Annotated in this window: 32 protein-coding genes (1 of these 32 cut by a window edge); 18 read left to right on the forward strand and 14 right to left on the reverse strand. The window is 72.2% G+C overall.

Annotation, left to right across the window (positions count from 1 at the left end):
• On the forward strand, window positions 1–327 hold the end of the coding sequence (locus tag ACZ56V_RS33350; RefSeq protein WP_356359069.1) for an acyl-CoA dehydrogenase. The gene continues 831 nt to the left of window position 1, outside the view; only the last 327 of its 1,158 coding nucleotides appear in the window; its start codon lies off the left edge, out of view; it ends in the stop codon at window positions 325–327.
• Between the two features lie 33 nt (window positions 328–360).
• On the opposite strand, the gene ACZ56V_RS33355 is transcribed toward ACZ56V_RS33350, so the two are convergent.
• Entirely contained in the window at window positions 361–927 is a 567-nt protein-coding gene (locus ACZ56V_RS33355) for an acyl-CoA thioesterase (protein WP_356359067.1), read from the reverse strand.
• A gap of 120 nt (window positions 928–1,047) precedes the next feature.
• Here ACZ56V_RS33355 and ACZ56V_RS33360 point away from each other — a divergent pair, with 120 nt between their 5' ends.
• The gene (locus ACZ56V_RS33360; protein WP_468947371.1) at window positions 1,048–2,325 is read left to right on the forward strand and encodes an LCP family protein; all 1,278 of its coding nucleotides are present in this window, start codon (window positions 1,048–1,050) and stop codon (window positions 2,323–2,325) included.
• A 30-nt stretch (window positions 2,326–2,355) separates the two neighbouring features.
• Here ACZ56V_RS33360 and ACZ56V_RS33365 read toward each other — a convergent pair whose 3' ends face one another.
• The gene (locus ACZ56V_RS33365; protein ID WP_467384881.1) at window positions 2,356–3,867 is read right to left on the reverse strand and encodes an LCP family protein; all 1,512 of its coding nucleotides are present in this window, start codon (window positions 3,865–3,867) and stop codon (window positions 2,356–2,358) included.
• Window positions 3,868–4,019: 152 nt separating this feature from the next.
• Here ACZ56V_RS33365 and ACZ56V_RS33370 point away from each other — a divergent pair, with 152 nt between their 5' ends.
• Window positions 4,020–5,066: a glycosyltransferase family 2 protein gene (locus ACZ56V_RS33370; protein ID WP_398915759.1), complete on the forward strand. Its 1,047-nt coding sequence runs from the start codon at window positions 4,020–4,022 to the stop codon at window positions 5,064–5,066.
• Between the two features lie 9 nt (window positions 5,067–5,075).
• Here the strand turns inward: ACZ56V_RS33370 and ACZ56V_RS33375 are convergent, their stop codons facing one another.
• The 6 genes from ACZ56V_RS33375 to ACZ56V_RS33400 form a co-directional block, all read right to left on the reverse strand.
• Entirely contained in the window at window positions 5,076–6,731 is a 1,656-nt protein-coding gene (locus ACZ56V_RS33375; RefSeq protein ID WP_468947373.1) for an LCP family protein, read from the reverse strand.
• A gap of 77 nt (window positions 6,732–6,808) precedes the next feature.
• Window positions 6,809–8,500, reverse strand: coding sequence for an LCP family protein (locus ACZ56V_RS33380; RefSeq protein WP_468947375.1), 1,692 nt, complete (start codon window positions 8,498–8,500; stop codon window positions 6,809–6,811).
• A gap of 217 nt (window positions 8,501–8,717) precedes the next feature.
• A complete protein-coding gene (locus ACZ56V_RS33385) occupies window positions 8,718–10,430 on the reverse strand; it encodes an LCP family protein (protein WP_398915766.1) in 1,713 nt (570 codons plus the stop codon).
• A 167-nt stretch (window positions 10,431–10,597) separates the two neighbouring features.
• On the reverse strand, window positions 10,598–12,301 hold the full coding sequence (locus ACZ56V_RS33390) for an LCP family protein (protein WP_467384889.1): 1,704 nt from the start codon (window positions 12,299–12,301) through the stop codon (window positions 10,598–10,600).
• Window positions 12,302–12,567: 266 nt separating this feature from the next.
• On the reverse strand, window positions 12,568–13,758 hold the full coding sequence (locus tag ACZ56V_RS33395; RefSeq protein WP_398915770.1) for an LCP family protein: 1,191 nt from the start codon (window positions 13,756–13,758) through the stop codon (window positions 12,568–12,570).
• Window positions 13,759–14,079: 321 nt separating this feature from the next.
• Window positions 14,080–14,844 carry a TIGR03089 family protein gene (locus ACZ56V_RS33400; RefSeq protein ID WP_198601439.1) on the reverse strand — a complete coding sequence of 255 codons (765 nt, stop codon included), beginning with the start codon at window positions 14,842–14,844 and terminating at the stop codon, window positions 14,080–14,082.
• A 139-nt stretch (window positions 14,845–14,983) separates the two neighbouring features.
• On the opposite strand from ACZ56V_RS33400, the gene ACZ56V_RS33405 reads away from it, so the two are divergent.
• Both ACZ56V_RS33405 and manB read left to right on the forward strand, forming a co-directional pair.
• Complete coding sequence (locus tag ACZ56V_RS33405) at window positions 14,984–16,252, forward strand: peptidoglycan recognition protein (protein WP_398915772.1); 1,269 nt, start codon at window positions 14,984–14,986, stop codon at window positions 16,250–16,252.
• 75 nt (window positions 16,253–16,327) lie between these two features.
• The gene (gene manB, locus ACZ56V_RS33410) at window positions 16,328–17,413 is read left to right on the forward strand and encodes a mannose-1-phosphate guanylyltransferase (RefSeq protein ID WP_356359045.1); all 1,086 of its coding nucleotides are present in this window, start codon (window positions 16,328–16,330) and stop codon (window positions 17,411–17,413) included.
• A 186-nt stretch (window positions 17,414–17,599) separates the two neighbouring features.
• Here manB and ACZ56V_RS33415 read toward each other — a convergent pair whose 3' ends face one another.
• From ACZ56V_RS33415 to ACZ56V_RS33430, 4 genes are all read right to left on the reverse strand, one after another.
• The gene (locus ACZ56V_RS33415; RefSeq protein WP_398915776.1) at window positions 17,600–18,604 is read right to left on the reverse strand and encodes a DNA-3-methyladenine glycosylase family protein; all 1,005 of its coding nucleotides are present in this window, start codon (window positions 18,602–18,604) and stop codon (window positions 17,600–17,602) included.
• Between the two features lie 60 nt (window positions 18,605–18,664).
• Entirely contained in the window at window positions 18,665–19,996 is a 1,332-nt protein-coding gene (locus tag ACZ56V_RS33420) for a coenzyme F420-0:L-glutamate ligase (RefSeq protein WP_398915778.1), read from the reverse strand.
• Window positions 19,993–20,952, reverse strand: coding sequence for a 2-phospho-L-lactate transferase (cofD, locus tag ACZ56V_RS33425; RefSeq protein WP_356359039.1), 960 nt, complete (start codon window positions 20,950–20,952; stop codon window positions 19,993–19,995). Before cofD ends, ACZ56V_RS33420 begins: the two co-directional genes overlap by 4 nt.
• A 102-nt stretch (window positions 20,953–21,054) precedes the next feature.
• The gene (locus ACZ56V_RS33430; RefSeq protein ID WP_398915780.1) at window positions 21,055–21,576 is read right to left on the reverse strand and encodes a cysteine dioxygenase; all 522 of its coding nucleotides are present in this window, start codon (window positions 21,574–21,576) and stop codon (window positions 21,055–21,057) included.
• Between the two features lie 686 nt (window positions 21,577–22,262).
• Between ACZ56V_RS33430 and ACZ56V_RS33435 the strand changes: the two genes are divergently transcribed.
• The 3 genes from ACZ56V_RS33435 (at window position 22,263) to ACZ56V_RS33445 (ending at window position 27,999) form a co-directional block, all read left to right on the forward strand.
• On the forward strand, window positions 22,263–22,526 hold the full coding sequence (locus ACZ56V_RS33435) for a WhiB family transcriptional regulator (protein WP_003975777.1): 264 nt from the start codon (window positions 22,263–22,265) through the stop codon (window positions 22,524–22,526).
• A gap of 188 nt (window positions 22,527–22,714) precedes the next feature.
• Window positions 22,715–26,494 carry a glycosyltransferase family 2 protein gene (locus ACZ56V_RS33440; RefSeq protein WP_468947379.1) on the forward strand — a complete coding sequence of 1,260 codons (3,780 nt, stop codon included), beginning with the start codon at window positions 22,715–22,717 and terminating at the stop codon, window positions 26,492–26,494.
• Entirely contained in the window at window positions 26,491–27,999 is a 1,509-nt protein-coding gene (locus ACZ56V_RS33445) for a DUF5719 family protein (RefSeq protein ID WP_468947381.1), read from the forward strand. The genes ACZ56V_RS33440 and ACZ56V_RS33445 overlap by 4 nt, the downstream gene beginning before the upstream one ends.
• Before the next feature lie 27 nt (window positions 28,000–28,026).
• Here the strand turns inward: ACZ56V_RS33445 and ACZ56V_RS33450 are convergent, their stop codons facing one another.
• Complete coding sequence (locus tag ACZ56V_RS33450) at window positions 28,027–28,479, reverse strand: metallopeptidase family protein (RefSeq protein ID WP_356359609.1); 453 nt, start codon at window positions 28,477–28,479, stop codon at window positions 28,027–28,029.
• A 294-nt stretch (window positions 28,480–28,773) separates the two neighbouring features.
• Here ACZ56V_RS33450 and ACZ56V_RS33455 point away from each other — a divergent pair, with 294 nt between their 5' ends.
• The 9 genes from ACZ56V_RS33455 to ACZ56V_RS33495 all read left to right on the forward strand — a co-directional run bounded on the left by ACZ56V_RS33455 (window position 28,774) and on the right by ACZ56V_RS33495 (window position 38,849).
• On the forward strand, window positions 28,774–29,193 hold the full coding sequence (locus ACZ56V_RS33455; RefSeq protein WP_052843574.1) for a DUF3499 domain-containing protein: 420 nt from the start codon (window positions 28,774–28,776) through the stop codon (window positions 29,191–29,193).
• Between the two features lie 149 nt (window positions 29,194–29,342).
• Complete coding sequence (locus ACZ56V_RS33460) at window positions 29,343–30,959, forward strand: L-lactate permease (RefSeq protein ID WP_468947393.1); 1,617 nt, start codon at window positions 29,343–29,345, stop codon at window positions 30,957–30,959.
• Between the two features lie 81 nt (window positions 30,960–31,040).
• A complete protein-coding gene (locus ACZ56V_RS33465; protein WP_468947383.1) occupies window positions 31,041–32,405 on the forward strand; it encodes a phosphomannomutase/phosphoglucomutase in 1,365 nt (454 codons plus the stop codon).
• Between the two features lie 220 nt (window positions 32,406–32,625).
• Window positions 32,626–32,796 (forward strand): Trm112 family protein, encoded by a 171-nt coding sequence (locus ACZ56V_RS33470; protein ID WP_007450268.1) that lies wholly within the window; start codon window positions 32,626–32,628, stop codon window positions 32,794–32,796.
• Between the two features lie 79 nt (window positions 32,797–32,875).
• A complete protein-coding gene (locus ACZ56V_RS33475) occupies window positions 32,876–34,003 on the forward strand; it encodes an SIS domain-containing protein (protein WP_398915788.1) in 1,128 nt (375 codons plus the stop codon).
• A gap of 49 nt (window positions 34,004–34,052) precedes the next feature.
• Window positions 34,053–35,204 (forward strand): mannose-6-phosphate isomerase, class I, encoded by a 1,152-nt coding sequence (gene manA, locus ACZ56V_RS33480; protein WP_468947385.1) that lies wholly within the window; start codon window positions 34,053–34,055, stop codon window positions 35,202–35,204.
• 200 nt (window positions 35,205–35,404) lie between these two features.
• Window positions 35,405–36,385 carry a cation diffusion facilitator family transporter gene (locus tag ACZ56V_RS33485; protein ID WP_468947386.1) on the forward strand — a complete coding sequence of 327 codons (981 nt, stop codon included), beginning with the start codon at window positions 35,405–35,407 and terminating at the stop codon, window positions 36,383–36,385.
• 281 nt (window positions 36,386–36,666) lie between these two features.
• On the forward strand, window positions 36,667–38,124 hold the full coding sequence (gene ahcY, locus ACZ56V_RS33490; RefSeq protein WP_398915794.1) for an adenosylhomocysteinase: 1,458 nt from the start codon (window positions 36,667–36,669) through the stop codon (window positions 38,122–38,124).
• A gap of 110 nt (window positions 38,125–38,234) precedes the next feature.
• Window positions 38,235–38,849 (forward strand): hypothetical protein, encoded by a 615-nt coding sequence (locus tag ACZ56V_RS33495; RefSeq protein ID WP_398915796.1) that lies wholly within the window; start codon window positions 38,235–38,237, stop codon window positions 38,847–38,849.
• A gap of 28 nt (window positions 38,850–38,877) precedes the next feature.
• On the opposite strand, the gene ACZ56V_RS33500 is transcribed toward ACZ56V_RS33495, so the two are convergent.
• Window positions 38,878–39,819, reverse strand: coding sequence for an RDD family protein (locus ACZ56V_RS33500; protein ID WP_468947388.1), 942 nt, complete (start codon window positions 39,817–39,819; stop codon window positions 38,878–38,880).
• Window positions 39,820–39,945: 126 nt separating this feature from the next.
• On the opposite strand from ACZ56V_RS33500, the gene ACZ56V_RS33505 reads away from it, so the two are divergent.
• A complete protein-coding gene (locus ACZ56V_RS33505; RefSeq protein WP_398915800.1) occupies window positions 39,946–40,953 on the forward strand; it encodes a stage II sporulation protein M in 1,008 nt (335 codons plus the stop codon).
• Window positions 40,954–41,274: the final 321 nt, after the last annotated feature.

Here is a 41,274-nt window from a genome sequence, read left to right on the forward strand (position 1 = left end):
GGCAAGCCGATCGCCGACTTCCAGGGCATCCAGTTCATGCTCGCCGACATGGCCATGAAGATCGAGGCCGCCCGGCAGCTGACGTACGCCGCGGCCGCGAAGTCGGAGCGCGGTGACGGCGACCTCACCTTCCAGGGCGCCGCCGCCAAGTGCTTCGCCTCCGACGTGGCCATGGAGGTCACCACCGACGCGGTCCAGCTGCTCGGCGGCTACGGCTACACCCGTGACTACCCGGTGGAGCGCATGATGCGCGACGCCAAGATCACGCAGATCTACGAGGGCACCAACCAGGTCCAGCGGATCGTCATGGCGCGCAACCTGCCGTAACCGGCACCCGCGCGCCGCGGCGCCCGGGAGGAATCAGTCCGCGTACCCCTCCGCCACCCGTCGCTCGCGCAGTTCCATGATCGCGCGGCGTCGGGCCAGGCGGTGGGTGCGGCGGATCTGGGCCTCCTGGTAGCGGCGCTTGTCCTTCTCGGTCTCGGGCAGCACCGGCGGCACCGTGCGGGGCTTGCCGTCCGCGTCCACGGCGGCGAAGACCAGATAGGCCGAGCCGACCTGGGTGGCGGGCGTGGACTCGTTCCAGCGCTCCGCCATGACCCTGACGCCCACCTCCATGGAACTCCGGCCGGTCCAGTTGACCTGTGCCTTCACATGGACGAGGTCGCCGACGCGGACCGGTTCGAGGAACGCCATCTCGTCCATGGACGCGGTGACGGCGGGCCCGCCGGAGTGCCGTCCGGCCACGGCGCCCGCCGCGTCGTCGACGAGCTTCATGATCACACCGCCGTGCACTGTACCCAGGAGGTTGGTGTCGCCGTGCGTCATGATGTGGCTGAGGGTGGTGCGGGAGGCCGAGGTCGGCTTGCCCGGGATCTCCGGGAGCGCCTGCTGCGCGGCCGAGGCCTGTTCTGCCTGGTCTGTCATGCCCTCCACCTTATGCCGGGGCTACACCGGCGTGTTTTTGTGTCGGGTTCGCAACAGCACTGCCCTGATTTTCCGACATACCTTGTAACCCCCGCAGTGCGGGCCTGCACACTGGTGCGCATGAATGATTGGCCCGAGGGATGGTCCGGTGACAACCGCGGCAGCGGATACGGACGCGGCAGCGCGAGCGCGCGGCCCGAGAGCGCACGTGTGATGCGTCAGGTCCGCCGTGGCGCGACGCCGCCGCCCGGACCGGGCTCGTCGGCCCCGCCGTACGGCGCCGGGGTGCCCCAGCAGCCGTCGTACACCGACGGCCAGGGACACGGCGACGGGTACGACAGCGGCTACAACACCGGCCAGGTCTACGGCGGCGGTGGCGGCGGCCAGGGCCCCGGCCGCCAGGTCCGGGACCGGCCCGCGCCGGACTGGCGCCGCCGGATCAAGTGGACCGCGATCACGGTGGTGACCGTGCTGGTCGTCACCACCGTCGGCACCTACTTCTGGGCCGACTCCAAGCTCAACCGCGAGGTCGACCTGTCCAAGGTCATCGAGCGGCCCGGGGCGGGCGAGGGCACCAACTACCTGATCGTCGGTTCCGACAGCCGCGAGGGCATGACCGCCGACCAGAAGAAGGACCTCCACACCGGCTCCGCCGAGGGCAAGCGCACCGACTCGATGATGATCCTGCACACCGGGGACAACGGGTCGACGCTGATCTCCCTGCCCCGCGACTCGGACGTGGAGATCCCGAGCTTCGTCGGCTCCGAGTCCGGCAAGAAGTACCCGGGCACCGGCCGGCACACCAAGCTGAACGCCGCCTACGCCGAGGACGGCCCCGAGCTGCTGGTGCGCACCATCGAGCACAACACCGGGCTGCGCCTGGACCACTACGTGGAGATCGGCTTCGCCGGCTTCGCGAACATCGTGGACGCGGTCGGCGGCGTGGAGATGGACATCCCGCAGGACATCAAGGACAAGAAGTCCGGGGCCGACTTCACGAAGGGCAAGCAGACCCTGAACGGCGAGGAGGCCCTCGCCTTCGTCCGCACCCGGTACGCGCTGGCCGGTTCCGACCTGGACCGCACCAAGAACCAGCAGAAGTTCCTGTCCGCGCTGGCGAGCCAGGTGGCCACCCCGTCGACGGTCCTCAACCCGTTCAAGCTCTACCCGACCATGGGCGCCGGTCTGGACTCCCTCATCGTCGACAAGGACATGGGCCTGTTCGACCTGGCGAGCATGTTCTGGGCGATGAAGAGCGTCAGCGGCGGCGAGGGCACCTCGATGAACATGCCGATCTCGGGCAGCGTCGGCGGCAACCTGAAGTGGGACGACGCCAAGGTGAAGAAGCTCGTCGAGGAGCTGAAGAACGACGAGAAGGTCACCGTCTCCGGGAACTGAGCGGGCGCGCGCCGGTGGACCCGGCGCGCCTCACTCCTTGCCGCAGACCACCTCGTCGCCCCGCACCACCGTGCCCGACTCCTGCGGCGGGTCGGCCGGCCGCACCTTCGCCACCTTCTTGAAATCGGCGCCCGCGATCACCTTCAGCGTCGCGCCCTGACCCTTGACCGGCTTCAGCTCGCTGCCGGGCAGGGCCGCGGCCAGCGACTTCGCCGACTGGTCCCAGCGCGGGTCGTAGGCGACGACGGTCCGCTCGACCGCCCGGTCCCTGGCGTTCCTCGGTGCCTTGGTGGTGCGGAACCCGGTCGAGGCCAGCGCGTCGTCCACCCGCTTGCCGAGCCCGGGGGTGCGGGTGCCGTTCTCCACCTGGACGCGGATCTGCTTCGGGTCCACCGGGACCCGCACCGGCGGCGGCCCCTTCGGCTTCGGCTTGGGCGCGGCCAGCGGCTTGTCCTCGCGCAGGGCGTCGAAGAGCCGCTCCGACTTCGCCGGGTCCCACTTCAGGGTCGAACCGACGCCCTTGACGGCGTAGCCCATCTGCCCGATCGGCACGGTGGTGAACTCGGAGGACGACGGCGAGAAGTTCCGCATCGCCCGCCCGAGCGTCAGCAGCTCGTCGGTGCCGAAGCCCTGGTCGGCCCGGACCGAGCCGAGCACGGCCCGGGTGATGTCGCGGAACTTCAGCGGGTTCAGCAGGAGCCCCGAGGAGGTGGCCCGGTCGATCAGGGCGGCCAGGAAGCGCTGCTGGCGCTTCATCCGGCTCAGGTCCGAGGCGCCGTCGAGGTGGCGGGCCCGCACGTACTGCAGCGCCTGCCCGCCCATCAGGGTGTGGGTGCCGGCCGGCAGGTCGAGCCCGGTGTAGCTGTCCTTGAGCGGCTGGACCGTGCAGATCTTCACCCCGCCGAGGACGTCCACCGTCTTCATGAAGCTGGTGAAGTCGACCTCCAGATAGTGGTCGATCTTCACGCGGGTCATGTTCTCCACGGTGCGGATCGTCAGCTGCGGGCCGCCCTCGGCGTAGGCCGCGTTCAGCTTGAGCGGGTGCCCCTTGTGGTGCTCGCCGGTGGTGCGGTCGGTGTGGCCGGGCGTGACGGCGTACGAGTCGCGCGGCAGGCTGACCACGCTCGCGCGCTCCCGGTCCTCCGAGATGTGCACGATCATGATGGTGTCGGTGCAGTGGCAGGGGGCGCCGCCCAGCCGGTACTTGCGCCGCTCCTCCTCGGTGATCTCGTCCCGGCCGTCGGTGCCGACCATCAGGACGTTCATGCCGTCGCCCGCCCGCGGCCGGTTCTTCATGTCCTTGAACGCGTCGAACCGCGAGATGTCCGAGTCCAGACCGGAGAGCACCGCGTGCCCGATCCCGGCGGAGGCCAGCACCACCACCGACAGCGCGGTCACCGCCCGCATGGCCCAGCGCGGCTTCTTCCGCCGTACGGGGGGCCTGGGCGGACGCCCGGGCGGGCGGGGGCCACCGCGCTGCGGCGGAGGTCCGCCCCGGGTGGTCGAGGCCGGGACCCGGGACGAGCGGGGCGGCGTGGGCAAGGGGACACCTCCGCGGGGACGGGGCCCTGGGCGTGCACCGTGAGGCCGGACGTGGGATTCGTGAGCACCGTAGGCCCATACGATCTGCTGCCCGGGGCTGCGACCCCTGCGGCGCGCACCCGTGTCCCCCGTTCGCGGTAACGTGAGCACCGATGAACGCCAAGTCCGACGTGCGGCCGCCCGCCGTTTCCGTGATCATGCCCGTCCTGAACGAGGAGCGGCATCTGCGCGGCGCCGTCCGCGCCATCCTCGCCCAGGAGTACGCCGGTGAGATGGAGGTCGTGATCGCCGTCGGTCCCTCCACGGACCGCACGGAGGAGATCGCCGCCGAACTCGTCGCCGAGGACCCCCGTGTCCACACCGTGCCGAACCCCACCGGCCGTACGCCCGCCGCGCTGAACGCCGCGATCAAGGCCTCCCGCCATCCGGTCGTCGTCCGCGTCGACGGCCACGGCATGCTCTCGCCGGACTACATCGCCACGGCCGTACGGCTCCTCGAGGAGACCGGCGCGCAGAACGTCGGCGGCATCATGCACGCCGAGGGCGAGAACGCCTGGGAAGACGCCGTCGCCGCCGCGATGACGTCGAAGATCGGCGTGGGCAACGCCGCCTTCCACACGGGCGGACAGGCCGCGCCCGCCGAGACCGTCTACCTCGGCGTGTTCCGCCGCGAGGCGCTGGAGCGGCTGGGCGGGTACAACGAGGAGTTCATCCGCGCCCAGGACTGGGAGCTGAACTTCCGCATCCGCGAGGCCGGCGGCCTGATCTGGTTCTCACCCGAGCTGCGGGTGTCCTACCGCCCCCGGCCGAGCATGCGGGCGCTGGCCAAGCAGTACAAGGACTACGGCCGCTGGCGGCACGTCGTCGCGCGCTACCACTCCGGCTCCATCAACCTGCGCTACCTCGCCCCGCCGACCGCCGTGTGCGCCATCGCCGCCGGTGTCGTGGTGGGTGCCGCGCTGACCCCGTGGGGCTTCGTCGTGCCCGGCGGCTACCTCGCGGCGATCGTGGCCGGCTCGCTGCCCGCCGGCAAGGGGCTCGGGCTGAAGGCGCGGGCGTGGATCCCGGTGGCGCTGGCGACCATGCACATGTCCTGGGGCTGGGGCTTCCTGACCAGTCCCAAGTCGCTGGCCAGGAAGGTCATCGCCTCGCGGCGCCCGGCGGTCCGGCCGGACCCGGACGCCGCCGCCGCTCGGTGACGCCGTCCGTCAGGACCAGGTGAACGCCGGGTTCACGTGCATGCAGGCGCTGTCGTCCGCGCCGTTGAGGGCCTCGGCCGAATCGGGGATGCTGTCGTCGCTCTCGGGCGTCCTGTACGCCGAGCCCTCGCGCCAGTCGGCGCCCACGACGAGGGTCACGCCGGAGACGTCCGTCGACCGCTTCACCGAACTCGCCGGGATTCCCAGGGACTTGGCGACGCGCCGGGCGTCGCCCTCCAGGTCGGCGCTCGGGTAGCGGACCACCGTACGGTCCTCGCTGGGCAGCACCGACGGGTCCGCGACGGCCTTCGTGAAGCCGCGGTCCACCAGGAGCCCGGTGACCGTGTTCGCGCGTCCGGGGGCCGTGCCCAGTGCGTCCGTGCGGGTGCCGTTGCGGACCTGCACCGCGATCTCGTCGTCGGGCGCGGCCGGGTCGGCCGGGGGCTCCGGCTCCGTGTCGGGCTTCTTCTTCGCGTCCTTGCCGTCGAGGGCGATGTCCTCGCGCACCAGCCGGAACAGCCGCTCCGCGTCCTCGGTCGGCTCGACGCGGGCGCCCACGTACCGGTTGGGCATCGTGGTCATGGTGATGCGCTCGGGCTTCACCCCGCGCAGCTCGTTGCTGAGGTCGTACAGCTTCTTGACGGAGTCCAGGCCCGGGTCGACGGTGAGCGCCGCGGTGGCCTCCTCGGCGAGCCTGCGCAGCTTGTTCGGGCTGCTCAGGGTCGCGTTCTCGCGCAGCACCCGCACCATCGAGTTCAGGTACATGTGCTGGGCCTTGGCCCGCGCGAGGTCGCTGCCGTCCTCGAAGCCGTACCGGGTGCGCAGCCACTGCAGTGCCTGCTCGCCCTTGACCGGGTGGGTGCCCTTGGCCAGCTTCAGACCGGAACCGTGGCCCGAGCCGTCGCGCGAGTGGATGTTGGCGTCCACACAGACCGGGACGCCGCCGACGGCGTCCGCCATCGAGACCACGCCCGCGAAGTCGACCATCACGAAGTGGTCGATGTGGATGCCGGTCAGCTCCTGCCAGGTGGCCACGGTGCAGCCGGGACCGCCGTGACCGAGGCTCTGGTTGGTCATCACCCTGCCCTCGCTCGCCGGGTGGACCTCGCCGTCGTCCGGGTCGGTGCACTTGGGTATCTCCAGCAGCGTGTCGCGCGGCATGCTGACCACCGACATGTTGCTGCGGTCGGCGGACAGGTGCACCAGCATCTGCACGTCCGCCAGCGGCGTGGAGCCGAACGTCTCGCGGGCGCCGCCCAGTTGCTGGTTCTCCTCGCTGTCCCGGGCGTCCGAGCCGATGACGAGGATGTTCAGCGGGGTCTGCCCGGCCGCGTTCGGCGTCGGCGCGGCGACCTTGCTGTCGCCCAGGTTCAGGACGTCCTGCTTGATGTTGTCGTTGAGGTGCTCGTAGTAGAGGTAACCCGCCCCGGCCGTGCCGGCCAGGACCACGGCGAGCACCGCCGCGGTCCAGCGCAGGACCCGGCGGCGGCGCCGCGTCGGGCGGGGGCCCTCGGGCTCGCCGTCGTCGCTGCCGCCGTCGTCCCTCGTGTTGCTCCTGGCGTCCTCGACACCGTTGTCGCCGTCCCCCCGGACGGCCTCCTCACGATCGGGGGCGTCTGTCGCGCCCTCGTCCGTGTCCTCCCCCTGCACACTGCTCCGCGTCACTTCCGCGTCCCTCCCCGCCCCCGGGCCACCGCGTGGGCCCGTCGCCGTCCTGTGAGACGTACGACAGGCCCCTCAGGTCAACTGGCGCACTGCTTCTGGTCGGCCGTGGACTTGTCCAGGTCCGGCGTCTCGATGGACTTGGCGTCGAGCTTGACTCCGGCGCCCTTGAAGTCCTTGCCGAGGGTGAGGGTCATGGTGGGCAGGCCCTGGGAGTTGGTGACGCTCTCGCCGGGTTTCATGGCGGCGCCGGACAGGCCGAGGATCTCGGCGAGGGCGCGGGCCTGGTCGGCCTGGTCGGGGGCGTACTCCAGGGTGGTCCTGGCGAGTTCGGCGGGGGCGTTGCCCGCGTTCTCGGACTTGGCGACCCCGGCCTGGGTCTGGAGGTAGGCGAGTTCCTGCTGGGCGCTGCCGGTGGGGGCGCCGCCGTTCATGACCCGGACGCGGACCTCGCCGGGCTCGGACTTCTCGCCCTTGAGCCGGGCGGCGACGGCGGCCTTCTCCTTCTTCTGCTTCTGCTTGACCTCGGTGAAGGAGATGTCGTTCCTGATCATGTCGAAGACCTGGGGGCCCTTCGACTCGTTCACCACCACCGTCGCCTTGACCTTCTCGGCCGGGTTGTCGATCACCGGCACCGTGGTGAACGTGATGTTCTTCGGCGGCACCTTCTTCAGCTCCAGGGCCATGTCCTTGAGCGTGCCCACCTTGCCGATGGCGCTGTCCACGGTGAGGGCCTTCGTCGCGGCCTCGGCGAGCTTCACCAGCTTGGTGGGGCTGGTGAGGGTGTCGCTGGAGGACATCTTCCGCATGAGCGAGCCGAGGAACTGCTGCTGCACCTTGATGCGGTCCAGGTCGCCCTCGTTGCCGAAGGCGTGCCGGGTGCGGACGAAGGCCAGGGCCTGCTCGCCCTTGACCGTGGACTCGCCCGCGGGCAGCTTGAGGTGGGACTTCGGGTCGTCCACGGCGTGCTCCACGCACACGTCCACGCCGCCGACCGCCGAGGTCAGCGTCTTGACCGCGTTGAAGTCGGCCATCATGAAGTGGTCGGGCTTGATGCCGGTCGTCTCCGCCACCGTGCGCATCGTGCAGCCCGCGTCCCGGCCGAGGTCGCCGAGGCTCTGGTTGAAGCGGACGCCCGGGGAGCCGGGGATGACCTTCTTCGTCCCGTCCTCCTGCGTGGTCTCGCAGTCCGGGATGTCGACGATCAGGTCGCGCGGGATGCTGAGCGCGGTGGCGTTGGAGCGGTCCTCGGAGACGTGCAGCAGGATGTTGGTGTCCGCGTGCCCGACGCTGCCCTTGTCGCCGTAGCCCTCGTTGCCCTCACCGGTGCGCTTGTCGGTGCCGATGATGAGGATGTTGAAGGCCTCGTCCTTCTTGAAGCTGCTGCTTCCGGCGGTGCCGACGTCCGTCGTCGAGACGTTGCCCTCGAGGTGCTTGAGGTAGAGATAGCCGCCCGCACCGGCCACGAGGACGACGAAGGCCATGCTCCCGCCGGTCCACAGCAGGACCCGCTTGCCCCGGGACTTCTTCTTCTCCGGCCGGCGTCCGCGCCGCCCGGGCACCGGCGCCCCGGGCTCCGGACGGCGCCGCCGCTGGGGCGGCACCTCGCGCCCGGGAGCGGCCGTACGGCGCCCCGCCGTGCGAGGTCCGGGGACGGACGACTCCGGTGCGGAGGGGGACAGTCGCAGTTCGTATTCACCGGTCTGCGGATTCAGCACCCACTGGTCTGCGGGATCCACGTCGTCTGCCCGCCCACGTCCTTGCGCGTCCACGGTCTCCCAATCCTCCGTCGGGGGCCACGCGGCACCTTCCCCTGAAGGTGCACGGTAAAGAGTCAACAAGTGCACGACGCCAGGGCGGACCTCGCGGCAGGGGGCACTGGAGCGCTCACACTATCCGCCCGGTTCCGCGTCGAACGACACTGGTGTCACGATCGTCACCCCTACAACAGGGCATTCCCGCCCCATTCCCTCCTATTTTCGTGAACTCCTACCATCGATACGGCTTGTAGACGTCCATGCACTTGCTGGTGTCCGAGCCGTTGATGGCGTCGCTCGTCTCCGGCAGGTCTCCGGCCTCGGGCGTCTTCTGCTTCGGATAGGACGTGCCCTCGCGCCAGTCAGCTCCCACGACGAGAGTGATCCCGGACACGTCCGCGGACTTGCGCACCGAGTTCGCCGGAATCCCCATCGCCTCGGCCACGCGCCGTGCGTCGCCCGCCAGCTCGTCGCTCGGGTAACGCACCACGGTCCGCTCCTCGGAATGCGCCGCCGAGGTGTCCGTGGTCGCCTTGGCGAAGCCCTTCTCCACCAGCGACCCGGCGATCGCACCGGCCCGGCCGGTGACCGGGCCGAGAGTGGCCGAGCGGGTGGCGTTCTGCACGCGGACACCGATCTCGGCGTCGGCGGCGGGCTCGTCGGAGGGCTGCCCGGCGTCGTCCTGCCCGGCGGCGCCGTCCCCGGCGGCGTCCCCGCCGTCGCCCTTGCCCGTGCCCTTCTTCTCCTTCGTGCCCTTGTCGTCGAAGGACACGTCGTCGCGGAGCATCGCCCACATCTTGTCGGCGTCGGGGGCGGGAAGCAGGTGGTTCCGGTCCTCGGGGTCCTCGACCGTGGGGATCGTCGTCATGGTGATGCGGTCCGTGGGCACCGTCTTGAGCTGCGTGCCCAGGTCGTACAGCTTCTTGACGGTGCCGATCTCCTCGGAGACCGTCAGCGACTTCGTGGCGGCCTCGGCCAGGTCCATCAGCCGGCCCGCGTCCGTGAAGACGTTCTGGCTCTTCAGCGTGCGGATCATCGAGTTCATGTACATGTGCTGGGCCCGGGCCCGCAGCGGGTCGCTGCCCCAGGCGTGCCGGGTGCGCAGCCACTGCAGCGCCTGCTCGCCCTGGACCTTCTTCCGGCCGGCGGTCATCTTCAGGCCGGAGCCGCCGGGCACGCCGGGCAGCGGGCGGTCCCACACGTTCTGGTTCACGCACACCTCGACCCCGCCGATGGCGTCCGCCATCGAGACCACGCCCGCGAAGTCGATCGTCATCCAGTGGTCGATGTAGACCCCAGTGAGGTTCTCCCAGGCGGCCAGGGTGCAGCCGGCGCCGCCGCGGGCCAGCGACGTGTTGATGATGTCGTTGGTCGCCGGGAACTGCTTCCCGGTGTCGGGGTCCTTGCAGGCCGGGATGTCGACCCGGGTGTCCCGGGGGATGCTCACCACCGCGGCGCTCTTGCGGTCGGCGGCCAGGTGGATCAGCATCTGCACGTCGGCCAGCGGCGGGTTGTCGCGGTGGTCCTTGCCGCCGCCCAGCGCCACGTTGGCGTCGGAGGCGCGGCTGTCGGAGCCGAGCAGCAGGATGTTCAGGGGCGTCTGTCCGGCCGCGTTCGGCTCGGCCTTGTGCGCCTTGGAGTCGCCGCTGCTGCGCTCGCCCTTGTCGATGTTGCCGTTCAGGTGCTGGTAGTAGAGGTATCCGGCGCCGGCCGTGCCGAGTATCAGCACCGCGAGGGTCGTCGCGGACCACCTCAGCGCCCGGTGCCGGCGCCCGCCGGCGCGCCGCCGCCCGGAGCGTCTGCCGTCGCCGCCCCCGTGGCCGCCCGAGCCGCCCTGCCCGCCGGTGCCGCCCTCTTCACGTCCGCCGCGTCCGGCTCGCCGGCCGCGGGCGTGCCGGACCGTGTCGGGTCGCGTTCCCTCCCCGCGCACACTGCTCTGCGTCATGCCTCTCCCACCCTCGGGCCCGCGAACGTGCTCCCGCACGCGACCTGTTCGCACAGTTGGACGTACGAAGCGGCGCGTTGGCTGTACGACGCCCGGTGGTTTGTTCGCGGTTGGACCGGTTGACCGATGGACTGTCGTACTGTCAGACGGTCGTGGGGCCCCTCAGGTCACTTCGCGCACTCGACCTTGTCCGCCGTGGACTTCTGGAGGTCCTCCGGTGCCTTCGCGGAGGTGGCGTCGAGCTTGACTCCGGCGCCCTTGAAGTCCTTGCCGAGGGTGAGGGTCATGGTGGGCAGGCCCTGGGAGTTGGTGACGCTCTCGCCGGGTTTCATGGCGGCGCCGGACAGGCCGAGGATCTCGGCGAGGGCGCGGGCCTGGTCGGCCTGGTCGGGGGCGTACTCCAGGGTGGTCCTGGCGAGTTCGGCGGGGGCGTTGCCCGCGTTCTCGGATTTGGTGACGCCCGCCTCGTTCTGGAGGTAGGTCAGCTCCCGCCCCGCGCTGCCGGACGAGGCGCCGCCGTTGAGGAGGCGGACGCGGATCTCGCCGGGCTCGGACTTCTCGCCCTCCAGGCGGGCGGCGACCGCGGCGTCCTCCTTCTTCTGCTTCTCCTTCTCCTTCTTCTTGACCTCGGTGAAGGAGACGTCGTTCTTGACCATGTCGAAGACCTGCTGGGCGGGCCCGTCCTTGAGGACGACGGTCACCGGGGTCTTCTCGGCCGGGTTGTCCTTCACCGGCACGGTGGCGAAGGTCAGGTTCTTGGTGTTGAGCTTGCCCAGCTCCAGACCGAGGTCCTTCAGCTTGCCGATGCTGTCCAGCTTGGCGTCGACGGTCAGCGCCTCGGTGCCCGCCTCGGCCAGCTTCACCATCTTCGTCGGGCTGGTGAGCGTGTCGTTGGACTTCAGCTTGCGCATCAGCGAGCTGAGGAACTGCTGCTGGATCTCGATGCGGCTCAGGTCGCCGCCGAAGCCGACGGAGTGCCGGGTGCGGACGAAGGCGAGGGCCTGCTCGCCCTCGACGGTGTGCTTGCCCGCGGGCAGGTTCAGGTGCGAGTCCGGGTCGTCGATGTCCTTCGCCAGACAGACCTCGACGCCGCCGACCGCCGAGGTCAGCGTCTTGACCGCGTTGAAGTCGGCCACCATGAAGTTGTCGGGCTTGACGCCGGTCAGCTCGGTGACGGTCCGCATGGTGCAGCTGGGCGTACGGCCGCCCTGGCCGAGGCTGGTGTTGAAGCGGACGCCGGTGGAGCCCGGGATGACCTTGGTACTCCCGTCCTCCTGCGTGGTCGGGCAGTCGGGGACGTCGACGATCAGGTCGCGGGGGATGCTCAGGGCGGTGGCGTTGGAGCGGTCCTTGGAGACGTGCAGCAGGATCGTGGTGTCGGCGTGGCCGGCACTGCCCTTGTCGCCGTAGCCGTCGTTGCCGGAGCCGGTGCGCTTGTCGGTGCCGATCAGCAGGATGTTGATGGCCTGGTCCTTCTGGAAGCCACCGGTGCTCGCGCCGTCGTCGGGGAGGGAGTCGATGTTGTCGTTGAGGTGCTGCAGGTAGAGGTATCCGGCGGTGCCGGCGGCGAGGATGACGAACGCCATCGTCCCGCCGGTCCACAGCAGGATCTTCCTGCCCCGCGACTTCTTCTTCGCCGGCCGCCGGCGACCGCGCCGTCCCGGCGGCGGCTCCTCCGGCGCCGCACGGCGCCTGCGGGGCGCGGGGACCTCGGGGGCGGCCGGTGCCGGCGAGGCCCGGCGGGGGGCCGGGATCGGTGACTGCGGTGCGGAAGGGGGCAGTCGCAGTTCGTAGTCGCCGGTGTCCGGATTGAGCACCCACTGGTCTGCGGGGTCGATGTCCTCCGCCCGCCCACGGCCTTGCGCGTCCACGGTTGTCCGAATCCTCCGTCGGGGCCACGCGGCGCCCTCCCCTCCGGGCGCCCGGTCTCGCTCACGTCAGTTCAGTGCGTGGCCAGGGCAGAACTCCGCGGCCGGGCACACCGGATCGCTCACATTAACCGTCCCGTCGGGCGCGGGGCGACGGCAGTGACGCATTCCACGACCTTTACAACTGGGCAATACGGCGCATTTATCGGACAATTGTCCGCACGTGCATGCCTTCTTGCACCCGGGGTTGCCCCTTCTTGGAGTGCGCTTTACTCGCAGATGTTCTCGTCTGCCGTGTTCCCGCTGAACGTCGGCGCCGGGGAATCGGCGTCATCGGGTTCGCCGGAATGCGCCGTACCGCCCGTCGAGTCCTGCCGGGAAGCCGTGATCGTCACCGGCTCGTCCGTCCGCAGGCGGGTGAACAGCTTCTCGGCGTCGGGCTGCACGAGCTGGTCCCGATTGGCGTCGGCCGCGTACGACTCCCGCGGGACGGTCAGGAATTGCACGCGTTCGGTGGGAATCCCGCGCAGCCCGCGCACCAGGTCGTACAAACCGCGCAGATTCGCCAGGCCCGGGTCCGTGGTGAGGGACGACGTGGCGGCGTCCAGAACGGGATACAGCTTCACCGGATTCAGCAGCACGTCATTGCTCTGCACCTTGTTCACGAGCGCGCCCAGAAAGCGCTGCTGCCGGTCCATCCGGTCGGTGTCGCTGCCGTCGCCGAGCGACTTGCGGGCCCGGACGTACCCGAGCGCCTGCTCCCCGTCGAGCGTCACCCGACCCGCGGGCAGTTTCAGCTTGGCGTCCTTGTCGTCGACCGGTTTCCGCAGGCACACCTCGACACCGTCGAGCGCGTCCACCATCTCCTTGAAGCCCGCGAAGTCGACGACCACGTGGTGGTCGACGCGGATGCCGGTCAGCTTCTCCACCGTACGGATCGAACATGCCGAACCGCCCGCCGCGAAGGCGTAGTTGAACTGCTGGAGCGCCGGTTCGGTGAGGGACCCGTCCGGGCGGTGACAGCCGGGGACGTGCACCATCAGGTCGCGGGGGAGGGAGACGGCGGTGACGCTGTCCCGGCCCGCGGCCAGGTGCAGCAGGATCGTGGTGTCCGACCGCTCGGTCCCGGAATCCCGCCCGTAGCGCGCGTTGCCGTCCCCGGCCCGCGAGTCCGACCCGATCAGCAGTACGTTCTGCGCGCCGCGCACCAGCGCGGTGGGCCGCTCCTTCTCGTACCGGGCGAGTTCGGCCGCGGCCGCCTCGTCCGACGTGATGTTGCCGTTCAGCTTGGCGTACACCGCCCACCCGACGCCCACCGCGCCCCCGGCCAGCACGACGACCACGATCCCGGCGATCCCCAGCCGCCGCCTGCGCCGCCGCCGCTTCAGCCCGGCCCCGCTCGCGGACGCCCCGTCCCCCGGGTCCCCGCGGGAGGCCGCCGTACCCGCGTCATCACCCACGCCTGCCTCCGTCCACACCCACGCGCTGGTACGACCATGCCCCGAGCGGGGGTGGAAGACGGAACGGACGTAGGCCGAACGAGGGGCGCCCCCCGCAGGCTGCGGGCATTCGTGCCGCTCAGGGCGGCACGGGTGGGCGCAGGCGGCACCCCGCCAGCGCCGGGCCGCGCACCCCACCCCGCGCCCACACCGACACCGAGCACGGGTCAGCGCGGGGCTGCGCCCCCACCTCGCGCCGAGACCGACGCCGAGCACAGGCCCGGCACCGGTCAACTCGCCGGCGTCACCTCAACGCCGGTTCACCACCCACCCGGCAGAAACTCACCGCGCCGTCGCCGAAACCCGCTCCGCCTCGATCCGCTGATCCACCACACCCGCCCCTGCCAGCTCCAGGTGCCGGCACAACACCACCGACCCCCCACTCGCCAGCGGCCCGTACAACCCCGCGCTCAGCCCTTCCCACGTGTCGTACGGCAGCCCCGACAGGATCCGCGCCCCCGGCCCCGTGAGCCCCAGCCCCGACGCCTCCGCCCGAGCCCGCTCCACGACCTCCGCCCCGCTGAACTCCCGCCCGGCCACGATCAGCGCCGGTGCCTCCGGGTCCACCGGCACGTACGGCACGAACCGGTCCCCCTGACCCGGCACCTCCACCGCGTAATCGGCGAAGCCCTCCGGCGGCGCCGGCGCGAACCGGCCCCCCAGCGGTCGCAACGCCAGCGCGATCCGCGCGCCCGAGCACGCCCGCGCCGCCTCCAGCGACTCCGGCTCGGGCCCGCTCACGACCACGTCCGCCGCCCCCGGATCGCCCGCCACGTCGGCGACGACACCCACCGAGGCGCACGCCAGCAGCCACACGGCCGTCTGCCAGTGCGCGGGCAGCAGCAGCGCCACCCGGTCGCCGGGTTCGACGGACAGTTCGTCCTGGAGGAGGTTCGCGGTCTTGGCCACCCAATTGGCGAAGGTGGCCACGGACAGTTCGACGCGTTCGCCCGTGGCGTCGTCGTAGAAGGTCACCAGGGGGCGTCCCGGGTCCGCGGCGAGCGCGGAACTCAGCAGGTCGGCAGGGGTGCGGTCGGTCGCGTTCACCCGCGCAAGCGTACGCGGGCCGGGCAACGGGCACCGAGCGGACGGCGTACCGCACCACCACCGGATCGGACCACAACACCCTACGGCCCGTCAGGTCCCAAGTGGACATGTTTGTCTGACCATGTCCAGGATCAGGGGCATGCGCGGATTCCTAGCTTCCTCGACCGGCGTCACGTGCGCGGCGGCCCTCGCCCTCCCGCTCGCCCCGCCCGCGGCAGCCGCCACCTCCTCGGCCCCACCCGCGACGAGTTCGACCGCACGGCCCGGGGCGTACGCCCCCGGCGGCACCCAGTCGCTGCCCCTCGCCCCCCTCGCCCGCGACCGTGCACCCGGCACGGCCGAACAGGGCCTGCGCCGCCGGGACGTACGGCGCTTCTCGCTCGTCGGCGTCGTCTGGGACAGCCCCGCCACCGAACTCCACGGCCGCGTCGAGGTCCGTACCCGGACCGTCGCCACCGGCACCTGGTCCGGCTGGCAGGAACTGGAGACCCACAACGCCGACCACGCCGCCGACCCGGACACGGCGGAGAGCACCTCGGGCCGTGTCCGCGGCGCCACCGCACCCCTGTGGGTGGGCGAGTCCGACGGCGTCGAGGCCCGGGTACGGGCCGAGAACCCGCCCGGCACCACCCGGTCCGCCGCGCCGCTCCCCACCGGCCTGCGCCTCGAACTCGTCGACCCCGGCGGGGACACCCCGCAGGCGACGACCCGTGCGCGGACCCAGGCGGAACCCGCCGTGCTTCCGGCGCTTCCCGCACGTTCCGCAGTTCCCGCAGGTTCCGCACGGCAGAAGGCCGAGCCGCATGTCGGTCCCCGCCCGAGCATCACCACGCGCCGCGGCTGGGGCGCCGACGAGAAGCTGCGCGAGCAGGGGTACGTGTACACGAAGAAGGTCAAGACGGCCTTCGTGCACCACTCGGCCACCGGCAACAACTACCGCTGCTCCCAGGCGCCGTCCGTCATCCGCGGTATCTACCGCTACCACGTCAACAGCATGGGCTGGCGTGATCTCGGCTACAACTTCCTCGTCGACAAGTGCGGACACATCTACGAGGGCCGGGCCGGAGGCGTGTCCAAGCCGGTGCTGGGCGCCCACACCCTGGGGTTCAACTCCAACAGCATGGGAATCGCCGTGCTCGGCACCTACAGCTCGAAGAAGCCGTCGTCGGCCGCGCTGAAGGCGATCGCCCGGCTCACCGCGTGGAAGGTCGGGCTCTACGGCATGAATCCGCGCGGGAAGACATACCTGAAGTCCGGGGGTGGCAACCTCTACCGAAAGGGCAAGAAAGTACGACTGAACGTCATCTCCGGTCACCGTGACGGCTTCGCCACCAACTGCCCCGGCAAGAAGCTCTACGCCAAGCTCGGCACGGCCCGTTCGAAGGCGGCGAAGTACCAGGGCCGCTGAGCGCGGGAACGGTCTGCATACACTGGCCCGCCGAAAGACAGTTCGGCCGGTCCCGGCAGGAAGCAGAGACGACAGGTGACAGAAGCGATCCTCCTGGTCGGCGGCAAGGGCACGCGGCTGCGCCCGCTCACGGTGAACACGCCCAAGCCCATGGTCCGGGCTGCCGGAGTGCCGTTCCTCACGCACCAGCTGGCGCGGGCCAAGGCGGCCGGCGTCGAGCACATCGTGCTCGCGACGAGCTACCTGGCCGAGGTCTTCGAGCCGTACTTCGGCGACGGCTCGGCGCTGGGCCTGCACCTCGAGTACGTCACGGAGGAGGAGCCGCTCGGCACCGGCGGCGCCATCCGCAACGTGGCGTCCCGGCTGCACTCGGGCCCCGAGGAGCCGGTGCTGATCTTCAACGGCGACATCCTGACGGGCCTGGACATCGGCGCGCTGGTCCGCACCCACGAGACGACGGGCGCGGACGTCTCCCTGCACCTGACCCAGGTGACCGACCCGAGGGCGTACGGCCTGGTCCCCACGGACGACACGGGCAGGGTGCTCGCCTTCCTGGAGAAGCCCCAGACCCCGGAGGAGATCGTCACCGACCAGATCAACGCCGGGGCGTACGTCTTCCGCCGCTCCGTCATCGACACGATCCCGACGGGGCGCCCGGTCTCCGTCGAACGCGAGACCTTCCCCGAGCTGCTCGCCACCGGCGCGCACCTCCAGGGCATGGTCGACTCCACGTACTGGCTGGACCTGGGCACCCCGGCGGCCTTCGTCCGCGGCTCGGCCGACCTGGTCCTGGGCCGTGCCCCGTCCCCGGCCGTGCCGGGCCGTTGCGGCGACCGCCTCGTCCTGCCCACGGCACAGGTCGCTCCCGATGCCAAGCTGTCCGGCGGCACGGTGGTCGGCGAGGGCGCCTTCGTGGCGGAGGGTGCGCGCGTCTTCGGCAGCACGATCCTGCCGGGCGCCGTCATCGAGCCGGGGGCCGTCATCACCGACTCCCTCATCGGCACCCGGGCCCGCGTCGGCACCCGCTCGGTCCTCGCCGACACGGTCATCGGCGACGGCGCGGTCATCGGCGCCGACAACGAACTCCGCTCCGGCGCCCGAATCTGGTGCAACGCCCACATCCCCCCGGCATCCCTACGCTTCTCCCCGGACGCCTCGTAGCAGCACGCCGCCGCCGCTGCGGGCAGGCGCCAGCCGCCGTAGCTGCGGGCAGTCGTGCCTCCCCCAGTGCCTGAACGGCCTGGGAGGTACCCCCAGGCGGCACGGGTGGGCGCAGCGGCACTCCGCAACGCCGGGCTGCGCGCCCCGCCCCCCACGCACCCCGAGCGGAGGTGAACCCCGGACCACCTACAGCCGCTCAATCCCCCGCGGAGCCATCCGCGGCGCCCGCCTCCCCGGCACCCGCCCACTCAACAGCACCAGCCGAGCCGCCCGATGCCGCTGACCCGCGTACGGCTCGAGCAACCGCAGCATCTCCGCGTCATCCGCATACCGGTCCCCACCCAGCGCGAACCCCACGATCCCCGGCAGATGCAGGTCGCCCACCGTCACCGCGTCCGGCGCCCCATGACTGCGCTGCACGGTCTCCGCCGACGTCCACGGCCCGATCCCGGAGACCAGCTCCAGGCGCTCCCGCGCGGCCGCCGGCTCCATCCCCGCCGCCTCCTCCAGCCGCGCGGCGACCCGCACGGCCCGCAGGATCGTCGACGCCCGCTTGTTGTCCACCCCGGCCAGATGCCACTCCCAGGACGGGATCAGCGCCCACGTCCGCGCCGACGGCATCACGCACATCCGCCCGGGCGCGGGCCCCGGCGCCGGCTCCCCGAACTTCCGTACCAGCAGCCGCCACGCCTGGTACGCCTCCAGCGTCGTGACCTTCTGCTCCAGGACCGACGGGATCAACGACTCCAGCACCAGCCCGGTCCGCACCAGCCGCAGCCCCGGACGCCGGTGCGCGGTCAACGCCAGCAGCCGGTGCCGCGGCACGAACGCCGCCGGCTCGTCCTCGGCGCCCAGCATCCGCGGCAACTGCTCCAGCAGCCACTCGGCCCCCGGCCCCCAGGCCTCGCCCCGCAGCTCACCGCCGCGCGCGGTGACCCGCAGCGTGCCCGGCCCGGCGGGCGTCCGGCTGGCCCGCCACACCGACCCGTCCGGCATCGTCCGGAACGTCGGATCGCCCGGCCCCCGCCGCAGCGGACCGAGCACCAGCCCCAGGTCCAGTGGCCCGTCCGGCACCCACACCCGCACCCGGCCCGGCGCGAGCGCCTGCCGGGGTACGGCGGCGGAGGGCACGACGGTCTCGCCGCCGCGCACCGTGGCGCGCGTGGGGCGGGGAGCGAAGCGTCCTGCCACGGGAGAGGTCCTTGAGAGGAGGGGTGGGCCTCTACGAGGGTAGAGGCTTGGAGGGACGCCTCACCGCACCTCGATGAACGCCCCCGCGTCCCGCTCCGCCCGGGCCTTCGGCTCCTCGGCCGGATGCCCGACCGCCACCGCCCCCATCGGGTCCCAGTCGCCCGGCAGCCCCAGCACCTCCCGCACGACGTCCCGGCAGAACATCGTCGAGGACACCCACGCGGAACCCAGCCGTTCCCCGGCGAGCGCGACCAGCAGGTTCTGCACGCCCGCGCCGGTGGCGACCACGAACATCTCCCGCTCGGCCCCGTCGCGCCGCGCGTCCCCGTAGGTGTGCGAGCCGTCCATGACCAGGCAGGGGACGACCAGGTAGGGCGCGTTGCGCAGGACGTCGCCGCGCCGCACGCGCTTGGCGATGGACTCCTCGCTCTTGCCGTCGCGCCGCAGGTCCGCGATCCAGGCGTCCCGCATCGCGTCGAGGAGCCGGGTGCGGGAGTCCTCGGACTCCAGCAGCACGAACCGCCACGGCGTGGTGTGGTGCGGCGCCGGCGCGGTCACCGCCGCGGCCACCGCCCGGCGCACGGCGTCGGGGTCGACCGGCTCGTCCGTGAAGGCCCGTACCGTACGCCGCTGCGTGACCGCCTGCCGTACCGCCTCCGAGGTGCCGAGGCGGAACATGTCGTCGCGCGCGACGCGCACCATCGCCCGCGCGCCCTCGCCGTCGTCCTCGGCGACCACCTGCGGCAGCCCGCGCACCACGGCGACGGGCAGGCCCGCGGCCTTGCCCTTGACCAGGTCGCCCGCGGCGGCCAGCTCGTCGGCGGTGGCGACGACGGTGGCGCCGAGCGGGTTGCCGTGCGCGTCCGTGCCGCCGCGCAGGTCGTCGAGGACGCGGACGCCGGCGGCGCCGATCGCCACGTCCGTGAGCCCGGCCCGCCAGGGCCGCCCGAAGGTGTCGGTGACGATGACGCCGACATTCACGCCCAGCGTGTCGCGGAGCCCCTCGCGGATGCCGCGCGCGGAGGCGTCGGGGTCCTCGGGGAGCAGCAGTACGGTCCCGGGCGGGGTGTTGGAGGCGTCGACGCCGGCCGCCGCCATGACCAGGCCCTGACGGTTCTCGACGATGCGCAGCGGGCCGCGCCGGGCCACCACCCGTACGGTCTCCGCGTCGATCGCGGCCTCCCGGTCGGCGGCCTCCACGACCCGGCCCTCGGCCTTGGAGACGATCTTGGACGTGACGAGCAGCACGTCCCCGTCGGCCAGGGCGGGCTCGGTGGCCGCGATCAGCTTGGCCAGGTCGTCGCCGGGGCGCACCTCGGGCAGGCCGGGCAGGGCCCACACCCGGTAGCCGTCCCCGCGGCCGGGGGCGCCGTCGCGTGTCGCGTCGCTCATGCCTCCCGCACCTCCTCGGCCAGTGTCAGCGCCTCGCGGGCCATCTGCGCCGTCGCGTCGAGGTCGGTCATCATCAGCGGCACGGCGCGGCAGAGGATGCCGGCCGCCCGCACCCGGGTGACGGCGTCCGCGTCGACCGTGTCGACCAGCCAGCCGTCGAGCAGGCCCGAGCCGTAGTGCTCGGCGACCGCGGCGGCCGTGGACTCCACGCCGACCGCGGCGAGCACCTTGTCGGCCATCCCGCGCACGGGCGCGTCCCCGACGATGGGGGACAGGCCCACCACCGGTACCCCGGCGTCGGCGATCGCCTCCCTTATGCCGGGCACGGCGAGGATCGTGCCGACGGAGACGACCGGGTTGGAGGGCGGGAAGAGGATCACGTCCGCCTCGGCGATGGCCTCCAGGACGCCGGGCGCCGGCTTGGCCTGCTCCGCGCCGACCGGCACGACCGCCTCGGCGGGGACGGATGCGCGCAGGCGCACCCAGTACTCCTGGAAGTGGACCGCCTTGCGCTCCCCGTCCAGCTCGACCGCCACGTGCGTCTCCACGCGGTCGTCGGTCATCGGGATCAGCCGCACACCGGGCTTCCAGCGGTCGCACAGCGCCTCGGTCACCGCGCTGAGCGGAAAGCCCGCGGTGATCATCTGTGTCCGCACGATGTGCGTGGCGAAGTCGCGGTCACCGAGACCGAACCACTCGGGGCCGACGCCGTACGCCGCCAGTTCCTCCTTGAGGTGGAAGGTCTCGTCGGCCCTTCCCCAGCCCTGCTCCTCGTTGATGCCGCCGCCGAGCGTGTACATCACCGTGTCGAGGTCCGGGCAGACCTTCAGCCCGAAGAGGTGGATGTCGTCCCCGGTGTTGCCGATGACCGTGATGTCCGCGTCCGGCGCGGCCTGCTTGAGACCACGCAGGAACCGGGCACCACCGATGCCGCCTGCCAGAACCACAATGCGCATTGAACCAGTGTGTCAGCCGCCAGGCCGACTCGTTGAGGGGTGGTGGTCGGGTGACGGGTGGGACGGTCTTGCAGGCGGGTACGACAGTGCGTCAGCCAGTTGTCACCGTGCCGGTGCGGCGTCGGCCTCGGCGTCCTCGGGCGCGGCGGCGGCCGAGCACTGCGGGGCGTGCATGGGCATCTCGGTCAGGCCCGGGTAGTAGACGTGCAGGCTGACCGCCGGCTCCAGCGCGTCGTTGACCACCTCGTGCACGTACCCCGGCGCGAACACGCGCTGCGTACCTTCGCCCAACGCGTGCGTGCCGCGCGCCGTGTGCTCGGTGAGGGTGCCCTCCAGGACCGTCCACACGCCGGAGGAGTGGCCGTGGTCGTGGCGTCCGCTGCCCTGTCCCGGCACCCAGGACAGCAGCCAGACCTCGTACCCGGGCCCGGTGCGCAGCCGGTGGTACCAGCGTGTCGTCGCGTCGTACCGGACGAGGTGCTCCCACGCGGAGCGGTCGGCGGCGAGGGAGCGGACGAGACCGGCGAACTCGGCGACGGTGGCCGGGTGCTCGCGCGGGGCCTGGAGCAGGTGGGGGACTTCGAGGATGTCGCCGGCGATCTGGAGGTCGCTGTCGCTGTTCATGGGTGCGGTGGTTCCTCGGCGGAAGAGTGCGGGGAGCGGAGCGAATGACGAAGAGACGCCCTGGTGGGGCGGGAACGCGGCAGTCGAGTCGCGTGGACTCGGGGACAGCCGGAGCGCGGTTGGCTCAACAGCTGGAACAGCGGCAACAGCTACAGCGAGCGCGGGCAGCACCGTGGGACCCGGCGGTGCGGGTCGAGGTGAGCGCCAAGTTCGCGAGCATGCCCTCAAGGACAGCGGCTCACACCAGCACTGTCAACTCGATGCCCGTTATGTGGGACATGTTTCACCTCATCCGGTTGATCGCGCTGGTGAAAGGTTTGCTCAGACGACTTCCGGGACACATGGCGCACAAGCCGGGTGCACAACCCTCGTTGCGATCCCGTGATCCGAATGTGATCAGGTTCGCTTCGGCGCGTGTATCGGAACGGGATCGAACGCCGGGGCGTCCTTCCTGGTGCAGGTGTGGATCGGGACGGGTGTCCTTCGGGCCTCTTTGGTATGTCAAGGTTTATGGCGATTTGAACACTTACTGCATGGCCTTGGTTCCGCAGAGTGAATAAGGGGCCCAATAGCAGATCTCGGCTTGACTCGCCCGGAGCAGCACACTTGTAATTTCACTCGTGTCGTTCAGCCGGAATCGGTAACGGCTAGATCACGGGGACGCGAAAGACAGACGAGGGGCGCACATGACCGAGCTGGTGCAGCAACTGCTGGTCGACGACGCGGACGAGGAACTCGGCTGGCAGGAGCGCGCACTGTGCGCCCAGACCGACCCCGAGTCCTTCTTCCCCGAGAAGGGCGGCTCCACCCGCGAGGCCAAGAAGGTCTGCCTCGCCTGTGAGGTCCGCTCCGAATGCCTCGAGTACGCCCTTGCCAACGACGAGCGCTTCGGCATCTGGGGCGGCCTGTCCGAGAGGGAGCGCCGCCGGCTGAAGAAGGCGGCGGTCTGACGGTCGTGGCCTGACGCGGCGGCAGAAACGGTCCGAACAGCGGGAACGGCCCGTCGCCGGTGGGTTGTCCACAGGCGGCGGGCCGCCCCTGTGTCCAGCCGATAGTGTGGGCGCTCGTCCGAGACGCCCCGCCGTTCCCACAGGCACGGGCGTCCACCGCAGTCCACCGAACCGGGGCCCGTACCTCGATGTCCGTGCAGAGTCACACGGCAGCCCACGACCTCGCTGCCACACCTGAGTTCCCGCGTCACGTGGTGACCGCGGTTCTCGTCGCCCACGACGGAGCCCGCTGGCTGCCCGACGCGCTCGCCGGGCTGCTCGGCCAGGAGCGCCCCGTCCAGTACGCCGTGGCCGCCGACACCGGCAGCGCCGACGAGTCCTCCCGGCTCATCGCCGACGCCCTCGGCGACGACCGCGTGCTCCACCTCGCCCGGCGCACCGGCTTCGGCCAGGCCGTCGAGGAGGCCGCCCGCACCGCCCCCGTGCTCACCCCCGAGGACCTGCCGTACCTGAGGCGGCCCAGCGGCTGGGACCCCGTCACCCGCACCTGGCGCGACGACGCATACGACCTGCCGGATCTCCCCCACGGAGAACCGGTCCACTGGCTGTGGCTGCTGCACGACGACTGCGCGCCCGAACCCGAGGCCCTCGCCCAGCTGCTGCGCGTCGTGGACACCGAGTACGAACTCGGCCGCGACGACGTCGCCGTCGTGGGGCCCAAACTCCGCGGCTGGTACGACCGCCGGCAGCTGCTCGAGGTCGGCGTCTCCATCGCCAACTCCGGCCGCCGCTGGACCGGCCTGGACCGCCGCGAGCAGGACCAGGGCCAGCACGACCACGTCAGGACCGTGCTGTCGGTGTCCACCGCCGGCATGCTGATCCGGCGCGACGTCTTCGAGCGGCTCGGCGGATTCGACCGCCGGCTGCCCCTGATGCGCGACGACGTCGACCTGTGCTGGCGCGCCCACGCCGCCGGACTGCGTGTCCTCGTCGCCCCCGAGGCGGTCGTCCGCCACGCCGAGGCGGCCTCGCGCGAACGCCGCGCCGTCGACTGCGCGGGCCGCACCACGGCCTCACCGCACAAGGTGGACAAGGCCGGCGCCGTCCACACCCTCCTCGTCAACGTCCGCACCGCCGCCCTGCCCTGGGTGCTGCTGCGCATCGTCCTCGGCACGCTGCTGCGGACCGTCGCCTACCTCGTCGGCAAGGTCCCCGGGCAGGCCCTCGACGAGATCCGGGGCCTGCTGGGCGTCCTGCTGCGCCCCGAGCGGATCATCGCGGGCCGGCGCGAACGCGGCCGCCCGCAGGTCGAGAAGGACGAACTGCGGCCCCTGTTCCCGCCCCCCGGCGCGACTGTCCGCGCCACCGTCGAGCAGGTCGCGGGCGACCTCTTCGGCAGCTCCGACACCGAGGCCGCCGCGGGCGCCGGACGGCACGGCAGCGCCATCGAGTCCGGACCGGGCGGCGACGACGCCGACTTCCTGGAGATCGAGCAGTTCGCCCGCCTCAAGCGCATCGCCCGCAAACCAGGACCGGTGCTCTTCCTGGTGCTGCTGCTCGTCTCCCTGGCCGCCTGCCGCGCGCTCCTCGGCGGCGGTGCCCTGTCCGGCGGCGCGCTGCTGCCCGCACCGGCCGGCGCGGGCGAGCTGTGGTCGCGGTACATGGACGCCTGGCACACCGTCGGCACCGGCGGCACCGCCTCCGCGCCGCCCTACCTCGCGTTCGTCGCCACGCTCGCCTCCGTGCTGCTCGGCTCGACCGGACTCGCCGTCACCCTGCTGCTGGTCTGCTCGGTGCCCCTGGCCGGTGCCACCGCGTACTTCGCCTCCCGGCCGCTGGTCCCGTCCCGGCTGCTGCGCGCCTGGGCCGCCGTCGCCTACGCCTTCCTGCCCGCCGCCACCGGCGCGCTCGCTGGTGGCCGCATCGGCACCGCCGTCCTCGCCGTGCTGCTGCCGCTCGTCGCGCGCGCGGGTGTCGCGGCGGCCGGTCTGACGAGCTCCTCCGGCGTCCGCGGCAGCTGGCGCGCCACCTGGGCGTACGCCCTGCTGCTGACCATCACCACCGCCTTCACGCCCGTCGTGTGGCCCGTCGCGCTGGTCCTCGGCGTCGGCGTCCTCGTCCTGCGCCGCGGCGAGATCACGGCGTACGGGCCGCGCTTCCTCGCCCAGCTCGGCACTCCGCTGCTGCTGCTCGCGCCCTGGTCGCTGTCGCTGCTGCCGTTCGGCTTCTTCGACGAGGCCGGGCTCGAGTACGGCGCCTCGGCCGCCTCCGCGCTCGATCTGCTCGGCGCCAGCCCCGGCGGCCCCGGCACGGTGGGCGGGCTGTTCCTCGTCGGCGTCTTGCTGGCCGCGCTGGCCGCCCTGCTGCGCTCCGAGCGGCAGTTGGGCATCCGGACGGCCTGGGCCGTCGCCCTGGTCGCCCTCGTCTTCTCGGTCCTGGCCAACCGCTCCGCCTGGGCCGGACCCGCCACCCTCGTCTACGGCATCGCCCTGCTGTCCGCCGCGACGCTCGGCGCCGACGGGGCGCGCTTCCGGGTGGCCGAGCAGAGCTTCGGCTGGCGCCAGCCCGTCGCCGCCCTGATCGCCCTCGCCTCCGCCCTCGGCCCGCTGATCGCCGCCGCCGGCTGGATGATCGGCGGCGCCGACGGCCCCGTTGAGCGACGCGACCCCGTCCAGGTGCCCGCGTTCGTCGCCGAGGAGAGCCACACCCGCGACCAGGCCCGCACCCTCGTCCTCGACAGCGACTCCGCCGCGCACGTGGGCTACATGCTGGTCCGCGGCTCCGGCGCCCGCCTCGGCGACGGCGAACTGGCCTCCGGGGACGGCGGGAACAGCACCCTCGACAAGGTCGTCGCCAACCTCGTGGCCGGCTCCGGCGCCGACCAGGCCGACCAGCTCGGCGGCTTCGCCGTGCGCTACGTGCTCGTGCACAAGGGCGCACCCCGCGAGGTCACCCGCGTCCTGGACGCCACGCCCGGACTGAGCAGGCTCAGCCAGCAGGACGGCAGTGGACTGTGGCGGGTGGACCAGGAGGTCGCGCGCGCGACCATCGTGTCCGGCACCAAGTCCGGTGCCGGGACGTCCGGTGGCGGCGAGCCCGAGCCCGTGGCGGCCGGTCCGGTAGAGATCCACACCGACATCAAGGCGGGCTCCGACGGCCGTGTGCTGCGCCTCGCCGACACCGCCGCCGAGGGCTGGACCGCCACCCTGGACGGCAAACCGCTCACCCGCACCACGGTCGACGGCTGGGCCCAGGGCTTCCGACTCCCCGCCTCCGGCGGCCGCCTGGACGTCACCTATGACGACCCGTTCACGCACACGGCCTGGCTGTGGGCCCAAGGACTCCTCGGCCTGGTCCTGGTCGTCCTCGCCCTGCCCGGCAGGCGCCGCGACGTCGACGACGACCTGCCCGACGAGCCGCTCGTCCCCGCCCAGCCCGTCGAGGGCGAAGGACGCCGGGCGCGGCGACTGCGGGCCCAGGCCGAAGCCGAGGCGGCGGCCGGTGAACCGGGTCCCGAGGCGGCGGGAGACGCCGCCGAGATGCCCGAGCCGCCCGCGGAGGCACCCGCGCCGGTCCCGCAGCAGCCCGCGTACGGGGAGTGGGACGCGACGGGGTACACCGGCGCCGACTACGGCTCCTACGGCGGCGGCTACGGCGACCAGTACCAGGGCGCCCAGCAGTACGACCAGGGCGCGTACGGGCAGCAGCCGTACCAGGCGGCGGACCCGTACCAGCCGGACGCCTACCAGGGCGGGCACGACGGCCAGGGCGCGCAGTACGGGGCGGGCCAGTACGACCCCTACGCCTACGGCGGGCCGACGCAGACTCAGGAGGGCGGCTACGACCCCGCCTTCGACCAGGCGTACGGCCAGGGCGGATACGACGCGCCGTATGACCCTTCCCAGCCCCAGCAGCCCCAGCAGCCCCACGGCACGGGCAGTGAGCGTCCCGACGGGAGCCAGCAGTGAAGCGCACGACCCTGTCCCTGATCGCCTGTGCGACGGCGCTCGCCGCCGTCACCGGTTTCGCGGCCGTGTCCGCCCCGGAAGACTCGGGCACGGACACCGCGGCACCGGCCGCCCGGCTGCCCGTGGAGCGCACCAGCCTGCTGTGCCCGGCGCCCAGCACCTCCGACCTCGCCGAGACCGCGTACACGTCCTTCACGCCCGTCACGAAGGGCGCGGACGAGAAGGGCGGCGCGACGCTCACGACGGCGGAGCCGGCCGACGCCACCGAGGACGGCAAGTCCGACGAGAAGGGCGAGAAGGGCGAGAAGGGCGAAAAGCCGGTCCTCCAGCCCGAGGCACCCGGCACACCCGTCGCCGGGAAGACCACCGGCGCCGACACCCCCGCGCTGATCGGCACCGCCGAGGGCGGCCACGCGCCGGGCTGGACGGTCCAGCAGACCACGGAGGTCGCCGCCGGGACGGGCCGTGGCCTGCAGGGCGTCAACTGCGGTGCCCCGGACACGGAGTTCTGGTTCCCGGGCGCCGCCACGACGACCGGCCGCACGGACTACGTGCACCTGACGAACCCCGACGACTCGGCGGCCGTCGTGGACGTCGAGCTGTACGGCAAGGACGGTGCCCTGAAGACCACGGTGGGGGAGGGGGTCACGGTGCCGCCGCACAGCAGTGAGTCCATCCTGCTGTCCACGCTGAGCGAGGTGAAGCAGACCGACCTGACCGTGCACGTCGGCGTGCGCAGCGGACGGGTCGGCGCCGCGGTGCAGGCCCTGGACGACAAGACCGGCGGCGACTGGCTGACCGCGGCCGCCGACCCGGCGAGCGACCTCGTGCTGCCGGGCATTCCGAAGGACGCCACCGCCGTACGCCTGGTGCTGTTCACGCCCGGCGGCACCGACGCCGACCTGAAGGTGCGGCTCGCCTCGCCGTCCGGGCTGATCACGCCCGCCGGTCATGAGACGGTGCACGTCAAGGCCGGTATGACGACCGGCGTCGACCTCGGCGAGGTCACCCGCGGCGAGGCGGGTTCGCTGGTGCTGACCCCGACGGACCGGGCCGTGCCGGTCGTGGCCGCGGTCCGGGTCGTGCGGGGCAAGGGCGACGAGCAGGAGTCGGCGTTCATCCCGGCCTCCGACCCGGTCGGGGCGCGCGCGACCGTCGCGGACAACCGCGCCAAGAGCACGACCCTGGCCCTGTCCGCGCCCGGCGAGGCCACGCAGGTCAAGGTCACGGCGTCGGCGGGCACCGAGGGCGGCACGCCGGCGACCAAGACGTACACGATCAAGGCCGGCACCACCCAGAACGTCGAGGCACCGGTCCCCACTGGACTCAAGGGCTCCTACGCGCTGACCGTCGAGACCGTCTCGGGCGGCCCGGTCCACGCGTCCCGCACCCTGACGGGTTCGGACGACGACGTGGCGGCCTTCACCGTCCAGACCCTCCCCGACGACCGGGGCACGGTCTCGGTGCCGAACGCGGACGAGGACCTGTCGGTACTGCAGAAGTAGCGGCGGGGGCGGCCGGGCCCCCGCCGCTCAGTCCTCCCCGTACCGGGGGTCCACCGTCTCCGGCGTCAGCCCCAGCAGCTCCGCGACCTGCTCGACGACGACCTCGTGCACCAGCAGCGCGCGCTCGTCCCGCCCCTTGGTCCGGATCTCCACCGGCCGCCGGTACACCACGACCCGCCCCCGCCGCCCGTCCCGGGAGGGCACCGTGCCCCCGAGCGGGACCGCCTCGTCGTGCCACGCCTCCCCGGCCGCGGGCGGGCGTGGCACGTCGAGGACGAGGAAGTCGATGTCGGCGAGCTGCGGCCACCGCCGCTCCAGGCGCTCCACGGAGTCCTGCACGAGGTCTGCGAACACCTCGCCACGGCTCGCGGCGAGCGGCACCTGCGGGGGCGCGACCGGGCCGCGCATGCCCCGACCGTGGCGATCACGACGGCGGGGTCCTGGGCGGCCGGCCTCACGGGGCGTCACGGGGTTGTCCATCACTGGTGAAGGGTAGTCCCCGCCGAGGCGGCGTGCCCGACCGCGCGCGCACCGCGGGCGGCGTGGCGGCGGCCCGCTCCGCTTGTCGCCGGATGACCATTCCAGCCAAGGTTGGGCTCGATTCCGTATCTCTCCGCGACCGCGGAACTCACGGCAAATGTCGTTGTTTGTATCAGGTCGTGACCGCCCGGCGCGTCGCGCGGGACCGACGAGTCGGGCGTCCGCGCAGGTCAAAGGGGGCCGTTCCGGAGGGTCCGCAGGTCGTTTCACGCCACGACACGGGGGTGTGACCTGGTGGAGAGTCGTCGCGGCCCGCTCAAGAGTGCGGTACCGTCCAACATCGTGAGCCCTGTACGTCGCTGTTCGCGCACCGCCTGCGGCCGTCCCGCCGTCGCGACGCTGACGTACGTCTACGCCGACTCGACCGCGGTCCTCGGCCCGCTCGCCACCTACGCCGAACCCCACTGCTACGACCTGTGCGCCGAGCACTCCGAGCGCCTCACCGCCCCCCGCGGCTGGGAGGTCGTCCGCCTGCTCGACGGATCCGCCCCGGCCCGCCCCAGCGGCGACGACCTGGAGGCGCTCGCCAACGCGGTCCGCGAGGCGGCCCGGCCCCAGGAGCGGGCGGCCGAGGCGGGGGGCGCGCGGACGGCCGACCCGATGGAGGTCGCGCGCCGAGGTCATCTGCGCGTGCTGCGCTCGCCGGACAACTGAGCCCCGCCCGACGGGTTCTCGCCTTTCACTCGCCGTGTCCCCGGTCACATCCGTTGCTGCACACCCATTGACGCCTCGTTGTCGCGGACACGACCATTCCGGAAGCCGCGAGACATCGCTTTCGCATGGCGGAATCCGGGGAGGCGTGCGTGTACGTGCAGGAACTGGAACCCGTCGCCGGTTCGCTCGGCCTGTCGGCCCTGGTGGCGGCCGCGCCACTGGTGATCGTCCTGGTCCTGCTGGGCGGCGTCCGCATGAAGGCCCACCTGGCGGGCCTCATCGGTCTCCTGGCCGCCGTACTGGTCGCCTGGCTCACCTACGGCATGCCGCTGGACCAGACGGCCTCCAGCGCCGTCCAGGGAGCGGTTTTCGGCCTCTTCCCCATCCTGTGGATCGTCGTGAACGCCCTGTGGGTCTACCGGATGACGGTCCGCACCCGGCACTTCGACATCCTGCGCCGCTCCTTCGGCCGGCTGTCCGACGACCCCCGCATCCAGGCCCTCGTCGTCGCCTTCTGCTTCGGCGCCCTGCTGGAGGCCCTCGCCGGGTTCGGGGCGCCCGTCGCGATCTGCTCGGTCATGCTCGTCGCCCTCGGCTTCGACCCCGTGCGCGCCGCCGTCGTCTCGCTGGTCGCCAACACCGCGCCGGTCGCCTTCGGCGCGATGGGCACCCCGGTGGTGACACTGGCTCAGGTCACCGGGCTGCCTCTGGACAACGTCGCCTCCGTCGTGGGCCGCCAGACCCCGCTGCTGGCCCTCGTCGTACCGCTGCTCCTCGTCGCCCTGGTGGACGGGCGGCGCGGCCTGCGCGAGACCTGGATCCCCGCGCTGGCCTGCGGGGTCGCCTTCGCCGTCGCCCAGTTCGTCGCCTCCAACTACGTCTCCGCCCAGCTCGCCGACATCGCCGCCGCCCTGATCGGCGCCGCCGCCCTGGTCGCCGTACCGCACTCCCGCAGGCCCGCCGCCGAGCCCGTACGGGCGTCCGTACTGACCGGCGTACGCAGCGAGGAACTGGACGAGCGGGACCCCGCCCGGGAGGTGGTGCGCGCCTACGCGCCCTACGCGCTGATCGTCGCCGTCTTCTCCGTGGCGCAGATCCCCGCGGTCAAGGACTGGCTGGCGAAGGCCACGCAGACCTACGACTGGCCGTTCCTCGACGTGGTCGACCCCGAGGGCAAGCCGGTCGGCGGCAACGTCTTCTCCTGGCCGATCGTCTCCACCGGCGGCACGCTCGTGCTGTTCGCCGGACTGGCCACGGCCGTCGTCCTCGGCGTGCACGCGCGTGTGGCGGTCAAGGAGTGGCTCGCGACCGTGCACGAACTGCGCTTCGCGATCCTCACCGTCACCTCGGTCCTCGCCCTCGCCTACGTCATGAACCTCTCCGGTCAGGCCGCCACCATCGGTCACTTCGTCGCCGCGGCGGGCGCCGGACTCGCCTTCCTCTCCCCGGTGCTCGGCTGGTTCGGCGTCGCCGTCTCCGGCTCCGACACCTCGGCCAACGCGCTCTTCGGCGCCCTCCAGGTGACCGCCGCGCGGGAGTCCGGCCTCTCGCCCGAACTGCTGGCCGCCGCCAACAGCTCCGGCGGCGTCCTCGGCAAGATGATCTCCCCGCAGAACCTCACGATCGCCTGCGCCGCCGTCGGACTCGCGGGCCGCGAGGGCGACCTGCTGCGCAAGGTGCTGTCCTGGAGCCTGGGCCTGCTGCTGATCATGTGCCTGATCGTGGTCGGACAGTCCACGGCGGTGCTGGGCTGGATGCTGCCCTGACCTCGGGCAACCGCCCGGGGAGCCCGCCGGACCCCACGGGGTAGTTTGTGGGCTCCGACAGGACTTTCAGGAAGGTTGGCCGTGGCTGCTGATCTGTCGCAGATCGTGAAGGCGTACGACGTGCGCGGTGTCGTCCCGGACCAGTGGGACGAGTCGCTGGCCGAGCTGTTCGGCGCGGCCTTCGTCGAGCTGACCGGCGCGGGCGCCGTCGTGGTCGGCCACGACATGCGGCCCTCGTCCCCGGGTCTGTCCGGCGCCTTCGCGCGCGGGGCGGCGGCCCGTGGCGCCGACGTGACCGAGATCGGCCTGTGCTCCACCGACCAGCTGTACTACGCGTCCGGCGCGCTCGACCTGCCGGGCGCGATGTTCACGGCCTCGCACAACCCCGCGCGGTACAACGGCATCAAGCTGTGCCGCGCGGGCGCCGCCCCGGTCGGCCAGGACACCGGCCTGGCCGAGATCCGCGCCCTGGTGGAGCGCTGGAGCGACTCCGGCGCCCCGGAGCCCGCGTCCCGTCCGGGCACGGTCACCCGGCGCGACACGCTCGCCGACTACGCGGCCCACCTGCGCTCCCTCGTCGACCTCAGCTCCATCCGGCCCCTCAAGGTCGTCGTCGACGCGGGCAACGGCATGGGCGGTCACACCGTCCCCACGGTCTTCGCCGGCCTGCCCCTCGACCTGGTGCCGATGTACTTCGAACTGGACGGCACCTTCCCCCACCACGAGGCCAACCCGCTCGACCCGGCCAACCTCGTCGACCTCCAGCAGCGCGTCCGCGAGGAGGGCGCCGACCTCGGTCTCGCCTTCGACGGCGACGCCGACCGCTGCTTCGTCGTCGACCAGAACGGCGACCCGGTCTCGCCGTCCGCCGTCACCGCCCTCGTGGCCGCCCGCGAACTGGCCCGCAACGGCGGCGAGGGCACGGTCATCCACAACCTGATCACCTCCTGGTCCGTCCCGGAGGTCGTGCGGGAGCACGGCGGCACACCGGCACGCACGCGCGTGGGCCACTCCTTCATCAAGGCCGAGATGGCCAGGACCGGCGCCATCTTCGGCGGCGAGCACTCCGCGCACTACTACTTCCGCGACTTCTGGAACGCCGACACCGGCATGCTGGCCGCCCTCCACGTCCTCGCCGCCCTCGGCGAGCAGGACGGCCCGCTGTCCGCCCTGGTCGCCGCGTACGACCGCTACACCGGCTCCGGCGAGATCAACTCCACCGTCGACGACCAGCGGGCCCGCCTCGCCGCGATCCGGGCCGCGTACGAGGGCCGCGACGACGTCACCGTGGACGAGCTGGACGGCCTCACCGTCACGACGGCCGACTGGTGGTTCAACGTCCGCCCTTCCAACACCGAGCCGTTGCTCCGCCTCAACGCGGAAGCCCGCGACGAGGCCACGATGACCAAGGTGCGGGACGAGGCACTGGCGATCATCCGGGCATAGCCGCCGTCGGGCAGTGGTGCCGCCCTCTCGCCGCCGCTGCGGGCAGTCGTGCCGCTGGGGCGGCCCGGGTGGGCGCAGCGGCACCCCGTAAGCGCCGGGCCGCGCGTCCCTCCCAGCACCAACGCCGGGTTCAACGCCAGGTCACCCGCACGAGTCTCGCCCCGGCGGTACCCTGACCAGCACATCCACACAAGCCCCACCGCCCCCGAAGGGAACCCCCATGCCGCTCGAAGCCGGCCTCCTGGAGATCCTCGCCTGCCCCGCCTGCCACGCCCCCCTCAAGGAGCAGGACGCGGAGCTGATCTGCACCGGCCAGGACTGCGGCCTGGCGTACCCGGTGCGCGACGGCATCCCCGTCCTCCTCGTCGACGAGGCCCGCCGCCCCGAGTAACCGCCGGCCAGGCCACCGGCAACCCGGCGACGACCCCGCGCAATCGAACGAACGCCCCGGCGATCGGAGACCTGCCGCCATGCTCGACGAATCGCTCCTCGACGCCCCGGAGCGCCTCACCGAGGCCGACCGCCGAGGTCTGCTCCGCGGCGCCGCCGAGGCCGGTGCCCGCGTCCGCACCGCCGCCCGGCACGCCGCCGAGGCCGGCGTCGGCAGCCTCAAGCCGGACGGCCGCCCCCGCGCCGTGCTGATCGCAGGGCCCGGCGCCGCCGCCACCCACGCCGCCGACCTCCTCGGCACCCTCGCCGGCGCGGGCAGCCCCGTCACCCGCCTCGCCCCCACCGGCGTGGCCCCCGCCGCGGGCGCCCTGCGCTGGGAACTGCCCGGCTGGGCCGGTTCCGTGGACCTGCTGCTGATCGCCACCCCCGACGGCGCCGAGCCGGGCCTGTCCCTGCTCGCCGAACAGGCCTACCGCCGGGGCTGCACGGTCGTGGCCGTCGCCCCGGCCGGCTCCCCGCTCAACGATGCGGTGAGCACCTCGCGCGGCCTGTTCATCCCGATGGCGACGGCGCCGTACGACCACGACGAGCCCCTCGCCGGTGCCGCCCCCGGCGTCCTGTGGGCGCTGCTCACCCCGCTCCTCGCGCTGCTGGACCGCACCGGCCTGCTCGAGGCGCCGCCCGAGGCCGTCGACAAGGTCGCCGACCGCCTCGACGCCGTCGCCGAACGCTGCGGGCCCGCCATCGTGACCTACAGCAACCCCGCCAAGACGCTGGCGTCCGAGCTGGCCGAGTCCCTCCCCGTCGTCTGGACCGAGGGCACCTCCGCCGGACCCGCCGGCCGCCGCTTCGCCGCCGCCCTGGCCGAACTGTCCGGCACCCCCGCGGTCGTCGCCGAGCTGCCCGAGGCGCTCGCCGCGCACAGCGCCCTGCTCGCCGGCCGGCTCGCCGCCGGAGCCGACCCCGACGACTTCTTCCGCGACCGCGTCGAGGAGCCGGCCGCCCTGCGCGCGCGCGTGGTGCTGCTGCGCGACCGTCCCAGCGGCGGACTCACCGCCGCCCCCAACGCCCGTGACCTGGCCCTCGGCCACGACACGCCGATCAGCGAACTGGAACCGGAAGCGGGCGCTGAGCTGGAGACCCTCGCCGAACTGATCGCCATCACGGATTTCGCCGCCGTTTACCTGGCGCTCGCCTCGGGAGCCTGACCCCGGCGCACCATCCCCACGCACCCGCACGCACCGGCAGAGAGAGCTCATGGACCGCCTCGACAACACCGTCCGCCCCTACGCCTGGGGTTCCACCACCGCGATCCCGACCCTCCTCGGGACCGAGCCGACCGGCGAACCGCAGGCGGAGATGTGGATGGGCGCCCACCCCGGCGCCCCCTCCCGCACGGGCCGGGGCACGCTCGCCGAGGTCGTCGACGCCGACCCCGAAAAGGAACTGGGCGCCGCTTCGGTGGCCAGGTTCGGTCCCCGGCTGCCCTTCCTCCTCAAGCTCCTCGCCGCCGGCGCCCCGCTCTCCCTCCAGGTCCATCCCGACCTCGCCCAGGCCAGGGCCGGTTACGAGGACGAGGAGCGCCGGGGTGTCCCCCTGGACGCCCCGCACCGCAACTACAAGGACGCCAACCACAAGCCCGAACTGATCTGCGCCCTCACCGAGTTCGACGGCCTGTGCGGCTTCCGTGCCCCGGCCGACACGGCCGACCTGCTCGACGGCCTCGGCGTCGCCTCCCTCAAGCCGTACGTCGACCTGCTGCGCGCCCACCCCGAGGACGCCGCCCTGCGCGAGGTCCTCACCGCGGTCCTCACCGCCGACCCCGAGGAGATGTCCCACACGGTCACCGAGGCCGCGGCCGCCTGCGACCGCCTCGGCGGCGTCTACCGGCCGTACGCCGACATCGCCCACCACTACCCGGGCGACCCCGGCGTCCTCGCCGCGATGCTCCTCAACCACGTCCGGCTCCAGCCCGGTGAGGCCCTGTACCTCGGCGCCGGCATCCCGCACGCCTACCTCAACGGCCTGGGCGTCGAGATCATGGCCAACTCCGACAACGTCCTGCGCTGCGGCCTCACCCCCAAGCACGTCGACGTCCCCGAACTCCTGCGCATCGTCCGCTTCGAGGCGGGCGACCCCGGCATCCTGCGCCCGGAGGCGTCCCCCGACGGCGAAGAGGTCTACGACACCCCGATCGACGAGTTCCGCCTGTCCCGCTACGTCCTGCCGGAAGGGTCCGGCGCCCACGACCTCACCCTCCCCGCCCCGCAGATCCTGCTCTGCACGGCGGGCACCGTACGGGCCGGCGAACACGAACTCGCCCCGGGCCGCTCCGTCTTCGTCCCGGCGCACGAAAAGGCCGAAGTGTCCGGAACCGGCACGCTCTTCCGGGCCACCGTGCGCGTCTGACCGGCGCCCGACGGGGCATCCGGCACGTCGGGGCCCACACGGGCTGCAACAATGGCGCACCGCAAAGGAGGGGCAAAGGCCGGTCACCCACCGACCGCGCCCACCGGCGCACGGACGCAGACGAAGCAGATGCAGACGAAGCAGACGCAGACGAAGCGGACGCAGTCGAAACAGACGCAGGCGAAGGGACAACGCGACACATGAGCGCGTCAGGCGGAACCAGGGCGATCGTGGCGGCACTGCTCGCCAACCTCTCGATCGCGGCAGCGAAATTCGTGGCGTTCCTCTTCAGCGGATCGTCGTCGATGCTCGCCGAGTCCGTGCACTCCCTCGCCGACTCCGGCAACCAGGGCCTGCTGCTCCTGGGCGGCAAGCGCGCCCAGCGCCAGGCCACCCCGCAACACCCCTTCGGCTACGGCCGCGAGCGCTACATCTACGCCTTCCTCGTCTCCATCGTGCTCTTCTCGGTCGGCGGCATGTTCGCCGTCTACGAGGGCTACGAGAAGATCAGGCACCCGCACGAACTGGAGCACTGGTACTGGCCGGTGGGCGTCCTGGTCTTCGCGATCATCGCCGAGGGCTTCTCCTTCCGGACCGCCATCAAGGAGTCCAACCCGCTGCGCGGCAAGAAGTCCTGGAAGGAGTTCGTCCGCCACGCCAAGGCGCCGGAGCTGCCGGTCGTCCTCCTGGAGGACCTCGGCGCCCTGGTCGGCCTGATCCTCGCCCTCGGCGGTGTCGGCCTCGCCCTGCTCACCGGCGACGGCGTCTGGGACGGCATCGGCACCCTGTGCATCGGCATCCTGCTCATCCTGATCGCGCTCGTCCTCGCCGTCGAGACCAAGTCCCTGCTGCTCGGCGAGGCCGCGGGCATCGAGGCGGTCCAGCAGATCGAGTCCGCGATCGTCGCCGGTGACACGGTCACCGGCGTCATCCACATGCGCACCCTCCACCTGGGCCCCGAGGAGCTGCTCGTGGCCGCCAAGATCGCCGTCCGCCACGACGGCACGGCCACGGAGATCGCCTCCGCGATCGACGCCGCCGAGTCGCGCATCCGCGAGGCGGTCCCGATCGCCCGCGTCATTTACCTGGAACCGGACATCTACAGCGAGTCCGAGGCCGCCAAGGGCCCCGACCCCGAGGCGACCCCCGGCGGCCCCACCACCTCGCCGGCCGCCCACTGACCGACGGGCCCACCACCGTCATCACCCTGCGTGAACGTCCGGAAGTGTTCGGAGGCGGACTGGGGACGGCGGGCGCCCGCGGTGTAGCTTGGGACGGAGCCAGACGTCGCTGCTGATGGCGGTCGGGCGGTCCAGGACGGACCGGCCGAGGGAGAGAGGGCCTCCGACGGACTGCGCTGCGCGCACGCGGGCATGCCTGTGTCCTCTTCTGGGCACCCCTGTGTCCGCCGCCGCGCAGGTCAGCCGTACCCACCTCGACCCAACCCGAGGAGCAGCCCGTAATGACGACTGTCGACAACCGACAGGACTTCAAGGTCGCCGACCTCTCCCTGGCCGCGTTCGGCCGCAAGGAGATCACTCTCGCCGAGCACGAGATGCCGGGCCTGATGGCGATCCGCAAGGAGTACGCCGAGGCCCAGCCGCTCGCCGGCGCCCGCGTCACCGGCTCCCTGCACATGACCGTGCAGACCGCCGTGCTCATCGAGACCCTGGTCGCCCTCGGCGCCGAGGTCCGCTGGGCCTCCTGCAACATCTTCTCCACCCAGGACCACGCGGCCGCCGCCATCGCCGTCGGCCCGAACGGCACCCCCGAGGACCCGCAGGGCGTCCCGGTCTTCGCCTGGAAGGGCGAGACCCTCGAGGAGTACTGGTGGTGCACGGAGCAGGCGCTGACCTGGCCGAACACCCCCACCGGCGGCCCGAACATGATCCTGGACGACGGCGGTGACGCCACCCTCCTGGTTCACAAGGGCGTCGAGTACGAGAAGGACGGCAAGGTCCCCTCGGTCGACACCGCCGAGTCCGACGAGCACCGCGTCATCCTCGAACTCCTCACCCGCACGGTCAGCGAGAGCCCGCAGAAGTGGACCCAGCTGGCGTCCGAGATCCGCGGCGTGACCGAGGAGACCACGACCGGCGTCCACCGCCTGTACGAGATGCACCGCGACGGCACCCTCCTGTTCCCGGCGATCAACGTCAACGACGCGGTCACCAAGTCGAAGTTCGACAACAAGTACGGCTGCCGCCACTCCCTGATCGACGGCATCAACCGCGCCACCGACGTGCTGATCGGCGGCAAGACCGCCGTCGTCTGCGGCTACGGCGACGTCGGCAAGGGCTGCGCGGAGTCCCTCCGCGGCCAGGGCGCCCGCGTGATCATCACCGAGATCGACCCGATCTGCGCGCTGCAGGCGGCGATGGACGGCTACCAGGTCACGACGTTGGACGAGGTCGTCGACAAGGCCGACATCTTCGTCACCACGACCGGCAACAAGGACATCATCATGGCCTCGGACATGGCCAAGATGAAGCACCAGGCCATCGTCGGCAACATCGGCCACTTCGACAACGAGATCGACATGGCCGGCCTCGCCAAGACCCCCGGCATCGTCAAGGACGAGGTCAAGCCGCAGGTCCACACCTGGACCTACCCCGACGGCAAGGTCCTCATCGTCCTCTCCGAGGGCCGCCTGCTGAACCTGGGCAACGCCACCGGCCACCCGTCGTTCGTGATGTCCAACTCCTTCGCGGACCAGACCCTGGCCCAGATCGAGCTGTTCACCAAGCCCGACGAGTACCCGACCGACGTCTACGTGCTGCCCAAGCACCTGGACGAGAAGGTCGCCCGGCTCCACCTGGACGCCCTCGGCGTCAAGCTGACCACGCTCCGCCCGGAGCAGGCCGAGTACATCGGCGTCAAGGTCGAGGGCCCCTACAAGGCGGACCACTACCGCTACTGAGTCACCGGTTCCTCCGAGGCAGGCCCCCGCACCCCCGTGCCGGGGGCCTGCCCCATTGGCGCCGCGACCGCATCAGCGACCGGACCAGCCCGTCACCCTCCAGGACACCCATGCCCCGCGGCCGTTATTCGCTCCACGATCCGCACGACCACACCCCCCTCGCGGAAGAACACTTCCAGTGCGCCCCCGGCCCGTCCGGCTGGCGCTACGTCTCCCGGCTGACCACGCCCACCGGGGACCACCACGGCTCCGTCGACCTCGCCCTCGACGAACTCGGCCGCCCCATCCGCCTCGAACTCCACGCCGCCGACTGGCAGGTACGCGGCGCCGCCATCGACGGCGTCACCTGGGTCCGTACCGACCCCACCGGAACCCACGCCACCGAAGGCAATGCGCGCGCCCACGCCTTCACCGGCACGTCCCCGGCCTTCCTCGTCGCCGTCACCCGTCTCCTGCGCCTCACCCCCTCCGCATCAGCCACCCGCGTACGCCTCGTCGCCCTCACGGACCCGGTCCTCGCCCCCCGCACCGTGGACCAGTCCTGGGCCTTGCTGAACAGAGAAGCACACGCCACTGACAACGGCCCCCTCACCGTGGACGAATACCAGGTCACAGCCCTGGACACGGGCGAGCAGCACTCCGTGCACCTCGCCGGCGACGTCGTACTCGCGGCCCCCGGCGTCGAACTGGAGGACCTGGAGACACCACCGTCCGTGTTCCCGTGAGCGGGAGCCGGGCGCGGGGTGCCCGTGCCTACGCGGGAGGCACGAACCCGGTGCCCGAGCGGCCGTCCGACGGCACGTCCCGCGGCACCTCAGGGCGGCCCCCCGGTGACGTGGCGGAAGGCTGTGCGGTCGGTGGAGCAACCGGCGGGGGAGGCGGGGCAGCGGGAGCAGGAGCCGCCGGTGCCACCGGCACCGACGCGGCAGCCCCGTCAGCCGCCTGAACGCCGCCGAACGCCCGCCAGGCCTCCCGTGCCTGCCTCTCCTGCAGCACCGCCGCCAGATACGCGGGCGGCGGGACCTCCCGCGGCACCGGAGCACCCGTACGGGCCGCCACATCGGCGGCGAGCCGTTCGGCCATGGCCCAGCCGACGCGCGGATCCAGCTGCCCCGTCCGCGCCAGGTACTGCCGGACGGCGAGCCACAGGTCGTCGGGCACCGCGGACAGGTCGAGATCCGAGAAACGCCCCGCCAGCCAGGGCGGAGGCGGCGGCATGAAGCCCGCCGACGAGAACGGCACCCGCTCCCGCACGACGAGCGTGCCCGCGAACACGTCGCCGAGCCGTCGTCCCCGCGCCGACACCAGCGAGGCGACACAGGCGATGACCCCGAGCGTCATGAGGATCTCGATCACGCCGATCAGGCCCCGCACCAGCGCGTGCCGGAACCGGATCGGCCCGCCGTCGTCCCGCACCACCCGCAGCCCGCACGCCATCTTGCCGAGCGACCGCCCGTGACTGAGCGTCTCCACGGCGATCGGTCCGCCCACCAGCACGAGGACGAAGGTCGCGATCGACAGCGCGGTCTGTGCCGCCACGTCCAGGGACGAGGTGGACGCCATCAGCGCGACGGTCACCGCCACATAGACGGCCACGGCCACCGCCAGATCGAGCAGGACGGCCAGTGCCCTGCTGGGCAGCCTCGCGGGGCGCAGCTCCAGCGCCACCGCCTCGCCCGTCACCAGCTCGCTCACGCCCGCCGTCCTTCCCCTGACTGCCCCCGTCCCCGCCAGTCTGCCAAGCTGAGGACGCACCGCGCCGCAGTACGACAAGCTGATCCACGACGAGCCGCCGACGATAGCCGAGGAGCAGGCACACCGATGGACCTCGACGTCTTCGTCTCCGCCCACCGCGCGGAGTGGGACCGCCTCGACGCCCTCCTCCGTCGGAGGCGCCGGCTGACCGGTCCCGAGACCGACGAACTCGTCGCCCTCTACCAGCGCACGGCCACTCACCTGTCCCTGATCCAGTCCAGCGCACCCGATCCCCAGCTGACCGGACGGCTCAGCCAGTTGGTGGCCCGCGCGCGCAGTGTCGTGACCGGCACCCGACGCGCCTCCTGGCGCGACGTCACTCGATTCCTGACCCAGCAGTTCCCTGCGGCCGTCTACCGGGCCCGCCACTGGTGGGTTCCCACCGCCCTCCTGTCGACCGCTGTCGCGGCCCTCCTGGGCTGGTGGATCGGCACCCACCCGGAGGTGCAGTCCACCATCGCCGCACCGAGCGAGCTGCGCGAGCTCACCCGCCCCGGCGGCCAGTACGAGACGTACTACTCGAGCAACCCGGCGGCCTCGTTCGCCGCACAGGTGTGGACGAACAACGCCTGGGCCGCAGCGCTCTGCCTCATCCTGGGCGTCTTCCTGGGGCTGCCCGTCATCTGGATCCTCTTCCAGAACATGCTCAACCTCGGCGTGGGCTTCGGCCTGATGTCGTCGGCCGGCCGCCTCGACACCTTCCTGGGCCTGGTCCTGCCGCACGGCCTGCTCGAACTGACAGCGGTGTTCGTCGCCGCGGGCGCAGGTCTGCGCCTGGGCTGGACCCTTGTCGACCCGGGGCCCCGTACCCGCCGCATCGCGCTCGCGGAAGAAGGCAGGGCCGCCATCGGCATGGCGGTGGGCCTGGCCCTCGTCCTGTTCGTGTCCGGCGCCATCGAAGGCTTCGTCACCCCGTCCGGCCTGCCCACCTGGGCCCGGATCACCATCGGAGTCGTCGCCGAGCTGGCCTTCCTCGCCTACGTCTACGTCCTGGGCGGCCGGGCCGTGCGCGCCGGCGACACGGGCGATGTCGAGGCGGCCGAACGCAGCGCCACGGTGCCCACAGCCGCCTGATGTGCAACCACCCCCGGCGAGCTGCTACTGTCCTCTTCGTTCCCGCCCGAGCCGTTGACACGGAGCGAGCGGGGAGGTAGATTCGAACAGTTGCCTGGAGACGGGTTCACCCCAGAGGGCAACAGCGAACATCTACTAGCTTCCACGAATCTTTGAATTCAACGAAGCACTCTCCCGATGAATCGGAAACGAACGGCCGGTAAGACCGGCTCGGAACTTCTGATAAAGTCGGAACCGCCGGAAAGGGAAACGCGAAAGCGGGAACCTGGAAAGCACCGAGGAAATCGGGTCGGAAAGATCTGATAGAGTCGGAAACGCAAG

It is taken from the genome of Streptomyces sp. NPDC034099, from assembly GCF_055575415.1.

Coding starts and splice junctions, on each gene's coding strand:
- ACZ56V_RS33355 (WP_356359067.1), bottom strand. CDS start 927: ATGACAGACCAGGCAGAACAGGCCTCGGCCGCGCAGCAGGCGCTCCCG.
- ACZ56V_RS33360 (WP_468947371.1), top strand. CDS start 1,048: ATGAATGATTGGCCCGAGGGATGGTCCGGTGACAACCGCGGCAGCGGA.
- ACZ56V_RS33370 (WP_398915759.1), top strand. CDS start 4,020: ATGAACGCCAAGTCCGACGTGCGGCCGCCCGCCGTTTCCGTGATCATG.
- ACZ56V_RS33385 (WP_398915766.1), bottom strand. CDS start 10,430: ATGACGCAGAGCAGTGTGCGCGGGGAGGGAACGCGACCCGACACGGTC.
- ACZ56V_RS33405 (WP_398915772.1), top strand. CDS start 14,984: ATGCGCGGATTCCTAGCTTCCTCGACCGGCGTCACGTGCGCGGCGGCC.
- ACZ56V_RS33420 (WP_398915778.1), bottom strand. CDS start 19,996: ATGAGCGACGCGACACGCGACGGCGCCCCCGGCCGCGGGGACGGCTAC.
- cofD (WP_356359039.1), bottom strand. CDS start 20,952: ATGCGCATTGTGGTTCTGGCAGGCGGCATCGGTGGTGCCCGGTTCCTG.
- ACZ56V_RS33430 (WP_398915780.1), bottom strand. CDS start 21,576: ATGAACAGCGACAGCGACCTCCAGATCGCCGGCGACATCCTCGAAGTC.
- ACZ56V_RS33435 (WP_003975777.1), top strand. CDS start 22,263: ATGACCGAGCTGGTGCAGCAACTGCTGGTCGACGACGCGGACGAGGAA.
- ACZ56V_RS33440 (WP_468947379.1), top strand. CDS start 22,715: ATGTCCGTGCAGAGTCACACGGCAGCCCACGACCTCGCTGCCACACCT.
- ACZ56V_RS33450 (WP_356359609.1), bottom strand. CDS start 28,479: ATGGACAACCCCGTGACGCCCCGTGAGGCCGGCCGCCCAGGACCCCGC.
- ACZ56V_RS33470 (WP_007450268.1), top strand. CDS start 32,626: ATGCCGCTCGAAGCCGGCCTCCTGGAGATCCTCGCCTGCCCCGCCTGC.
- ACZ56V_RS33475 (WP_398915788.1), top strand. CDS start 32,876: ATGCTCGACGAATCGCTCCTCGACGCCCCGGAGCGCCTCACCGAGGCC.
- manA (WP_468947385.1), top strand. CDS start 34,053: ATGGACCGCCTCGACAACACCGTCCGCCCCTACGCCTGGGGTTCCACC.
- ACZ56V_RS33485 (WP_468947386.1), top strand. CDS start 35,405: ATGAGCGCGTCAGGCGGAACCAGGGCGATCGTGGCGGCACTGCTCGCC.
- ahcY (WP_398915794.1), top strand. CDS start 36,667: ATGACGACTGTCGACAACCGACAGGACTTCAAGGTCGCCGACCTCTCC.
- ACZ56V_RS33495 (WP_398915796.1), top strand. CDS start 38,235: ATGCCCCGCGGCCGTTATTCGCTCCACGATCCGCACGACCACACCCCC.
- ACZ56V_RS33505 (WP_398915800.1), top strand. CDS start 39,946: ATGGACCTCGACGTCTTCGTCTCCGCCCACCGCGCGGAGTGGGACCGC.